The sequence below is a fragment of the Desulfoplanes sp. genome (genome assembly GCF_054921335.1).
Window position 1 is genome coordinate 1 of record NZ_JBUDSQ010000010.1, and the last position, 57,671, is coordinate 57,671.

General features: G+C 56.4%; 47 protein-coding genes (1 of these 47 running past the window's edge). 16 read left to right on the forward strand and 31 right to left on the reverse strand.

The window, feature by feature from the left end; genetic code table 11:
- Positions 1-190 precede the first annotated feature (190 nt).
- The 3 genes from ACY692_RS03645 (at position 191) to ACY692_RS03655 (ending at position 1,924) form a co-directional block, all read left to right on the forward strand.
- Positions 191-547 (forward strand): ArsR/SmtB family transcription factor, encoded by a 357-nt coding sequence (locus ACY692_RS03645; protein WP_462323979.1) that lies wholly within the window; start codon positions 191-193, stop codon positions 545-547.
- Positions 544-942 carry a rhodanese-like domain-containing protein gene (locus ACY692_RS03650; RefSeq protein ID WP_462323980.1) on the forward strand — a complete coding sequence of 133 codons (399 nt, stop codon included), beginning with the start codon at positions 544-546 and terminating at the stop codon, positions 940-942. The genes ACY692_RS03645 and ACY692_RS03650 overlap by 4 nt, the downstream gene beginning before the upstream one ends.
- A gap of 229 nt (positions 943-1,171) precedes the next feature.
- Positions 1,172-1,924: a sulfite exporter TauE/SafE family protein gene (locus tag ACY692_RS03655; protein WP_462323981.1), complete on the forward strand. Its 753-nt coding sequence runs from the start codon at positions 1,172-1,174 to the stop codon at positions 1,922-1,924.
- A 282-nt stretch (positions 1,925-2,206) separates the two neighbouring features.
- On the opposite strand, the gene ACY692_RS03660 is transcribed toward ACY692_RS03655, so the two are convergent.
- Together ACY692_RS03660 and ACY692_RS03665 are read right to left on the reverse strand one after the other, a co-directional pair.
- A complete protein-coding gene (locus ACY692_RS03660; RefSeq protein WP_462323982.1) occupies positions 2,207-3,124 on the reverse strand; it encodes a transposase in 918 nt (305 codons plus the stop codon).
- Between the two features lie 194 nt (positions 3,125-3,318).
- Positions 3,319-4,626 (reverse strand): MFS transporter, encoded by a 1,308-nt coding sequence (locus tag ACY692_RS03665; RefSeq protein ID WP_462323983.1) that lies wholly within the window; start codon positions 4,624-4,626, stop codon positions 3,319-3,321.
- Positions 4,627-5,450: 824 nt separating this feature from the next.
- Between ACY692_RS03665 and ACY692_RS03670 the strand changes: the two genes are divergently transcribed.
- The 4 genes from ACY692_RS03670 to ACY692_RS03685 are packed head-to-tail and all read left to right on the forward strand — an operon-like array spanning position 5,451 to position 6,952.
- Positions 5,451-5,681, forward strand: coding sequence for a thioredoxin family protein (locus tag ACY692_RS03670; RefSeq protein ID WP_462323984.1), 231 nt, complete (start codon positions 5,451-5,453; stop codon positions 5,679-5,681).
- Between the two features lie 56 nt (positions 5,682-5,737).
- The gene (locus ACY692_RS03675) at positions 5,738-6,148 is read left to right on the forward strand and encodes a thioredoxin family protein (RefSeq protein ID WP_462323985.1); all 411 of its coding nucleotides are present in this window, start codon (positions 5,738-5,740) and stop codon (positions 6,146-6,148) included.
- A gap of 3 nt (positions 6,149-6,151) precedes the next feature.
- A complete protein-coding gene (locus ACY692_RS03680; RefSeq protein ID WP_462323986.1) occupies positions 6,152-6,856 on the forward strand; it encodes a cytochrome c biogenesis CcdA family protein in 705 nt (234 codons plus the stop codon).
- A 3-nt stretch (positions 6,857-6,859) separates the two neighbouring features.
- The gene (locus ACY692_RS03685; RefSeq protein WP_462323987.1) at positions 6,860-6,952 is read left to right on the forward strand and encodes a winged helix-turn-helix transcriptional regulator; all 93 of its coding nucleotides are present in this window, start codon (positions 6,860-6,862) and stop codon (positions 6,950-6,952) included.
- A 281-nt stretch (positions 6,953-7,233) separates the two neighbouring features.
- Here the strand turns inward: ACY692_RS03685 and ACY692_RS03690 are convergent, their stop codons facing one another.
- From ACY692_RS03690 to ACY692_RS03735, 10 genes are all read right to left on the reverse strand, one after another.
- Positions 7,234-8,868 carry a methyl-accepting chemotaxis protein gene (locus tag ACY692_RS03690; RefSeq protein ID WP_462323988.1) on the reverse strand — a complete coding sequence of 545 codons (1,635 nt, stop codon included), beginning with the start codon at positions 8,866-8,868 and terminating at the stop codon, positions 7,234-7,236.
- 453 nt (positions 8,869-9,321) lie between these two features.
- On the reverse strand, positions 9,322-10,410 hold the full coding sequence (msrB, locus tag ACY692_RS03695; protein ID WP_462323989.1) for a peptide-methionine (R)-S-oxide reductase MsrB: 1,089 nt from the start codon (positions 10,408-10,410) through the stop codon (positions 9,322-9,324).
- A 158-nt stretch (positions 10,411-10,568) separates the two neighbouring features.
- Positions 10,569-12,107, reverse strand: a complete 1,539-nt coding sequence (locus ACY692_RS03700) for a YifB family Mg chelatase-like AAA ATPase (RefSeq protein WP_462323990.1) — start codon at positions 12,105-12,107, stop codon at positions 10,569-10,571.
- Between the two features lie 3 nt (positions 12,108-12,110).
- The gene (lepB, locus tag ACY692_RS03705; RefSeq protein WP_462323991.1) at positions 12,111-12,710 is read right to left on the reverse strand and encodes a signal peptidase I; all 600 of its coding nucleotides are present in this window, start codon (positions 12,708-12,710) and stop codon (positions 12,111-12,113) included.
- Positions 12,711-13,032: 322 nt separating this feature from the next.
- Complete coding sequence (gene lepA / locus ACY692_RS03710; protein ID WP_462323992.1) at positions 13,033-14,841, reverse strand: translation elongation factor 4; 1,809 nt, start codon at positions 14,839-14,841, stop codon at positions 13,033-13,035.
- Positions 14,842-15,372: 531 nt separating this feature from the next.
- Positions 15,373-15,858, reverse strand: coding sequence for a hydrogenase maturation protease (locus tag ACY692_RS03715; protein ID WP_462323993.1), 486 nt, complete (start codon positions 15,856-15,858; stop codon positions 15,373-15,375).
- Positions 15,859-15,966: 108 nt separating this feature from the next.
- On the reverse strand, positions 15,967-17,412 hold the full coding sequence (locus ACY692_RS03720; protein WP_462323994.1) for a Ni/Fe hydrogenase subunit alpha: 1,446 nt from the start codon (positions 17,410-17,412) through the stop codon (positions 15,967-15,969).
- Between the two features lie 9 nt (positions 17,413-17,421).
- A complete protein-coding gene (locus tag ACY692_RS03725) occupies positions 17,422-18,354 on the reverse strand; it encodes an NADH-quinone oxidoreductase subunit B family protein (RefSeq protein ID WP_462323995.1) in 933 nt (310 codons plus the stop codon).
- 50 nt (positions 18,355-18,404) lie between these two features.
- A complete protein-coding gene (locus ACY692_RS03730) occupies positions 18,405-18,842 on the reverse strand; it encodes a hydrogenase iron-sulfur subunit (protein WP_462323996.1) in 438 nt (145 codons plus the stop codon).
- A 73-nt stretch (positions 18,843-18,915) separates the two neighbouring features.
- A complete protein-coding gene (locus tag ACY692_RS03735) occupies positions 18,916-21,969 on the reverse strand; it encodes an FAD-dependent oxidoreductase (RefSeq protein WP_462323997.1) in 3,054 nt (1,017 codons plus the stop codon).
- A gap of 454 nt (positions 21,970-22,423) precedes the next feature.
- On the opposite strand from ACY692_RS03735, the gene ACY692_RS03740 reads away from it, so the two are divergent.
- From ACY692_RS03740 to folD, 5 genes are all read left to right on the forward strand, one after another.
- A complete protein-coding gene (locus ACY692_RS03740; RefSeq protein ID WP_462323998.1) occupies positions 22,424-23,287 on the forward strand; it encodes a LytR/AlgR family response regulator transcription factor in 864 nt (287 codons plus the stop codon).
- Between the two features lie 311 nt (positions 23,288-23,598).
- Positions 23,599-25,521, forward strand: coding sequence for an acetate--CoA ligase (acs, locus tag ACY692_RS03745; RefSeq protein ID WP_462323999.1), 1,923 nt, complete (start codon positions 23,599-23,601; stop codon positions 25,519-25,521).
- Positions 25,522-25,752: 231 nt separating this feature from the next.
- Positions 25,753-26,541, forward strand: coding sequence for a type III pantothenate kinase (locus ACY692_RS03750; RefSeq protein ID WP_462324000.1), 789 nt, complete (start codon positions 25,753-25,755; stop codon positions 26,539-26,541).
- Positions 26,542-26,808: 267 nt separating this feature from the next.
- Positions 26,809-28,116: a phosphopyruvate hydratase gene (eno, locus tag ACY692_RS03755; RefSeq protein WP_462324001.1), complete on the forward strand. Its 1,308-nt coding sequence runs from the start codon at positions 26,809-26,811 to the stop codon at positions 28,114-28,116.
- Position 28,117: 1 nt separating this feature from the next.
- Positions 28,118-28,966 carry a bifunctional methylenetetrahydrofolate dehydrogenase/methenyltetrahydrofolate cyclohydrolase FolD gene (gene folD / locus ACY692_RS03760; RefSeq protein WP_462324002.1) on the forward strand — a complete coding sequence of 283 codons (849 nt, stop codon included), beginning with the start codon at positions 28,118-28,120 and terminating at the stop codon, positions 28,964-28,966.
- A gap of 89 nt (positions 28,967-29,055) precedes the next feature.
- Here folD and amrB read toward each other — a convergent pair whose 3' ends face one another.
- The 13 genes from amrB to rdgC form a co-directional block, all read right to left on the reverse strand.
- The gene (gene amrB, locus ACY692_RS03765) at positions 29,056-29,865 is read right to left on the reverse strand and encodes an AmmeMemoRadiSam system protein B (RefSeq protein ID WP_462324003.1); all 810 of its coding nucleotides are present in this window, start codon (positions 29,863-29,865) and stop codon (positions 29,056-29,058) included.
- A gap of 177 nt (positions 29,866-30,042) precedes the next feature.
- The gene (locus ACY692_RS03770) at positions 30,043-33,183 is read right to left on the reverse strand and encodes a tetratricopeptide repeat protein (protein ID WP_462324004.1); all 3,141 of its coding nucleotides are present in this window, start codon (positions 33,181-33,183) and stop codon (positions 30,043-30,045) included.
- Between the two features lie 207 nt (positions 33,184-33,390).
- Entirely contained in the window at positions 33,391-34,401 is a 1,011-nt protein-coding gene (locus ACY692_RS03775; protein ID WP_462324005.1) for a sigma-54 interaction domain-containing protein, read from the reverse strand.
- 674 nt (positions 34,402-35,075) lie between these two features.
- Positions 35,076-35,411: a flagellar basal body rod protein FlgB gene (locus ACY692_RS03780; RefSeq protein WP_462324006.1), complete on the reverse strand. Its 336-nt coding sequence runs from the start codon at positions 35,409-35,411 to the stop codon at positions 35,076-35,078.
- A 106-nt stretch (positions 35,412-35,517) separates the two neighbouring features.
- Complete coding sequence (gene folE2 / locus ACY692_RS03785; RefSeq protein WP_462324007.1) at positions 35,518-36,285, reverse strand: GTP cyclohydrolase FolE2; 768 nt, start codon at positions 36,283-36,285, stop codon at positions 35,518-35,520.
- On the reverse strand, positions 36,286-36,705 hold the full coding sequence (gene nikR, locus ACY692_RS03790; RefSeq protein ID WP_462324008.1) for a nickel-responsive transcriptional regulator NikR: 420 nt from the start codon (positions 36,703-36,705) through the stop codon (positions 36,286-36,288). It abuts the gene before it with no gap.
- Between the two features lie 144 nt (positions 36,706-36,849).
- A complete protein-coding gene (locus ACY692_RS03795; protein WP_462324009.1) occupies positions 36,850-37,503 on the reverse strand; it encodes a class I SAM-dependent methyltransferase in 654 nt (217 codons plus the stop codon).
- 122 nt (positions 37,504-37,625) lie between these two features.
- Positions 37,626-38,135: a xanthine phosphoribosyltransferase gene (gpt, locus tag ACY692_RS03800; protein WP_462324010.1), complete on the reverse strand. Its 510-nt coding sequence runs from the start codon at positions 38,133-38,135 to the stop codon at positions 37,626-37,628.
- Between the two features lie 465 nt (positions 38,136-38,600).
- Entirely contained in the window at positions 38,601-39,521 is a 921-nt protein-coding gene (locus tag ACY692_RS03805) for an ABC transporter permease (RefSeq protein ID WP_462324011.1), read from the reverse strand.
- A 108-nt stretch (positions 39,522-39,629) separates the two neighbouring features.
- Positions 39,630-40,706: an ABC transporter permease gene (locus tag ACY692_RS03810; RefSeq protein ID WP_462324012.1), complete on the reverse strand. Its 1,077-nt coding sequence runs from the start codon at positions 40,704-40,706 to the stop codon at positions 39,630-39,632.
- 12 nt (positions 40,707-40,718) lie between these two features.
- Positions 40,719-41,783 carry a BMP family ABC transporter substrate-binding protein gene (locus ACY692_RS03815; protein WP_462324013.1) on the reverse strand — a complete coding sequence of 355 codons (1,065 nt, stop codon included), beginning with the start codon at positions 41,781-41,783 and terminating at the stop codon, positions 40,719-40,721.
- A 138-nt stretch (positions 41,784-41,921) separates the two neighbouring features.
- A complete protein-coding gene (locus tag ACY692_RS03820) occupies positions 41,922-42,452 on the reverse strand; it encodes a hypothetical protein (protein WP_462324014.1) in 531 nt (176 codons plus the stop codon).
- 26 nt (positions 42,453-42,478) lie between these two features.
- Positions 42,479-43,093: a recombination-associated protein RdgC gene (gene rdgC, locus ACY692_RS03825; protein WP_462324015.1), complete on the reverse strand. Its 615-nt coding sequence runs from the start codon at positions 43,091-43,093 to the stop codon at positions 42,479-42,481.
- Between the two features lie 246 nt (positions 43,094-43,339).
- Here rdgC and ACY692_RS03830 point away from each other — a divergent pair, with 246 nt between their 5' ends.
- The 3 genes from ACY692_RS03830 to ACY692_RS03840 all read left to right on the forward strand — a co-directional run bounded on the left by ACY692_RS03830 (position 43,340) and on the right by ACY692_RS03840 (position 49,010).
- Entirely contained in the window at positions 43,340-45,529 is a 2,190-nt protein-coding gene (locus ACY692_RS03830; RefSeq protein WP_462324016.1) for a DUF3536 domain-containing protein, read from the forward strand.
- 71 nt (positions 45,530-45,600) lie between these two features.
- Positions 45,601-48,504 (forward strand): WD40 repeat domain-containing protein, encoded by a 2,904-nt coding sequence (locus tag ACY692_RS03835; RefSeq protein ID WP_462324017.1) that lies wholly within the window; start codon positions 45,601-45,603, stop codon positions 48,502-48,504.
- Between the two features lie 152 nt (positions 48,505-48,656).
- Complete coding sequence (locus ACY692_RS03840) at positions 48,657-49,010, forward strand: PAS domain-containing protein (RefSeq protein ID WP_462324018.1); 354 nt, start codon at positions 48,657-48,659, stop codon at positions 49,008-49,010.
- Between the two features lie 221 nt (positions 49,011-49,231).
- Here the strand turns inward: ACY692_RS03840 and ACY692_RS03845 are convergent, their stop codons facing one another.
- The 4 genes from ACY692_RS03845 to ACY692_RS03860 all read right to left on the reverse strand — a co-directional run bounded on the left by ACY692_RS03845 (position 49,232) and on the right by ACY692_RS03860 (position 54,271).
- Positions 49,232-50,179, reverse strand: a complete 948-nt coding sequence (locus ACY692_RS03845) for an ABC transporter substrate-binding protein (protein ID WP_462324019.1) — start codon at positions 50,177-50,179, stop codon at positions 49,232-49,234.
- A 164-nt stretch (positions 50,180-50,343) separates the two neighbouring features.
- Positions 50,344-51,819 (reverse strand): betaine-aldehyde dehydrogenase, encoded by a 1,476-nt coding sequence (gene betB, locus ACY692_RS03850; RefSeq protein WP_462324020.1) that lies wholly within the window; start codon positions 51,817-51,819, stop codon positions 50,344-50,346.
- A gap of 12 nt (positions 51,820-51,831) precedes the next feature.
- A complete protein-coding gene (gene betA, locus ACY692_RS03855) occupies positions 51,832-53,472 on the reverse strand; it encodes a choline dehydrogenase (RefSeq protein ID WP_462324021.1) in 1,641 nt (546 codons plus the stop codon).
- Between the two features lie 61 nt (positions 53,473-53,533).
- Positions 53,534-54,271 (reverse strand): FadR/GntR family transcriptional regulator, encoded by a 738-nt coding sequence (locus ACY692_RS03860; protein ID WP_462324022.1) that lies wholly within the window; start codon positions 54,269-54,271, stop codon positions 53,534-53,536.
- A 325-nt stretch (positions 54,272-54,596) separates the two neighbouring features.
- On the opposite strand from ACY692_RS03860, the gene ACY692_RS03865 reads away from it, so the two are divergent.
- A complete protein-coding gene (locus ACY692_RS03865) occupies positions 54,597-54,974 on the forward strand; it encodes a hypothetical protein (protein ID WP_462324023.1) in 378 nt (125 codons plus the stop codon).
- Between the two features lie 228 nt (positions 54,975-55,202).
- On the opposite strand, the gene ACY692_RS03870 is transcribed toward ACY692_RS03865, so the two are convergent.
- Both ACY692_RS03870 and trmFO read right to left on the reverse strand, forming a co-directional pair.
- A complete protein-coding gene (locus ACY692_RS03870; protein WP_462324024.1) occupies positions 55,203-56,474 on the reverse strand; it encodes an EAL domain-containing protein in 1,272 nt (423 codons plus the stop codon).
- A 113-nt stretch (positions 56,475-56,587) separates the two neighbouring features.
- On the reverse strand, positions 56,588-57,671 hold the 3' portion of the coding sequence (trmFO, locus tag ACY692_RS03875; RefSeq protein ID WP_462324025.1) for a methylenetetrahydrofolate--tRNA-(uracil(54)-C(5))-methyltransferase (FADH(2)-oxidizing) TrmFO. It continues 257 nt past the right edge of the window; 1,084 of the gene's 1,341 nt are visible here — the last part of the coding sequence; its start codon lies off the right edge, out of view; the stop codon is at positions 56,588-56,590.

Genomic DNA, 57,671 nt, shown 5'->3' on the forward strand with positions numbered 1-57,671 from the left:
GGGGTGCGCCTGTCCCCCCCCCCCCCGGGGGGAACGTGGTATGATCGAACAGTGAAGCGTCGAAGAGTTATGTGGTGTATCTTTGCATCCAAAATTCTGATTCTTGGAAAACGCATCTGAATAATTATGCAATCTCTTGACGAACCGTGTCGGATAGAATATTGCCATTTAGCAATATGGAGATATGGCTATGAAAAATCTGGTCAAAGTCATGAAGGCCCTGTCCGATCCCGGTCGGGTCAAGATTCTCAAGATGCTCCACGTGCGGGAACTGTGCGTGTGCGAGATCCAGGCGGCTCTGGAACTGGCACAGCCGACCATTTCCAAGCACCTTCGGATTCTTGAAGAAGCGGGGCTGGTGGACAAGCGCAAGGATGGACCGTTTGTGATCTATTTTCCGGACCCCTTTCCCGCTAGCCCCCATTTGGCATCCATTTTGGGAGAGGTCGCCGCCTGGGCGGATGAGAGTCCGGAAATCACGGAATTGCTCGGACGGCTGGCCCATATCGATCGCAATGAAATCAGCAGACAAAGGAGAAAAAAATGAAGGCGCTTAACGAAATTGTAGCAGAAATGGATTTTGATTTTCTTGGGTCCGGCGAACACACCATGAGCGTGGAGGGGATACGCAAGGTGCTGAGTAATGATCATTTTTTGTTTCTGGATATCCGCACAGCCAAGGAACAGGACTATGTGGCTTTTCCTTTTGCCAAACACATCCCCCTGCACGAACTGCCGGCGCGTGTGGAGGAACTTCCCAAAGACAGGTGCATCGTGGCCTTCTGTTCTTCGGTGTTTCGCGGGGCTGTTGCCTACACATTCCTTCGTGCGGGCGGGTTCGAAGAGGTCAAAGGACTGGCCGCATCCATGGAAGAACTGGTCAAGATCTTCAAACCGGGGCCCCTGTCCAAGATGGAGGCATTGCAACCAAAACAAGTGTAAAAACGTGGGTTCTGGTGACGAATCGCTAGAAGGAGTTTTTGTGTACGAGGGTATCTGCATGGGTAACGGTTAGTTGTGCGACTGAACATACTGCTCCACACTGCTAGGAAGAATGCTCTCCGACCAGGATGTCTGCAATGCGGGGAAACGGTCTGGAGGGTGCATCTGGCTACCTGATGCGGCAACCTGTTTTACGATCAGGCATAATTGAAAATTTGAGATACTCTGTATGGATACCTTGACGCTTGTCATTATTTTTCTGTCCTTCGGCCTCAGCTTCATCTTCGCCCTGGGCGGCGTGGGCTCGGCCCTGATCCTCATTCCCACCCTGACCTCGCTGGGGGTTCCCTTCGGTCTGGCCCGGCCCACCGGACTGTTCGTGAACACGGTGAGCATGGTCGGGGCCACCTATTCGAACATCCGGGACAAGCGCCTTGACTTCAGGCTGGGGATCCCCATCATTTCCGCATCGGTCATCCTGGCCCCGGTGGGGGCCTGGGTGGGGCATCTGGTTCCCACGCGGTTCGTGATGTTTGCCTTTATCGGGTTTCTGCTTTTTTCCGGTTCCATGATGCTCTTTTTCAAGGGTTCCAAATACGCAGACCAGTACCGGGAGGACCGCCCCGTTCTCGGTCCGACTCTAGTGGGCGTTATGGCCGGTTTTATTTCCGGTCTGCTTGGTATCGGCGGCGGTGGCCTCATCTCCCCGCTCATGATCCTGCAGGGATTCAATCCCAAGAAGATTGCCGCAGTCACCGCCTTTGCCGTCCCCTTTTCCTCCTTTTCCGCATTCGTCACCTACGCGGCCATGGGCTCGGTCTCCTGGCGGCTGCTCGCTTTTGCCGGCCTGGCCGCCTGGGCCGGCGGGTACCTGGGAACCATTGTCATGCACAGGAGGATGCGTCCGGGCACGGTCAAGAAATTTTTGGGGGTTGTCCTGATACTCATGGCCGTGCGGCTTATTTTGAAAAATCTGACATGACACCAGGAAAAGTTGGCGATGACAATATCAGGACCAATATCAGGGACAGGCAAACTATGTCTTTCATCCAGCTTTCCCCCCTCATTCAACACACCCTCTCCATCTCGAACCTCCATGAGCCTGGTCCGGAGATACCCGCGGTAGATTACAAGACGAAAAATCCTTCTCCCCGATCCAGATACACCCCGGATAGTTCCGCGCCCCCGAATTTTGGGCGCAAAAACCATGCGCAACCGATATGCTCGCGCATGGAGGATACGAACAATACACAAGTATCCGTGATCAACCGTTGGAGAGGCGTTTCAGCGAGAAAACCCCGTCCAGCCCCTGGACCTTGAGGGGTATTTTCTCTTTTTTGCAGGCAAAATAGTCGTGAAACCTTTTGGATTGCCGGGCCACGAATTCCCTGGTTCCGAGGATGCCCGAATCTGTGAAATATCGCGTCCTGTATCTGAGCCGATCCGCCGCTGTCAGCTTGTAGCCTTTTTTCCGCTCCCTCTTCACCATGTTCGGGTCCAGTCTGGCACCCTTGCCCGCATCGAGTAAGCCGGTTTCATAGACGAATCCGCGATATCTCCGGAGCCGCTCCCCCTTCTCAACTCCCCAGTCGGCCATGCCGAGATCAAGACTCAGGAAACCTCCCTGGTTGTTCGCCTGGACATGATAGCCCAGGGATGACCACCGGTACTTTTCCGGACGTTTGACAATGTTCGCTCGAACCGGATTCAGATCAATATAGGCCAGGCAATTCACGAGGGTGCGCCCGTCCTGCACGATGACGCTTTTGAAACGATCCCCCCAGAGATACCCCTTGCGGCCATTCTTTTTGTTGTAATATCGGGAAAAATTTTGCTTGATATCCTTGACGAATTCGGAAAGCGAGCTCCATTTTTGTCGGAGCTCGGCTATTTTTTCAGACGAAAACAGGGCATTTCCCCCATGAGCCAGCTTGTACCGCTTCCGCAATGAGGCTGTGTCCCCGTGATCCTCGGGGAACATGCGCACCAGGAGGTGAAAATGGTTGTCCATGAGACAGAATCCAAGGATTTCGGTAAAATAAATCCTGGAAAAGCGAAAAATCAGTGACTGCAAGAAGTCCTTGTCAGAAGCGTTGAAAGGGAGACCGGGCAGGGCAGTACGGGAGATGACATGATAGACGGTCGGGGTTTCCGACATGAGAAGCCTGGGGATACGGGGCATGGCGACCTCCGGCTATGGAGTGGATAGATACGTCCCCGTAGCATGCATTTGACACGAGTGCCAGTATAGTTTGCCTGTCCCTTGAGCTGCTTGGGCTCAGTTCAACATAAACATACACGGGCTGCCGGCGTCCGGCAGCGGGTGCCGGACGCCGCAGGGGTAATCGAATGAACCCTGTGATAGGTTATTTCTAATCAATGCAGCCTTTTCTTAGCGGTTTCCGGATGGATCAAAAGCGCCATAAGCGACAATGCCGCCGCTCCCATCATGAGAAAGGCGATGGACAGGTCGTCGTGCGTGTGCTGGATCACGTACGAAGCCACCAGGGGCGTGGTTCCCCCGAACAAGGCGAAGCATATGTTAAAAGCAAAGGACATCGCGCTGCACCGCAGATGCGAGGGGAATGCCTCGACCATGGTCACCGGGTTGGTCCCGGCGAACGCGGAGATAAAGAGGGCAAACCCGAGCTGCCCGCCCAGGATGACCATGGCGTGATGGTGGTGCATCATCCAGAACAGGGGGTAGCTTAAAAGCAAAAGGCCAACGGATGCGGACATCAGAACGGGCTTGCGCCCTATTTTGTCCGACAGCTTGGCCATGAGCGGCAAAAGACACATCAAAACGACCATGCTTATCGTGTTGATATCCAAGGCCTCTGAAGCGGGTATCTTAACGATGTCGATAAGGAAGGTGGTGATATACAGGAACACGAGATAGTATCCCACGGAATAGGCCAGCACGATTCCGATGACGCGCAGCATGGCCGCTTTCTGGGTCCTTAGCGCGATCCCGATCGGAGTGCCCTCGATGTTAGCTTCTTTTTCCTTGTCCATGGACACTTCCGGGATCTTCATGCTCAGATACATGGCCCCGGCCCCGATTATAATGGACAGCAAAAATCCCACTCTCCAGCCCCAGGAAGCCATCTGCGTGTCGGTCGTCAAAGTACTTAAAAGCGCGCCCACGGCCGAGCCGAGAAGCGCTCCGGCAACCGCCCCCACACTGCTCCAGCTGGCCATGTAGCCCCGCTCGTTTCTTTTTGCATGCTCGGCCAGAAAAATTATCGAGGTCGTGTATTCCCCGCCGACCGAGAGGCCCTGCACTATGCGCAGGAGTATGAGCAGTACGGCCGCCCAAACTCCTATTTGTGAATATGTGGGCATGACCCCGATCAGAAAACTGGGAACGGCCATCATTATCCCGGAAAGGATAAGAACAAATTTGCGTCCGACCCGGTCTCCGATGTGTCCGAATATTACTCCCCCCAGCGGACGGACAAGAAAACCGGCGGCGAAGGCTCCAAAAGTGGCTATCAAGGAAGTCATGGGATCCTTGGATGGAAAGAATTGCTGCGAGATTACCGGGGCGAAGTAGCCATATACCGCAAAATCATACCATTCCATGATATTTCCGGAAAGACCCCCCAGAATGACAGAACGAGCGTTTCTTTTTCCATTGCCGGCCATAGAACCTCCTTGTTGGAGCGGGTTTGTGGTTAACATATGCGCAAAGCGAAAAAATAATCATTTTCAGGTTGTTGTGCGGGCAATCCTGATTGGATTGCCTCATTGGCTAATATGTTTCTTGCCAATGTTCAAATTAAAAAAAACATTGCGCGGGAAAAAAGTGCTTTATGTTTATTGCCCTGTAAGCACTCACGGGATGGGAGTTCCGGTGCTTCCTGGATGGGCAACAGGATATATCAACCGGCTGCAATGGATTCTTCTGGTCGGATGCAGAATCTTCATGGCCGTTGTAGGTGCTCGGATTGCCCATCTGGATCCGGCCAAACAGCCCAAGTGCATCCTTGGATGCTCCTGTAAAAAGTCGAAAAGTGAGGTCTAAGCTCAAAACCATATTTTGTAACAACCTGATTTTACGTAAACCTTTCAACTTAAATCGTAACCCTGCCTGCAAAAATCTATTTTTGGCAGGCACATCTCTTTGTGCGGGTGATGTTCTGGCCCTGAGATCCGGATGGGAGAAGCAATATTTCCGACCGCTTTTCGGGTCGGTATCCGAACATGTGATCCGGCATTGCAGTTCCCCGGTCGTTGTCGTGCAGCACTGATATGATCGGAATGCTTGCATATTCGGATGTGGCGTCCGTGCAACCCGTGCCATGGAACGAAAGGCGTTGACCCGGGTGACTAATTTGGCTATTTAGCCAAAGAGGCTTGGCGTTGTCTCCACCGGCTTGTTTAAAGAGGGGGCTATTTTTTTGTAGATTGTTGGCTTTTTTGCCAAATATTAAAAGGTCCCCCCGGTGAACCTGACAGCGGCGTTGTTGTTACCGGGGGGATGGGTAAACAAGAGGGGATTGAGAATGATCATCAAGATCTTGGGGGCCGGATGCGCGAAATGCAAAAAGGCTGAAAGGGTTGTCCGAGAGACCGTGGCCGAATCAGGAGCAGATGCACAGGTGGGAAAGGTGACCGATCTGCGGGAGATTGTCACCCATGGGGTCTTCTCCACGCCGGCCGTGATCGTGGACGGCGAGATCAAGGTGAGTGGTGCGGTTCCGAGCAAAAAGGACGTGCTTGGCTGGTTGCAGTAAGGTGGAAGGTGCTGTCCCGGCCATTCCCGCACACAGAAATTTAGGAGGAGTTGTTGATGAACAAAACGGTCTTGTTGTGTTTGATTTGGAGTATCCTCTTTTTTTCCCCCATCATGGGCATGGCCGCAGGTGATGCGGCCGGGTCCGGCGGATCTTTCCCCGCCGTCCTTCCCGTTCCGGGCACCGTGACCATGGTCGAACTTGGTGCCCACGCCTGCGTCCCCTGCAAGATGATGGCCCCGGTCATGGATAAGCTGGAAAAGAAGTACGCTGGTCGCGCAGCCATCGTGTTCATCGATGTGTGGGATCATCCCGGAGAGCGCGAAAAATACGCGATCAGGGCCATTCCCACGCAGATTTTCTTCGACCATGCCGGGAGGGAGGTCTCAAGGCATGTGGGATTTTATCCGGAAAACAAGATTTCGCGGATCATGGATACATTGCTTGCGGACCAGGGGGGCAATTAGGGTATGCTCGAAAACGCCTTTGTGGCTATCAATACATGGATGCAGGCCGAGACATGGATGGCCGGGCTCGGCTGTTTTCTCTGGGGTATGGTCAGCGTGCTTTTCAGCCCCTGTCACCTTGCCTCAATCCCTCTTGTTGTGGGGTACGTGGGCGGACAGAACCGGATCCTACGCGGCCGGGAAGCCGTAAAGTATGCCCTGGCGTTCACCGCAGGGCTTTTTTTGACGATCGCGTCCATCGGGATCATCTGTTCTCTTCTCGGCAGGATGCTCGGAGACGTGGGCCCCTACTGGAATATCCTGGTTGGAGGCATCCTCATCTGGGTCGGGCTGGACATGTTCGGTCTGACCGGCTGTTCTTTGGGGCGGTTCAATCCTGCAAGGCTGGGCCTTGCGGGATTGACCGGCGCCTTTGTGCTCGGATTGGCCTACGGGCTGCTTTCCGGGTCGTGCACCTTTGGATTCATCATGCCCATACTGGCCATTGTCACGGTGCAGGAAAAGATCCTCACCGGGATCCTGCTCATGCTCCTTTTCGGCCTGGGCCACTGCCTGCCGATCGCCCTGGCCGGGAGTTCCACGGCAGCCGCCAGACGGGTACTCGAAAACCGGAACATGCAGCAGGGGGCCCACTGGTTCCGCAAGGCGGCCGGAACGGGCATCTTTCTCCTGGGCATCGTGTTTGTCACCAAACCGTTTTTTGCTTGAGAGGTGGATAGTGATTGTCTGCTGACCAGAACCGTCTATCCGGAGGCGCCGCCCCGTGTGGAATACACGCTGACCAAATTGGGGCACAGTAAGTAACCGATCCTGGAGATGATGCATTCCTGCGTGGGTGACCGGTTGGGACTGAGCGCGTCGCCGGAGTGGATGGTGCTGAACCGGTAACCCTGCCCGAAAGTACGGAACCGTCTGTCCGTCGCCCCGGTCGGAAGTGCCACTCCAGCCGCACGACGGGTGCCGGGAGTATGTGCTGACGCTGCCGAAGGCATTATGACGGGAAAAAAGGTCTGTGAAGGTAGGATGTCTGGCCATATACAAAGGGGGATTCCGAACGGAATCCCCCTTTGTATATGGCGAAACGGTCAGGGTCGGTGCCGGTTTTCCAGTGCCGGAATCCCGCAGCTTGGGGTCCCATTCCCTGTCTGCTTGACCGTATCCAGTGCCGATACATTGAAGAAACTAACGGTCTGTTGCAGATCCACCGCCTGCGCCGAGAGGGTTTCCGAGGTCGCGGCAACCTGTTCGGATGCGGACGCATTATGCTGTACGGCCTGGTCGAGTTCCTGCAGGGCCTTGTTGATTTCCTCGGCCCCGGCATTCTGTTCATTGCTCGCAGCAGTGATTTCCTGGATCAATTCTGCGGTTCTCTTGATATCCGGGACCATCTTGTCGAGCATTTGCCCCGCCTGTTCGGCAACCCGTACGCTGGAACCGGAAAGCCCACTGATTTCCCCGGCCGCCTTGGCGCTGTTTTCAGCCAGTTTGCGGACTTCGGCAGCGACCACCGCGAACCCCTTGCCGTGCTCTCCTGCTCTGGCCGCCTCGATGGCCGCATTCAATGCCAGAAGGTTGGTTTCCCGGGCAATGTCTTCGATTATGGTGATTTTTTCGGCGATTTGTTTCATTGAATCGACCGTTCCTTTCACTTCTTGTCCGCCTCTTTCCGCGTCATCGGCTGCCTGCAGAGCGATTTTTTCGGTTTCCCGGGCGTTGGTGGCGTTTTGACTGATGTTGGCGGTCATCTGTTCCATGCTCGAGGCCACTTCTTCGACAGTGGCCGCCTGTTCGGACGCCCCCTGGGACAGACTGTCCGAGGCGGAAGAGAGCTCGGTGCTCCCAGAGGCCACGTTGTCGCTGCCTGACTGTACATTGAAAACCACATCCCGGAGTTGTCCCAGCATGTGGTCCATGGCCTGAGAAAGTTGGGCCAGCTCGTCCCTGTGGGTGTCGTTGAGCGTTTGGCGCAGGTCTCCCTCGGCCACGGTTTCGGAAAAACGGACACACTCCATGAGGGGCTTGGTGATACTCCGCGCGATGAGCCATGCCAGGGGAATGACGATCAGGGAGAGCATCAGGACGATGCCCAATGCTATCCAGCCTATCAGCGTGTGGGTGAAGTCCTGGAAACGTTCGGCAATGGCCGCACCCTTGGCGTCGATGGCGTCGATGTATACCCCGGTTCCCAACCACAATTTTGTGCCCGGTATCATCTGTACATAGGCCAACTTGGGAGAATCCTCCCTTTCACCGGGTTTGGGAAACCAATAGGTCACGAAGCCTCCTCCACCCTCGGCTTTTTTTGTGAGCTCCCGGATGAAATAATTGCCCTTGGCATCCTTTGCATCCATGAGATTCTTTCCCTGGAGCTCGGGTTTGGTCGGGAGGGCAATGTTGATCCCTTGCAGGGTGTAGGCGAAATAATACCCATTGGTACCGAACCGGACCTTGTCCAGTTCCCTGCGAACGATGGTTCCGAGAGGCTCTCCGGAATCCTTGGCTAGGGCGACGGCGTCCCCGACCTTGGTGGCCATGGATTGGACGCCGAATTTGAGTGTCCGTTCATACCCTTTCCGCATCGCCGACATGGCTCTGTTTTTTCCCGTGTCGGCCAGGTCGTTCAGCCCGAGGACGAAGGCCCCACTGGCCAGAAGTGTGGATATGACGAGCAGAACGAGCAAAAACAGGATTCTTGCTTTGATGGAAATGTTACGAAGCATTGAACCTCCTTGGGAGCAAAGAGTGTGGGGGGATTTGCAATGAGTATGGCCTGTTGGGAACAAAAAGGCAAGGTGGGTTGGATTAAAGCATGGAAAGAGAACGAAACCGTGGAGGAAGGAGTACGCAAAAGGCGGGGATATTGTTTCCGTGTACTGTTGGTTCCTGACGCAGCCATAAGTCAGAAGCCTGGCCGGGAATACGGGGACGGACCTGGGCCACAAGTCGAACCAATCGTCCCCCATGGCCCAGAGATCCGGGTGTCACCGGAACATTGATCCCACAACGGCAGCCCCTTTCTGGACCGTCAATCGTCTGGTCGGCAATCGGGGCAGCGGAAAGGCCGTGTGCGTAATTGGTGTCTTGTGTCCCCCAGTCCATCGGTCCAATCCCTGATCTCCAGCAGCTGCCGAGCAGACGCTCGGCGTTCCAGTCTACAGGGACGATACCTCGTTTTATCTGGGATGTTCCTGGTATTCGACATACCCCTCCTTGCCAAGATCTTCTACCGGAATAAACCGCAGGGCCGCCGAGTTTATGCAATAGCGCAACCCAGTGGGGGGAGGGCCGTCTTCGAATACATGTCCCAGGTGGGTGTCCGCCCTGCGGCTCCTGACCTCGGTGCGTACGGTGAACAATGTGCGGTCTTCCCGTGTGACGATGTTCCCGGGTTCCAGGGGACGGGTGAAGCTGGGCCATCCCGTACCAGATTCGTATTTGTCTCTGGAGCTGAACAGAGGGGCGCCCGAGACGATATCAACGTAGATGCCGTCCCGCTTGTTGTCCCAATAGGCGTTGTCAAAGGGAGGCTCGGTCCCATCCTCCTGGGTGACCTTGTACTGGAGCGGGGTGAGCATCCTGCGCAGCTGATCTTCCCCGGGGTCGACGACGTCTCCGCCGATGACGATCGTTCGCAGGTCCAGCTTGTCTCCCCAGGTTTCCTTGAGAAAATCGTCGCGCCCGGATCGGTAGCGGTAGAACTTGTACCGGATACTGTTTTCCCTGTAATAGTCCTGGTGATACGCCTCGGCCGGGTAGAAGGTTTCCAGCTTGCGGATCGGGGTGACAATGGGACTGTTTACTATCCCTGACTGTTCGAGGGCTTTTCTGGAAGCCGTGGCAATGTCCCGCTGTTTTAGGTCATGATAGAATATAGCCGAAGTGTATTGGCCGCCGCGGTCAACGAACTGGCCTCCCGCGTCCGTGGGATCGATATGCCGCCAAAACCAGTCAACAAGGAACGCATACGGGATTTTTGTCGGATCATAGACGACCTGGATGGCCTCAACGTGACCTGTGGTTCCGGAAGAAACCTGGTCGTAGGTCGGGTTGGCCGCATTGCCCCCTGTATATCCGGAGACCACCGTGACAACCCCGTCCAGTATTTCGAAATCCGATTCCATGCACCAGAAACATCCCCCGGCAAAGGTGGCCGTTTCGAGGCCGGATGGATTATCACGAGTTATCTGCGTGCTCGCGGCAGCGAGAACGACAGGAAAGAGGACAAAAAGCATGGTCAAAAGCAGTGGCAGGAATATTTTCATGACCCCTCCTCTGTGGTCAACGTGGATCGGGTACAAACCCTCAATATGGACAGGAGGAGAGAAGTCAATGGCAGGGGAGTGGAGCGGGATCGTCCGGCTGGACCTACCGCGATTTTGATCTTCGGGGTATTGGCCGGGCGAGATCAGAAAATCCGGTATCAGAAGTAGTCGGTTTGTCTGTCCAGAGTGCGGTAGTTGATGGCCTCGGCCAGGTGGGGAACGGCGAGCCCGGGGTCGCCGGCAAGGTCGGCAATGGTCCGGGCGATGCGCAGGATGCGTGTGAAGGCCCGGGCGGAAAGACCCAAATTCTTGACCGCCGATTCCAGAAAACCGTGCTCCGCATCACCCAGGGGGCAGAACTCCTGGAGCCATTTGCCCGAGAGTTGGGCATTGGTCAGCAGCGGGGTGTCCAGATACCGTTTGGACTGGATCTCGCGGGCCGTTTGGATACGTGTGCGCATGGTCGTGGAGTCCAGTGCCCCGGTGTTTTGGCGGAGTTCCTTGTAGGGCACGGCCGGGACCTCGACCTGGAGATCGATACGGTCCAGGAGCGGTCCGGAAAGGCGGGATCTGTACCGCTGTATCTGGCTCGGTGTGCAGGTACACGGATGGCGTTCGTCGCCCAGATACCCGCATGGGCATGGGTTCATGGCCGCCACGAGCATGAAGTCTGCCGGGTAGGCCAGGGAGACCGCGGCCCGGGAGATGGTCACATTGCCGTCCTCCAGGGGCTGCCTGAGGACCTCCAGGACGTGCTTCTTGAATTCAGGGAGCTCATCTAGGAAGAGGACTCCCCTATGGGCCAGAGAGACTTCACCCGGCCTGGGGTACTGGCCGCCGCCAATGAGTCCGGCGTCGGAGATGGTGTGGTGCGGGGATCTGAACGGTCGGGACACGATCATGGGCTGATCGGATTTGAGGTGCCCGGCCACGCTGTATATCTTGGTCACCTCAAGGGCCTCGTCAAAGCCCAGGGGGGGCAGGACCGTGGGGATACGTTTGGCAAGCATGGTCTTGCCGCTGCCGGGAGGCCCCAAGAAAAGCAGGTTGTGTGCGCCCGCTGCTGCGATCTCTATGGCCCGTTTTGCATGCTCCTGGCCTTTGACCTCCGAGAAGTCGACCAGGTGTTTTTCACGCAGATTCCACAGGGAATCCAGATCGCTGACCGCTGGTTCAATGGTTGTCTCGCCAAGGAAAAAACGGATGGATTGGGAAAGGGAGTCTACGGGCAGGACCGTCAGCCCCTTGACGACCGCGGCTTCGGCGGCGTTTTCCTGGGGCACGAACAATGCCTTGGCCCCGGTTTCCCGGGCCTTGATGGCCATGGGAAGAATTCCGGTGACCGGTCTGAGCCCACCACTCAAGGAGAGTTCTCCGGCCATGTAATAGCCGGCCAAGGCATGGCCGGGGATTTCTCCGGCCCCGGCCAAAAGTCCCAGGGCAAGTGGAAGGTCGTAGCCGCTGCCTTCTTTGCGGACGTCCGCTGGGGCCAGGTTGACCGTGATCCGCGATGCCGGGAGCTTGAATCCACTGTTCTTCAGGGCCGAGAAGACACGCTCCTTGCTTTCGCGGACGGCACCCTCGGCGAGCCCGACCATGCAGAATGCGGGCAACCCAGAACGGGCCAGGTCCACTTCGAGTTCAACGGTAAAGGCATCAATGCCGAGAAGAGCGGTTGTTTCGACCTTGGAAACCATGGATCATTCCACCAGTTTTCCGATCCGGTTCCAGCGGATATTTGAGAAGCCCTCCCAGGACCAGTACAGGATCATGGCCTTGCCTTCGATCTTGTCCCGGTCCACGAATCCCCAGAATCTGGAGTCGTAGGATTGGTCCCGGTTGTCGCCCATGACAAAATATTTGTTTGCAGGAACGGTGATCGGGCCGAAGTTGTCCCTCGTGGGCCGGTAGTTGGGTTCCACATGCCGGGCATAGGGCTCGTCCAGTTTTTTGCCGTTACGATAGAGGACCTTGTCGCGCATCTCCAGGACGTCGCCCGGGGTCCCGATAACCCGCTTAATGAAATCCTTTGAAGGATCCTCTGGGAATTCGAAAACGATGATGTCCTTGAACTCGGGCTCGGAGAAGTGGGTAACGAAAAAGTCGGTAAATGGAATCCGGATCCCGTAGGTGAATTTGTTTACCAGAAGGTGGTCCCCGATCTGCAGTGTCTCAAGCATGGATCCCGAGGGGATCTTGAAGGCCTGGACCACGAAGGATCGAATGATAAAGGCCAGGATGAAGGCGATGATGAGGGCTTCGGCGTATTCTTTCAAAACAGTTTGCCAGCGTGGTTCCATGGAGTGGTCCTGATAGATGTTCGGTTTTTGAAGAGTCGGTTCGTTGGTGGAACAGAGAGATCCCGGATCGGGGCCGGGACGATGCTTTTTGAAATTTTACGAATTTTAAGAAATTTGTTTAATTTTAGTATGTTACTGGCGAAAATCTGCCATAAACAACAAGAAATTTTTAGAACCGCTTGAACCTAAAACCTAAAACTGCGGCTTGGCCGCAATAGAGGGGTAAAGGATTGAAACCGTGGAATGGGAATGCTGCATTGTTGGCAACATGGCCGGATCGTTATTCGGGTAGGGTTTGCCCGATAAGCCGTTTGCGGGGGGATTATTTGTTGTCATCCACCTGCATGGCGGCCAGGAAGGCCTCTTGGGGGATTTCCACGCTCCCCATGCGTTTCATGCGGCGTTTACCTTCCTTCTGCTTTTCCAGGAGCTTGCGCTTCCGGGTGATGTCCCCGCCATAGCACTTGGCGGTGACGTTCTTGCGCAGGGGAGCGTTCCGTTCCTTGGCGATGATCTTGCTCCCGATGGCCGCCTGGACAATGACCTCGAAGAGCTGTCTGGGGATGAGCCGCTTGAGTTTCAGGGCCAGGGCCCGACCGCGGTAATAGGCGTTGTCCCTGTGGACGATACAGGACATGGCATCTACGGGTTCGCTGTTGATGAGAATATCCAGCTTGACGAGGTCTGCGGGACGGTAGTCCATGATTTCGTAGTCAATGGATGCGTATCCCCTGGTCATGGATTTAAGGCGGTCGAAGAAGTCGTACACGATCTCGGAAAAGGGCAACTCATAGGTTATGATGACCCTGTTGGCGGTCAGGTACTTGAGATCCTTCTGTACCCCCCGTTTTTCCTCACATAGTTTGAACACGTTGCCCACGTACTCGTTGGGGACGTGGATCTCCATACGCACATATGGTTCGTTGATCGTGTTGATTTCTCCCGGGCTCGGTAGCTTGCTCGGGTTGTCGATTTCAAATATCTCGCCGTCGGTCTTGTGGATTTCGTATACTACCGAGGGGGCGGTTGCAATGAGATTCGCTCCGAATTCACGCTCCAACCGCTCCTGGATGATTTCCATGTGGAGCAGGCCCAAAAAACCGGCCCTGAAACCGAATCCCAGGGCCTGGGAGGTCTCGGCTTCATACGCGAAGGCGGCGTCATTGAGCTGGAGTTTTTCCAGGGCCGAGTGCAGCACACTGTATTCGGCCGGTTCCACCGGGTACAGGCCGCAAAAGACCATGGGCTTGACCGTTTTGAAACCGGGAAAAGATTTACTGGTCGGGTTTTTGGGGTGGGTGATGGTATCACCCACACGGGCCTCGTCCAGGTCTTTGATACTTGCGCAGAGGAAGCCGACCTCACCGGGCCCGAGTTCGGGGATATCCGATGGTTCGGGCGAGAACACGCCCAAACGGGTGACCTCGAAGTCCTTGCCCGTGGAGAACATCCGTATGGACTGGCGGTTTTTGATCGTTCCCTCGAGAATCCTGAAAAGAACGACGACGCCCTGGTAGGAATCGTACCATGAATCAAAGATCAGCGCCTTGAGTGGCCGTCCCGGCGCACTTGTGGGGGCCGGGATTTCGTGGACGAGGCGTTCGAGGAGACCGGGTACCCCTTCTCCGGATTTTGCGCTGACCAAAATGGGATCGGTACAGTCCAGGCCGATGGCCTCTTCGATCTCCTGACACACCTCGTCCGGATGGGCGCTGGGCAGATCGATCTTGTTCAGCACTGGAAGAACGTCCAGATCGTGGTCCAGGGCCAGGTAGACGTTGGCCAGGGTCTGGGCTTCGACCCCTTGGGTGGCATCCACCACGAGCAGGGCCCCGTCGCAAGCGGCCAGGCTGCGGGACACCTCGTAGCTGAAATCCACATGTCCAGGAGTGTCAATGAGGTTGAGAATGTAGGTGTTCCCGTCTGGAGATGCATAGGGAATGCGCACCGTCTGGGATTTGATGGTGATTCCCCGCTCCTGCTCCAGTTCCATCCTGTCCAGGTACTGGTCCCGTTTGTCCCGCTCGGCGATCAGCCCGGTCAGTTCCATAATCCGGTCAGCCAGTGTGGATTTTCCGTGGTCGATATGGGCGATGATGCTGAAATTGCGAATTTTTGTGGTCTCGGTCATGCAGGTATCCGTGGCACCCCTTGGTGCCTGGGAAAAAACGATACATGGTCTGAAGAATCAGACGGACAATTTCTGTATTGTTTTTTGCTGGTTGGGGATTTGTAGGGACATTTCCCGCTATGGGTACATGTCCCCTCAAAATAGATCGTGACTATTCAGGTGCATTTTCTAGGAATCAGAATCGTTACTGTAAGAAATTTAAGAGCCTTAAGAAATTATATAGGGGCGGTTAGCAGGTAGGTCTCTTATTCCTTAAATTTTTTACATCCTCCAATTTCCCAAATTTATTGACCGGCACTCAGATTTGACACGCAATTTTAACGTGTTGCGGTAGTAAAATTTTGACCTGAATAGTTACAATACCTCGAGAGAACAGCCGCAAAAAGTGTCCCGGGCAACAATATTGAGAAAGGTGTGCCCCCGTGATTGTCAGAACAAGAAGGTATGGACCGCCTATGCGGTCACGCCATGCGGTCCGTTTATAGCGGAGGCTCACGGCCACTCCGGATCCCATGGTCCTGGATGTCCGTTTTAGAAGTAGCTTTTGACCTTGGTCACGAGCTCGGGAAGTTGTTCCTGCAGGGTCGGGCTGAGTCCCTCTTCCATGGCGTCGGGAATGTACGCACTCTGGACCACCAGGATCTTCAGGTCGATCCCCGTGTTGTCCCTGAGTTCCTTGAGCAGGTTGGTGGTCGGGAACTGGTGGAGGGTGAAGTCGGGGATCTTCTTGGGATCCATCTGGTCCACATCGATCTCGAAGATTTCACCGGGCTCACGGTCGCTCTGGGTGACCGCGTCAACCACGATGACCCGGTCCGGAAGGGTATCGCTCAAGACCATGTCGAAAAGAAGCCCTCGTATGGAGGTGCCCACATCCAGCAGGGCGACATCATCAGGCACTTCCGGATCCTTTTCCAGGGCCGCTACCAGGGCCGGACCGACACCATCGTCCGCATACAGGACATTCCCGCAACCAAAGACAACCACGCGGGAATTAAACATCTTTGACCAATCCATGTACTCACTCCTCATCCCGTACCGCAAAAGGGCCGGGCGTTACAAAAAAGACCGCTGCCCGCTTACGGGCAACGGCCTTCATAATCCATTTGTGTACGGCTGTCTAATCTAGTGTTTCATGGTTTCCAGGGTGTTTCCTGCATTGTCCTGGATCTTGACTTCCATGGCAATACCGCCATCCAGGCGGTGAGTAGCGCAGCTCATTCACGGGTCATAGGCGCGTACGGCCATCTCGATCCTGTTCAGGATGCCCTGGTCGTATTTGCCGTCTTTGATGACCGCCTTGGCGGCCTGTTTTACGGACAGGTTCATGGCCGCATTGTTGTGCGTGGTGCCAACAATGAGGTTGGCCATGGTACACAGGCCGTTTTCATCGGTCTTGTAGTTGTGGATCAGGGTACCGCGGGGTGCTTCAACACAACCAACGCCTTCACCGGCCTTGGGCTCGATGTTCGTGGCCCGAATATCCCTGCCCGTGATTTCAGGATCATTGAGCAGTTCTTCGGCACGTTCGGCGCAGTATACCAGCTCGATCAGACGTGCCCAGTTGTAGAGCAGGGTCAGATGAGCGGGGCGGCCAAAGCTCTTGCGGAAGATTTCAAGTTCTTCCTGAGCCAGAGGCGTTGCCATCTTGTCACAGACATTGATTCTGGCAAGACAGTTGGAGCGGTAGACACCGACAGGATCATTTTCGTCGAGTTTCAGGTTGCCCCATTTTTTGGCATAGGGAAACTTCAGATAACTCCAATCCTCGATGTGCTCACCGATATAATCTTTGTAATCTGCATACTTGAACTGATCGATCTTGCCATTGGCATCCTGCATGCGCAGTTCGCCATCATAGAGCTGTAATGCGCCTTCACCATCGACAGTTCCGATGTAGCCGGAAGGAAATACCCCCAGGGTTTTTACCGCGTCCAGATATTTGGGGAAGACATCTTCACGGGCAAACTTCATGGTGAACATGGCGAAGTCTTTGAATTCCTTGATTCCTTCAAGGAGTTCCTTCCGTTCTTCCTCCTGCATGGGCCGGGAATATCCGCCAACGACAGCGGCCATGGGATGGATGACCTTGCCGGCGAATTTTTCGAGCATCATCTGGGATTTGTAACGCATGTGCACTACTTTTTTGGCCAGGTCCGGAGCGGCACCAACAATACCCACGACATTACGTACGGAATAGTCGGCATCGGGACCGAGGACGAAGTCCGGTGCGGCCAGAAAGTAGAAGTGGAGGATCTTGTCCGGAATATAGGCCAGCATCTGGCAGAGTTCCCGGAGTTTTTTGCCCGTGGGGGGCAGTGTCACGCCGAGGCACTCGTCAGCGGCCTTGTTCGAAGCCAGGTGATGCTGCCAGGGGCAGATTCCGCAGATGCGGTTGACGATCCGGCAGACCTCTTCGATAGGACGACCGACAACGAATTTTTCAAATCCCCTGAGAGACAAGACGTGCAGTCTTGCATCATCCACATTTCCGGTGTCATCAAGCTGGATGGTGACGCTCGCATGACCCTCAATGCGGGAGACCGGGGCTATATTTAATGTTTTACCCATTATCTCCTCCTAACCTAGTTTTTTCAGCATGTTGTGTGCGCCGCAGAACCGGGCCAGATACCCGCGACGGTCAGGCATGGCCGAGGGATCGAAACCGTTGGAAGCCAGGGCGCCCATGTAGTCGACAATGGGCTTGGCACCCTTGCGGATGGGACCGTAGCAGCCACGACAGGGCATGCGGGTGCTGATACACCGAGGATTCCCGTTCTTGCCGCCGCACCCGGCACGGGTGACCGGGCCGAGGCAGAGGAAACCCTGTTCCAGCAGACAGCGCATTTCGTCAATTGGTTTATCCGGATCGAATTCCGGAGTCTGGAGCATGCGCTTGATATCCGGAAGACCCTTCTTGCCCTTTTTGATGGTCGGACAGGTGTCGCATACCGACCGTTCGGGCATGGCAAATTCGGTCTTACCCTCGAGGAGGGCAAGGACCGCAGCCGTGATCCAATCAGGGTGCGGGGGGCAGCCGGGCAAATAGATATCCACGTCCACGATTTCGTCGAGGGCGTAACACTTGTCCAGCAAGGGCGGAATGTTCTTGGTCGGGGGCTCGCCGGGATCCGTGGTCGGAGAGTCCTTGTACACGAACTGATTCAGTTCGTCGTTACCATACATGTTGATCAGGGCGGGGATACCGCCGTCCGTGGCACAGGTGCCCAGAGCGATGAGGAGTGTGCACTTCTTGCGCATTTCCTTGGCGATCTCGACGTGTTCCTCGTTCCTCACACTTCCAGAAACGATCCCGACTACGGCTTCGGGGATGTTCATCTCGGCCTCTTCGCCGGTCTGTCCGAAGTATTTATGATCCATGATGACCGGGATGTGGACGAAATCCAGGTTGTTGACCAGGAGGTCAACCAGGACATCACCGATATTCAGAAGGGCTATCTCACACCCGGAGCATGAGTTGAGCCATTCTTCGGCAACAGTTACTTTGGCCATATCTCTTACCTCCATGGGGTTGGATCAGAGTTTGATCCACCCTGACATCGTTAGGCGCTGACAGCCTGTTTCTTTTCCAAACGGACAGGATTTGGACCCAAATTCCGGATTTTATCCGTGAATTCCGTGACGACTTTCTGGAATTTGGGAGCCTCAGCCCCTGAAACCCACTCGATCGCGAACCTTTCGGGATTGATGCCGAGATCTTCGAGGACCAAGTTGATGGCGTTTGCCCTAGCCAATGCTTTATGATTACCATCCAGGTAATGACATTCACCAAGGTGTCAGCCCATGACGATGACGCCATCGGCTCCTTTTTCCAGGGCGTCGACAACAAGATTAGGGTGGACCATCCCGGAACACATGACCCTTATGGCGCGCATGTTCGGGGGATATTGCAGCCTGGAGACTCCCGCCAGGTCTGCACCGGCATATGCACACCAGTTACAGAGGAATCCGATGATTACAGGCTCAAAATTGTCTGCCATTGAAACGTCTCCTTGTTTATGGCTTTTCGTGCGTGGGATCCCCTGAAAACAGAGATCCCACGCCCAAAGTGCGTTATATATCCTCCAGGGCTGTCATGACCTGTGCCCTGAGCTGTTCCGTTGTGAAGCCGTGCACGTAGACACCCTTCTTGGGGCAGGTGGCCTCACAGATACCGCAACCCTTGCACAGAGACGCATTGGTCTCGATCCGCCGTTTCTCTTCGCCTTCCTCGTCCGTGTAGGTAACCATGGTGATGGCACCATAGGGACAGGTATCCACGCAAAGGGCGCAACCATCGCAGTTTTCCGTGGGGTAGGACTTGATGGAATCCAGAGTCATCTCGGATTTTGAGAGTACAACGGAAGCGCGTGCGACAGCGGCCTGGGCCTGGGCGATGGCCTCGTCGATGGGCTTGGGATAGTGGCACAACCCGGCAACATACATGCCGTCGACGGTCATGTCGACAGGACGCAGTTTGGGATGGGCCTCCATGATGAAGCCGTCCTCGTTCAGGCCACACTTGTACAGGTCGACCAGCTCGTCGCTCTTGTTGGGCACAATGGCCGTGGCAAGGACGAGATAGCTTGGGCGGATATCCAGGGTTTTTCCGGAGACGGGATCGTCGACCAGGACGACGAGATCATCGCCCTCGCTCGTGACACTAGGCTTTTTGTCCAGTGAGTAGCGGACGAATATGACGCCGAGTTCCCTGGCTTCAGTGTACAGATCTTCACGTTCGCCATAGGTCCGGATATCGCGGTAGATGATGAATACGGGCATGTCCGGATTGGCCTTTTTCAGGTCAATGGCCGATTCCATGGAGTGGGTACAGCAGGTTTTGCTACAGTAGGGGCGTTCAGGGCAGCGTGAGCCGACGCACTGGATGAATACCGCGCCCTTGGCCTTGGATACCGCAGGCATGTGTTCCCTGAGTTCCTTGTCGAACTCCAGGTGGGTCAAGACCCGTTCGTCCTTGCCGTACAGGTATTCATCGGGTTTGTACTCGGTGGCACCGGTACAGACGACGGCCGCGCCGTATTTGATGGCTTTGGTTTCCCCGGCCACGTCGATCTCGGTGACAAAATCACCCACCGAACCCTTGTTGCTCTTGAGGGTGGTATTTTTGAAGAGCTTGATGTTCGGATGGGCTTCGACCTTGGCGACCAAATCGTCCACATAGGGTTTGATGGGCTCACCCTTCCAGGTCTTGTTCAGAAGCAGGGCGTTACCACCCAGGGTGTCGGTCTTTTCGACGAGCATGGTTTCAAAACCCTGATCGGCGATACCAAGGGCCGTCTTCATTCCGGAAACACCGCCACCAACGACAAGGGCGGTCTGGTTCACGCCGATGGACAGGTGGTCCAGTGGCTCAAGCATGCCTGCCTTGGCCACGGCCATGCGCACCTGGTCCTTGGCCTTATCCGTGGCCAGGTCCTTTTCCTTCATGTGGACCCAGCTGTTCTGGTTCCTGATGTTGGCCATCTCAAAGAGATACTCGTTGAGGCCGGCTTCCTTCAGGGTTTCCTGGAACAGGGGTTCATGGGTTCTTGGCGTACACGCGGCCACGACGACACGGTTGAGCTGCTGTTCCTTGATTTCATTGGCCATCAGGACCTGTGTGTCCTGGGAACAGGTGAACATATTGTTTTTGACGTAGACAACGCCCGGGAGGGTCTTGGCGTACTCGGCAACGGCCTCGACGTCGATGGTCCCGGCGATGTTGATCCCGCAGGAGCAGACAAAGACACCGATCCTCGGTTCCTGACCGGCCACGTCGGTCTCGGCGGGGAAGGTCTTGTCCTGGGTCATTGTGCCGCGGACGGAATTGAGATTGGCGGCCGCTTCCATGGCTGCGGACGAGGCCTCTGTAACGGACTGAGGAATGTCCTTGGGGCCCTGGAACGCACCGGCAGCGAAGATGCCGTCCTTGGTGGTGGCCACGGGGTTGAAGCTGGTGGTCTCGGCAAAGTTGTACTTGTCGAGTTTGATGCCCATGTTCTGGGCCATTTCCAGGGCAGCGGGGCCGGTCTGCAGACCGACGGAGAGGACGAAGAGATCGTATTCTTCCTTGGCCCGTTCACCCGTTGTCGTATCCATGTATTCGACGATCACGCCCTTGTTATCGGGGCCGGGATAGATAGTATGGATGCGGTCGGGGATAAAGCGGATGCCTTCTTCCTTGGCCTTTTCAAGGTATTTGTCGAATTCCTTGCCGTGGGTACGCATGTCCATGTAGAAAATGGACAGATCCAGGTCTTCGCCATCGGCGTGTTCCGCCGAGACCATGGCCTGTTTGAGGGCGTACATACAGCAAACACTGGAGCAGTATCCGTTGTCACACTTGTTGATGTTACGGGAGCCAACGCATTGTAACCAGCCAACCTTCTTGGGGACGGTGTTGTCCGAGGGACGTTCAAGGTGCCCCATGCATGGGCCGCCGGCTGCCAGGAGACGTTCGTACTCGAGGCTGGTGACCACATCGGGCAGTTTGGCGTAGTCGTATGTGTCGAAGACAGAGGGATCAAAGGCCTTGAATCCGGGTGCGGTTATGATGGAACCCACCTGGACCTCATGGAATTTTTCCGTATCCTCGAAGTTGATGGCTTCAGCGGGACAGAATTTTTCACAGGCCCGGCATTTGCCTTTCTGGATGTAGATACAATTTTCCGGATCGATGGCGTACTTCAACGGAACGGCCTGGCCATACGGAATGTAGGCCGCCTTGCGTTTGCTCAATCCGCCGTCGAATTCGTTGGGGACCTTCTTGGGGCATTTTTCCGCGCACATGCCGCAGGCGATACATTTATCGACATCGACATACCGCGGATTTTCTTTGACGGTTACGGTAAAATTACCAGCTTCGCCTTCGATCTTCTGTACCTCACTCAGGGTGAGGAGTTTGATGTTCAAGTGCCGACCGCACTCTACCAATTTTGGTGAGAGTATTCACATCGCGCAGTCGTTGGTCGGGAAGGTCTTGTCCAGCTGGGCCATTGCCCCGCCGATCGCCGACGTCTTCTCGACCAGGTACACGTAGTAACCGGTGTCAGCCAGGTCCAATGCCGCTTGGATGCCGGAGATCCCGCCCCCGACAACCATGACTGCACCAACTTTCTCTTGTGCCATAGTTTACCCCCTTAGCCAGTTGATTTGGTGCTAATGGTATTGAAATATCGGTTGTAGCCACTTTCAGGATCGTCATAACCCGGGCTTCGATCCTGATTTATATAAAAACCAAATAGGTCAGACATAAATATGTGCAAAAAATTTATGAGCTTCGTATCCCATGTTTGGAAAAAATGCTAGTCCTTGTGGCGAAGAAATTGAAAAATAATTGGGGGATTGCAAAAAAAAGTATCACAAGACGATCCCGTCTACCCGCTTATGGATTTCTGCGTAAAAGACGGCATGGGGCCATGGGGGCCAGCACTCCGTGTGGGAACAACAAAGGGGAAGACGCGGATGGCGGGTTTTCCGTCAAGAGCCTTGCGGGTCCCCATGATTCTGGGTATGCTCAAATTTATTGATAAAAATGGACCTGCGGTCCCGATATTCTCCCACAATGACCATGGACCGGCATATGAAAAAAATGACCTGTTTGCTCGTGCACCAGGATCCCCAAATCCGGCAGGAACTCAGACGGATGCTCTCGGAAATCAAGGGGGTCAAGATCCTTGGTGAGGCTGTCTCTTCCTTTGAGGCGTTGGAGATGCTGGAATCCATCCCGTATGATCTTTTTTTCCTCGGAACCGAACTCGACGGAGGGGTGACCGGCATTGAAATGGCGCAGATTCTTGCCCAGCGCAAGACTGGTCCGGTGCTCATCTTTTTGGCCCCGGACGAATCCCTGGCCTTCAAGGGATTTGAGCTCGGGGCAACGGACTATCTGCTCTGGCCGGCCACCGTGGATCGGTTCAAGCGTGCCATTGAACGTGCCGGGCAGATAATGCCCAAATCCAAAGATTCCGACAAGGGGGTAGCCAGCCCCTTGGAGGCCAAGGCGAGCAATGGGGAAGAGACCCTGCACTTGTCCCTCGGCGAGAAGGAAGAGGAACTTTTTCTCGAGGCGTTGCGTCAGGCCTGGGACCGGAAACAGGCAAGGCCCCTGGAGATCGAAAAGCTCCCCATCAACCAGGATGGCAGGCTGTTGCTCATCCCGTATAGTTCCGTCGTCTTTATCGAGGCGTATGAGGACTATAGTTATGTCCACACCTCTAGTGATAAATTTTTGACTTCCTACCGGCTCAAGAGTCTCGAGGAGCGGTTGCGTAAACACCGGTTTTTCCGCGTACACAGAAAGTATCTGGTCAATCTTGAAATGGTCACGGAAATCGCGTCGATGCCCGGCAGCAATTTCATGCTCCGTACCGCGGGGAGAAAAAAAATCGAGCTGCCCATCAGCCGTCGGCGTATCGGTGAGTTGAAGCAATTACTCAACCTATAAAAATGGACGAACGGCCGTGGGGGGAGGATTTTTGCCCCTGCACGGTTTTTTTGTTCCGGTGCAAGGCTGGTCCCCTCGAAGATCCCGCGGAGATAATACCGGGGAGGGAATTTTTGATGGGTTGCGGGATGTCAACCGTTTACCCCGGACAGTTCGCCTTTAGCCGATTATTCATCCACATGTCTTGCAAAATGGGTACGATCCATCCATACATGATCACGACCTCTGGCATATACTTGCAAGATTCAAAACGATCAATCGCCCCCTATTCCACGACGCACTGCCGACAGGCACGATCCAAGGAGGATATTATGGAGCAAAATGGCGCACTGGACTCTCTGCTTCAGGAGGAACGCGTTTTTAGGCCATTGCCGCAACTCGTCATCGAAGCCAACGTCAATCCCCAGGAATACGATGCAGCCATCAAGAATGGTAACGATGATTATCTGACGTATTGGGAGGATGCTGCCAAGGAGTTGGACTGGTTCCGCAAGTGGAATCAGGTTCTCGACGACTCCAATCCGCCTTCCTACCGTTGGTTCCCCGGGGCCAAGTGCAATATTGTATATAATGCCCTTGACCGGCACATCACCACGGCGAACAAGAACAAGCTTGCCCTGATATGGGAGGGTGAACCAGGGGACACCCAGAAGTTCACCTATTACGAGCTGTACCGGGCGGTGAACCGTTTCGCCAATGCCCTGCGCTCTTTGGGTATCAAGAAGGGAGACCGGGTCATCATCTATATGTCCCCTCTGCCGGAAACGATCATTGCCATGCTCGCCGTCGCCAAGATCGGTGCGGTCCATTGTATGATTTTTGCCGGTTTTTCCGCCAAGGCCTTGCGCGAGCGGATCAACGACGCCCAGGCCAAGCTGGTCATCACCGCCGACGGGTTCTATCGCAACGGTCGTCCCATCAATCTGAAGAAAGTCATCGACGAGGCCGTTGAAGGGGCTGATTCCGTGGATACGGTCGTGGTTGTCCATCGGGCCAATGTCCAGGTGGAGATGAACGAGCCCCGGGATCTGTGGTACGAGGCCCTGGTCCGTCAGGAAAGCGCCGAGTCCCCCACCGAGGTCATGGACGCCAATGACATGCTCTTCCTCCTGTACAGTTCCGGGACCACGGGAAAACCCAAAGGGATCGTGCACGGGCACGGCGGCTACATGGTCGGGGTGCACCGCAGTCTCAACTGGGTCTTTGATATCAAACCCACGGATATTTTTTGTTGCACTGCGGACGTGGGCTGGATCACAGGGCACAGTTACGTGGTCTATGGGCCGCTCATGGCCGGGACGACAACCGTGCTCTACGAAGGTCATCCCCTGTATCCCCAGGCCGACCGCATGTGGGACGTGATCGCCAAGTACGGGGTGACCATCTTTTATACCGCCCCCACGCTCATACGCATGCTCATGCGTTTTGGGACCCAGTATCCCAAGATGCACGACTTGAGTACCCTGCGTTTGCTCGGTTCCGTGGGCGAGCCGATCAATCCGGAGGCCTGGGTCTGGTTCTACAAAAACATCGGCCGGTCCGAGTGCCCGATCATAGATACCTGGTGGCAGACGGAAACCGGTTCGTTCATTATCTGTCCGTTCCCGATCACCCTGCTCAAACCAGGATCGGTTTTCAAACCGCTCCCCGGAATCGAGGCCGACGTGGTCAACGAACAGGGGGAATCCGTCCCGCCCGGCAAGGGCGGTCTTTTGATACTCAAACGACCCTGGCCTTCCATGCTCCTTGGACTGTACAAAGATCCCGAACGGTATAAGGAAGCCTATTGGAGCCAGGTTCCCGGCGCCTACCTCGCCGGTGATGTGGCCCGCAAGGATGAGGATGGGTATATCTGGATACAGGGGCGTTCCGACGATGTCCTCAATATCGCCGGACACCGGGTGGGAACGGCCGAATTGGAGAGCGCCCTGGTTTCGCACCGGGCCGTTGCCGAGGCCGCGGTCATCGGTGTACCCGATACCATCAAGGGAGAGGTGGCCAAGGCCTTTGTCATCCTGAACGAGGATTATTGCGATCCCGAAGATCCCGATGAATTGATGAAACGGCTCAAGGCCCATATCCGTAGAGAACTGGGACCGGTTGCTGTGGTCAAGAGTGTCGAAACCAGGGAAAAGTTGCCCAAGACCCGGAGTGGCAAGATCATGCGCCGGATTCTCAAGGCCGAGGAATTGGGTGAGGCGGTCGGTGACACCTCGACCCTTGAAGACGATTGATCCCGATTCCATGCTGGTGTGGACATAGTCAAAAGGCGGCCTCCGGCCGCCTTTTTTGTTGGTTCCGTTCTTGAGTTTTTGCGGGAAAAGGGTAAAAAGTTTTTCGTGGGCGCAAACGGTGTGGGTCGCTCGTGCGGGATCCTGTCCCGGATCGTTACCCCGGTATCGGGGGCAAGAGTGCACCGACCCTTCTTCTTTTCGACCCACCGGTAATGTTACCCCGGATTTATCATGAGCTCCCCCATTTTTCTTTTCGATCTAGGCAACACGAACATGAAGATCTCCCTGGCCGCTGGCCAAAGGGTGGACCAGAGCCTGGTCATACCGACCAGCGAGTACACTCCGGACTCGTTGGGGCTTTTGCTGGTCAATGCATGTTCTTTTTTCGGCGTCACTCCAGGAAGGGTGGGAGCATGGGTGGTTTCTTCCGTCGTCCCCCATCTGGACAGGATTCTTGCCTCGGCCGGGGAGCGTTTTTTCGGGTGCCCGATATATTTTGTTCCCGGGGATATCCCTCTGCCCATCGAAAACCGGTATGCCAGACCCCGGGAGGTCGGGGCGGACCGGTTGGTTGCGGCTTTTGCCGGTAGACGGCTGTTCAGGGAGCGTACCCTGATACTTGTGGATTTCGGTACGGCGACCACGTTTGATTGTGTGCAGGATAATGCCTATCTCGGGGGGCTCATCTGTCCCGGAGTCCTTTCGTCGGTACGGGCATTGGGCACGAAAACCGCTAAACTTCCCCAGATCAGTCTGGAGACTGCCGGCCCGGGAGTAGAGGTGGGGCGGGATACGTCCACGAGCCTGAACCAGGGGATTGTCCATGGCTTCGCGGCCATGCTCGAGGGGCTGGTCGCCCGGCTCGGGACGAGCCTCGGGGATGACCGTCCGCTGGTCGTTGCCACCGGGGGATTTGCTGAGAAAATCGTGCCCGTGTGCGGGGGGATCGACCATGTCTGCCCGGATCTGCTCATGCAGGGGCTGCGCATGGCGTATTTTGGAATGACGGAGGCTGAATAATCAATCATCCGGTGATATTTTTTACCCCTGGAATGTTCAAAATCCTCCAATTCCCCAAAACCCCCTAAATTTTTCAACCCTCTAAAATCTCCAATACGGCCAAGCCGCGGTTTTAGGTTGTAGGCTCTACGTTTTACGTCCGGTCGGTTGTAGGATTTTCTTGTGTTTTATGGCAGAATTTCACGGATAATATACTAAAATCATTTAAATTTCTTTAATTTTCATAATTTCCAAAATCACAACAAACCTTCTACGAGGAGTGACGGTATGAGCTATATCGAGTCGGTATGGGCAAGAGAAATCCTGGATTCCAGGGGCAATCCCACGGTCGAGGTCGAGATCGGACTGGAGTCGGGCGCAGTTGGTCGGGCGGCTGTTCCTTCCGGGGCTTCCACCGGAACGCGTGAGGCATTGGAGCTGCGCGACGGGAACGACTCCCGTTATGGGGGCAAGGGTGTGGAACAGGCGGTCAAGAATGTTATTCAGGAGATCGCTCCGGACGTAGAGGGAATGGATGCCAGACGCCAGGTCGAGCTCGATCAGCTGCTGATTGAACTCGATGGCACGGAGAACAAGAGCCGTTTCGGGGCCAACGCCATCCTCGGCGTCTCCCTGGCTACGGCCCGGGCTATGGCGACCCAGCTGAACATGCCCCTGTACCAATATCTGGGCGGGGTGAACGCCAAGGTCATGCCCGTTCCAATGATGAACATCATCAACGGGGGAGTGCACGCCCCGAACAATCTGGATATCCAGGAGTTCATGATCATGCCCCTGGGCGCGGACAATTTTGCCCAGGCCCTGCGTATGGGTGCGGAAACCTTCCATGCGTTGAAGAATATCCTGGCCAAGGACAAGCTGACCACTGCCGTGGGTGACGAGGGCGGATTCGCTCCCAATCTCAAGAGCCATGACCAGGCCTTTGAATATATCATTCGGGCCATCGAGGCAGCGGGATTCGAGCCGGGCAAGGATATTTCTCTGGCTATCGATGCGGCCGCCTCGGAGTTCTTCAATAACGGTAAATACAATCTGGCCGGTGAAGACAAGGTCGTCACTGCGCAGGAGCTCATCGCCATCTATGACGAATACACCAAAAAATATCCCCTGGTTTCCATCGAGGACGGTCTGGCCGAATCCGACTGGGAGGGCTGGCAGGATATGACCGACGAACTGGACACCATCCAGATCGTGGGCGACGATATTTTTGTCACCAACCCGGGCATCCTGAGCCATGGGATCATCAACGGCGTGGCCAATTCAATCCTCATCAAGCTCAACCAGATCGGGACATTGACCGAAACCATGGACACCATCGAAATGGCCAAGGAATCTTCGTACACCACGGTCATCTCCCATCGTTCCGGAGAGACCTCGGACAGCTTTATCGCGGACCTTGCCGTGGGCGTGAACGCCGGCCAGATAAAATCAGGTTCGTTGTGCCGCAGCGATCGGTTGGCCAAGTACAACCAGCTTTTGCGTATCGAGGAGGAACTCGGGGACCAGTCCGTGTACTTCGGGCCGGCCATGGCCGCCGAATGGTACGGTGACGGGGACGAGGAAGAGGGAAGCTGAGATGATACTGCTCGATGGAAAAGCGACCGCAGCGGCTATCCGCAAGGAGCTGGGCGAGAAGGTTGGAAGGCTGAAGGAAGAGACGGGCAGGGTGCCCGGTCTGGCGGTCATCCTCGTTGGTGAGGATCCGGCTTCGCGCGTTTATGTGCGCAACAAGGAGCGGGCCTGTGCCGAAGCGGGGGTCGTCTCCAAGGGGTACAAGCTCCCGGCCTCGACCTCCCAGGACGAACTGGAGGGGTTGATCAGGGAACTCAATACTGATGATTCAGTGCACGGGATTTTGCTCCAGCTTCCGGTGCCCGAGGGATTGGACAGCCGCCGTTGTCTGGAACTCATCGATCCGTCCAAGGACGTGGACGGATTCCACCCGGTGAACGTGGGACGGCTGACGCTGGGGCTTCCCGGCTTCCGCTCCTGCACCCCTGCCGGAGTGATGACCCTGCTCAGGCGTTACGGGCTCGGGGTGGGCGGCAAGAAGGCGGTGATAGTCGGGCGGAGCAATATTGTCGGCAAGCCTTTGGCCCTGATGCTTTTACAGGACAACGCCACGGTCACCGTATGCCATTCTCGGACAGCCGATCTGGCCGGAGAGGTCCGATCCGCTGATTTTGTCTTTGCCGCTGTGGGCCGTCCCCATTTCGTGACCGAGGATATGGTCAAGGATGGAGCGGTTGTCGTGGATGTGGGGATCAACCGAACCGAGGCGGGGCTTGTTGGGGACTGCGATTTTGATGGATTGCAATCCAAGGTCGCCGCCATGACCCCGGTTCCCGGGGGGGTCGGCCCCATGACCATCGCCCAACTGCTCATCAATACGGTCCGTTCGTTCGGGATCAAACAGGGGGTGTGAGCCGCCGGGGAACAACACGCGCTCCCCCCAACAGGAATCCATAAAAAAAAGGCCCGTTAACGGGCCTTTTTTTTATGGAAGGAAAATGGTCATTCGACGATGATACCGGCGTATCCGACCACCTGATCATAATCACCGTTGACATCCCCGGAAGTGGCATAACGGGTGAGGTAGGCATTGCTCGCCCCAAGTTCTAGGGCCGCAGTGAGTCCCGCTGTCATGGGGAGAATCCCGCACATCGATATCCGCTTGTCGCGGACGGTCTGATACAGCCCCCGGGGGGACAGGGCCAGGATTTGATCGATGGCGGCCGTGTCGAGTTTTTTTGCCGCGTCCGCGGATATGTAGTGGCTCATGTCCGAGCTGACCACCAGGCTGACGGGCTTGTTTGCCATTTTGATCGCTCGGGCCAGGGATGTCCCGACCTCCTCGAGGACGTCGGGGCGGGGATCGGCAATGGTGATGGGGACGATCGAGCAATGCGGATTTTGGGCGTGCAGAAAGGGAAGCTGGACCTCCAGGGAGTGTTCGCGTTTGTGTGACGCGTAATCGCTGGCAATGGCCGGTGAGGATTCCAGGATGGTCTGCGCAAGGGATTGGTCCACGCAAAGGCGGCCGCCGGGAAAGATCCAACACCCGTCGGGCCATAGTCCGATAGGGGCACCTTCGCCGGTGTGGCTTGGCCCAAGGAGAATGATCGATGGATTGAGCCGTGACCGCCCTATGGTCCGACCCGCCACGTCCCCGGAATAGATGTATCCTGCATGGGGGAGCATGGCCAGGATGGTCGGTTGCTGCGAAGGGGCACCATTTGTTGGGATATGCTTTTTAAGATGACGACCAAGTTCTCTGGAACCGCTGGGATAGAATTGACCGGCTACGATAGGCTGTCTGTCCATGGGAACCTCCTTGGAATGTGTCGCCCGTGTCTTTTGACGGCTCCATGATGGCGAGAAAACGGGGAGTGCGGGGTGGGAATCAGCGGGTGCGTGCGCCGGATCCAAGTGTCCGTTGTGTGGGGCGAACCTGATCGGTCGTCGGGGGCGCGGCCTTTTTTGGAACCCGAACGTACCTGGCTATTCAAAGGAGCGCATCTTTTTTTGCAGATCCGCTGTCTCCAGATCACGTGTGGCCATCTTGCTGTAGATGGAATCCGGATATGTCTTGGTGATGGAGATGAGTTTCTTTTTCCACATATCCATATCCTGATTCAATTTGAACAGGTTGGCAAGGGTGTACATGTGGGACGGCCATGAAGGATCGTCCTTGTCCATGTATTTTTCGTATTCCATGCCCCAGCCCAGGGCCTCCTGGTGGCGTCTCGTCCGCGAGGTGACATCGATGAGCATGGCCAGGCAGTCACGGATTTTGGGAAGATCGCGCTTGTCCGTACTCAGGAAGAGGGAAAGCGCCTGCTGCGCGAGCATGTACTCTTTTTCCAGGTCCTCGGATTCTCTGGCGTGTTTGGACAGAAAGTACAGGGCATAGGCCCTCTGGGAGTCCGGGAGCTCGATATCTGAAGCCAGTTGCAGCCACAGTGGGTGGCTTTTGTCCTCAAGTCCCAGATTTTGGTGGGCGATGGCCAGGGTATATTCAAATTGTCGCCGCCGGGCGGGCGAGAGTTCCCAGGACTTGACCTGCCGGGTCATGTCGATGATCTGTTGCCATGATTGGGACTTGACCAATATGGCCAAAACGAGGTCCAGGGCTGGTCCCGAGGCGGGCCCCTGGGGAAGGGATCCGTTGAGGAACGGTCCGGCCAGGTCGAGTCCCTTGGCCGCCCGGTCCGTTTTCCAGTATCCGGTGGCAACGGCCAGGCGGGTCATGGGGATGGGCGAAGAATGCAGGAACGGATATTTTTCCCACGTGGAGACGATGTCCCCGTAGCGCTGCATCTCGATAGCCTTGGCAACCCATTGGTCAAAGGCCTTTTTCCCGACCTCCAGTGCCTTGGGTAGGAGCTCCTGGTCGGGATACTTGCGCACGAAACCGGCCACCGTCTGGAGTGTTTCCTGGGGCGTGTCGCTCCACAATTGCCACATGGCCAATTTGAGCTGGGCCACGGGCGCAAGGGGGCTGTCGGGATATTTCTCGATGATCTGGGTATATACCTGCTTGGGCCGTAGGCTGTAGGGCTTGTCAAAAACCGAGTACATTTTTTTGAGGGAAGGTGTGTCAAAAACCCCCTCCTCGGCAAGCCGCATCTTGGCGATCAGTCCGCCTTCCTGGTCCGGATAGGTTCGGGCGATTTTTTCATAGACGTCCTTGGCCGCCTGTTTTTTATCCAGCATAACATAGATGTCCCCTATGCGGGCCAGTGCGATATCGACATTTTTCCCCCCGGGGGTCAGGTTGGCATAGACCCAGAAATCCTTTTTGGCCCCTTCGAGCTTGTCGTTTTTTAGCTTGATGTATCCCGCGAGCATGAGAAAGTCGGGATCCTTGATGTGGTAACGGGGCCACCGTTTTTGGACATAGTCCATGATTTCGAAACCCTGTTTGTAGAATCCGAGTTCCTTAAGGGCCCTGGTCAATCCCACCGCGCAGCTTTGGACCATGGAACTGTCGGGAAATTTTTGCACGACATACTGGAAGGCGTCAGCCGCCTTCTGGTATTTTTTGTGCGCGAGGTAGTGCTCCCCCATATAGAAGTATGTCAGGGGGGTATTGGAATCGTTGGGGTATTTATCCCTGAGCAGTCTGAAATAGGCCCTGGCCTCCGGAACGTTGCCCACCTTGAGATTTATCAGCCCCATGCTGAGCATGGCCGATGAAAGCCGTAAGGATTTGGGATTGTAATTGACCGCCTGCTGGAAGGCGGACATGACCTCCTGGAAATGGTTGTCGAGGTCGTTGTGGTATTTCTGGAACAGGGCGTCGGCGATCACATAGAGGGTTTCCTCGCGCAGGTCCGCAGGAAATTTGGGGTGCGCGAGCATGCCCTGAAGGACATCCAGGGCGGCGTCGAACTCGCCGTTTTGCAGTGTGGCCTTGGCCGTGATCAGGTAGTCCTTGAAATGGGGCGTGGAGGTGGCGTTTTTTGTCCCCTCAGCGGTCTGTTCCCCCTCCCCTGTCATGGTCTGGTTGGCGGATGCCGGAGGGGGGGATTGAGCGGGTATGTCCGTGCTGTTCGCGGGCTTTGCGGCCTGACCGGCGGGAGGCTCTTGGGACAATGGCTGTGGGGGAGCCCCGTCCGCACTGGCATTGTGGGCGGTCCGGTTGGCCGGAAAAGAAATCTTTTTCGGTGTGGGCACGTCGGGGATGATCGTCTGGTCCGATCCGGTTTTTGGATCGGCCGTATCGGTTCCGGAAAAGGCCTCTTTGGCCGTTTGGAAGCTGACCTTCATCCTGAGCGTCCCCGGTTGCGTGGGCGCTGTGGGATGGGGTTTCTCCGGTAACGGCGTGGGGAGAGAATCTTGGGGCCTGGGCCCGGTTTCTTCCTTTGGCGGGGCTGGTTTTTTCTCAAAACCCTCCCCCACTCTGGATGCGTTCGTTGTTTTGGATCCCCCTGCTGAGCGTGCTTGGGGGGCTGGATCCGGAACGGGAGTGGGCAGCGGGGTTGGTTGGGTAGGGACTGCCCCCTGGGCCCCCTTGGGGAGTGGGACGGTTTTGTTGGCTGTCGTTTGCGCGGGTATTGCCCGGGGGGGTGGAGAGGGGTGCCACTTGGCCCCCATTGGGTCACGGAAGATGTCCAAAACAAGCTTGTTCTCATCGGCAAGGGGGAAATAAATAAACCCAAAGGCCGCGGTGTCCAGGTCGATCTGCATGGTTCTGCCCCTGTCCTGCACGCGGGTGACCATCCTGGAGACGCTCAGGTCCACAGGCGTGGGCGGGGGTTCTTTGTCCCATATGGTTGGAGGGAGAATGAGGGAGATGGTCTTTTTGCCGGAGCGCACGATTTTGAAATTTGGGATGGTTCCGGTGAAGGCGAAAACGAGCCGTTCCTTTTCAGGATGCCGTCCCCAATAATATGTCATGGCCCTTGTTCCATCGGCCATACTGACGACGGCAAGGAGACAGGCCGTGGCCACCAGCAGGGCCTTGGCCCAAAGGTTCCCTCTTGAAATATTGCCGCGAAAATCAGTACGGCGGCGTTGTGCACCGCACCCGCAGGAACGCTCTTCCCGCGACGCGTTACCCCCGTTACCCCTGTGCGCTCCTATGGATTGAGGGCGTTTCGACGGGACGGGAGGGTGGGTACGGTCGGTAGTGGACATATCCGGGGGCTGGCCATGGTCGTTGGTGTATTCTCTTGGTTATCCGTCCCGGATGGTTCCGGTGCAGGGATAAGGGGCCTAGTAACGGTGGAGGGCTCAGAAGAATAGCTCTGCAAAAAACGGGCACATTCCGGAGGTTGTGGGTGGTCCTAGCTGACCGCCTGTCTCCCGGAATCCTTGTCGACCGGGGTATTGGCCGGTTGATCCTTACGAGATATTCTTTTTTTTCAGCTTTTCAATCAGGGTTGTCCGCTTGATGCCGAGGATCTCCGCTGCCTGGTTTTTGACGCCGTCGGCCAGGGCCAGGGCCTCCTTGAGGAGGTGGGTCTCCATGATATCGAAGAAATCCTTCAGTCCGACCCCCTGGTCCTGCATGTCTTTGACGGCCGGGAAGCGGAATCCCTGGGGCACCGACGGGACCGCATTCGGTTCCGGGACGTCGGTCCCGGTTTCCTTCAGGATCTTTGTGGGAAGATCCGCCGGGGTGATGGTCGCATTGTCACAGAGGATGGTCAGCCGCTCCATGAAGTTTTCCAACTCCCGGACATTGCCCGGCCAGGAATAATGGAGGAGGATGTTTTGGGTCTCTGTGGCCAGCCTCATGGTACGGCGTTCCTGACGGCGGCAGAATTTTTGGAGGAAATAGTGGGCCAACAAGGGGATGTCCTCCTGCCGGTCACGCAGGGCGGGGAGATGGATCGGAATGACATTGAGCCGATAGAAAAGGTCTTCCCGGAAAACACCCCTGTTCACTTCCTGTTCGAGATCCCGGTTGGTCGCCGCTATGATCCTGACATTCGCCCGGTAGGTCTTGGTCCCGCCGACCCGCTCAAATTCACGTTCCTGCAGGACCCGAAGGATCTTGACCTGCAGGCTCATGTCCATTTCACCGATCTCGTCGAGGAAAACCGTTCCGCCCTCGGCAAGTTCAAAACGGCCGGCCCTGGTTTTGATGGCATGGGTAAAGGCACCCTTTTCGTGCCCAAAGAGTTCCGATTCCAAAAGCTCCCCGGGGATGGCGCCACAATTGACGGGGACGAAGGGGTGCTCCAGCCTCTTGCTGTTTGAATGCAAGGCCCTGACCATGAGTTCCTTGCCCGTCCCGGATTCGCCGCTGACCAGTACGGTGCTGTCTGTAGGGGCCACCTTGGCCAGAACGGCAAAAACTTCCTGGAGCGCCGGGCTTTGGCCGATGATGCCTGATGTATCCAATGTCATGGGTATTCCACCTGCAAAAAGTGTTCTTGTGGGTATGGGTCCGTACCCCGTACGTGAGCGGCACCGGTTGTGTCAATAAAATGACGGAATTTTTTGTGCGATTTTTTTTGGCACCATCCAGTGCTCGACGGGCCTGAAACGGAATCTATCCACACGCAAACATGGAAGACCCGACGGATGGATGTATGGGGGGACGGTTGCCCCTGTCGTCCATGCCCTTTTCGAAGGGGGGGGAGGGGGCCTGGTGGGGGGAGCAACGCGTCTCCGGCGGGTTGCATCGATCCGTTCTTTGCAGCGTAACGGGGCGGAGCCATGCGGGCCGGGATGGTGGAGATTTGGCGATGTCGGGCAGAGGATTGTTGTGGGGGCGGCTGTCGGTTGTGGATGCGTGGGGGGGGATGGTGGTTGGGGGAACCCTGGTCGAAAGCTGCACGCCGTTTCCATGATAAAAAACGGGGTCGACGGCCGGACCGTCGACCCCGGTGGCGATCGGAGGACTTGGCGCTGTGTTTTCCCGCAAAGGTTTTCCAGGATATTCCGGCCCGGTAGGACCATGCCCAACCCATTGTTTTTTCTCGCCTCCCGGGGCTCGAAAAAACGGGCGATCCGTCCCTACGAATCTGTCCGGAATGATAGCGTTTATGGCTATTTTGGCCGGGAATTGGTGGGGGTTCTCAGACCATTTCGTTGATCAATTTCCCCTGGGTCGCGGCCTGGGCTGAGAGCATGGTCGCATTGGCACCATAGGCATTTTCCGTGGCTACCATGTCGACCATTTCCTTGGCCTGATCGGTCCTGCTCGGTTGTGTTTCCGTCCGGGCCGTTGTTGTGTCCGGCGTGTCGCCGGATTGGACAGGAGTGGCCCGGACCCCCTGCCGATCTCCCTCTTCCTGCATGTCCACCCGACCGGGAGCGAATCCGGGCGTATTCGCGTTGGCGATGTTGTTGGCCGTGACCTGTTGCCTGGTCTGCAATGCGTCCATCGCATTGGCTGAGATTTCCATGGACATCCGGTCCTCCTGGGGGGCTGAGGGTGGTGCTGGGTGGATGACTAAAACATATACATCATTGACTAGCACCGTTTTGTATGGGGTGCAAACGTATACAAAACGGTGGCTACATGGTCTCGATGCATGCGTAGGCGCTGTGGTTGTGGATCGATTCCATACTTTCCACCTCGACCCTGTATCCATGGACCTGGGGATGGTTCTCCAGGCTATGGGCCGCGTTTCTGACCACATCTTCCACAAAGGCTGCCTTATCAAAGGCGGCATCGGTAACAAATTTTTCGTCCTCACGCTTGAGCAGTGCATGGACCGGGGACGAGCCCGCCTGTTGGCCGATGTCGATGAGGTCTTCGATCCACAGCAGACCGGTGAACCGTGTCGCGATTTTTACCATGGCCCGCTGGCTGTGGGCGCCGCGTTCGCAGATGGCCAGGGAGCAGGGACAGACCGTCATGACCGGGACGTCAACCCCCAGGACCATCTCCATGTCGTCACCCTCGAGTCTGCCCTGGAGGAAACATTGGTAGTCCATGAGGGCCGGGCTCTTGCTCACCGGCGCGCTCTGTTCCTGGAAATAGGGGAAGCTGAACAGGAGGTGGGCCCGTTTGGCATCGAGGCGCATTTTGAGGTCCTCGAGGAGCTGTTTGAAACTATGGTAGTCGAGTATGCCGGTCCAGTCGCCCAGTGCCTCCAAAAAGCGGCTCATATGCGTTCCCTTGAACGCGGCGGGCAGATCCACGCTCAAGTCCATCTTGGCCACGGTGTGTTGTTGTCCCTGTTCGCGGTCCCGAACGATCAGGGGGTGGGTGAGATTTTTGACCCCGACCCGGTCGATGGCCATGGATACAAGTGACGGTCCGCTTTGGATGTCGAGCATTTAGTTGATTTCCTGTCCAGTGGTTGAGAGGCTGAGTTTGCCGTACTTGACCCCCTTGGTGGAGATCAATTTTTGTGCGGTCTGCCGGATGTGCTCCCCTTCGCCCCGAAGGATGAGCACCTCCATGCAGTTGTTGTGGTCGAGATGGATATGCATACTCACCGTTATGACATCCAGGGCGTTGTGCTGGATCTCGGTGATTTTCTGGGCCAGATCGCTTTGGTGATGGTCGTAGACGAGGGTCAGCGTACCGACCATCTCCTTGTTCAGATCTTTCCACTCCTCTTCGACAAGGGTGTTACGGATCAGGTCCCGGATGGCCTCGGAACGGGTCTGGTAGCATTTTTCAGAACAGAGGGTGTCGAATTTGTCCAGGAGCTCGGAATCCAGGGAAACGCCGAAGCGGATGGTTTTGCCCATGTGTGGTTCTCCTTTGTGCGAGTGGGTGAGCGTTGGCAGGAAGGGGCAGAGGAGCTTGCAGTCCCTAGGATATTTTGGTGGGCCCAAAAAGGCCCAGTGATTCTACGCAGCGACTGTACAGGGGATCATGGACTAGAGCAAGGCTCATCGGGTGAGCTCCATGAGCCTGACCGACATGTCCATCGTCTGCACGGCCTGCCGTGAATAGGCGAGTTCCCGGACCCGCCACCCCCGGCGGATGAGTTCTCCCCATACCGGCCGAGTGACGGATCGTTCGGGAGTCCCCAGGAGGACCCGCCCGCCCGGGGCCAGGGCCGTGGCCAGGAGGGTGGAGATGGGGGTGAAGAACCGTTGCTCGTACAGGATGTCTCCACCCCATATGTAGTCGAAGCTTCCGGGGAGCAATCCTGGACGGCACCAATCCATCTGGACCCATAGGGGCGAGGGGACCCTGTTGAGCACACCGTTTTTTTTCGCAAACCGGACCGCAGGCCATTCGTAGTCCAAGGCAACGACCCGCGCGCCCATGGATGCGGCGACAAGTGCGGTCAACCCGAGCCCGCACCCAAGGTCGAGGCAGCGTCTGGACCCGATAGCCTCGGGATTGTCCGCAAACCATTGGGCGAGGGCCAGGCTGGCGGGCCAGAGTTCGACCCAGTAGGGGATGTGGTCGTCTTCTTCCCCATCCTCCATGGTGTCCCAGAGTGTCTCGAGGTCGGCGATCCGTTCGAGACCCCATGTTTGTCCCGCGATGTCCACGTCGATGCGTGCCGTTGGCCAGGTTGTGAAGTCGGGCATAGGATAGAAAAAAGTGCGGCAGTACGCAGTGAAAGGGGACTGCCCCGGACCGGTACTGGGGGAGGTGGAAAGGTCCCAGACCGTGTCCGCAAGACCGTCTGGGTACGATCCCCCCATATGCATCAGGGGGTTGTATCGCTATCCAGGTTGGTTGTCGGTTGCATCCGGGCAACGGTTCCGGCCGGCCTGAGTTCGGAATCCCAAGGGAACAGGACCCAGGTATCCTGGCTGACTCCGGTGACGAACGTGTCAACGAGGTCTTTCCCCTGGGGTTTGGCATACACGGTTGCAAAATGGGCCCTGGGAAGCATCTTGCGGATGATGGCGGCTGTTTTTCCGGTATCCACGAGATCGTCGATGACCAGCCAATCCTGTCCGTCGCCCTCGATCTTTTTCAGCACGGAGATTTCTCCCTGGGACTGCCAGGAGTAACTGACCACGCAGACGGTATCCACGCGTCGGATGTCCAGCTCACGGGCGATGATCGCCGCCGGGACCAACCCTCCGCGGGTTATGGCCACGATGCCCTTCCAGGTGCCCTGGTCCATGATTTTTCTGGTCAGGGTTTTTGTGTCACGGTGGAGTTGTTCCCAGGAGACCGGGTACATTTTTGTGTATCTGTCGCTAGGCATGGTAAGGATGGTGGGATAAAGGATATAGGAAACAAGGTAAGAACTGCGAATTTTAGCAATGTTAGCACGTTAAGAAATTTGAGAGAGTTGAGAAATTATAGGTGGTTGGTCTGTAGATCCCATATTTTTTACACCCTGCACGTTCTCAATGTTTTTGATCGGCATTCAGATTTGACGGGAAATTTTACCATGGTGTATGCGTAAAAATTTTGGCCTGAATCGTTACAAAGCTATATGGTCGTTCACTCATCCCACCCACGGATGCTCCTGCAAAAAGTCGAAAATCGGGGTCCAAGCTCAAAAATAAATTTTGTAACAACCTGATTTTACATAAACCTTTCAACGTAAACCCTAACCCTGCCTGCAAAAATGTATTTTTTGCAGGCACATCTCCACGGACTTGATCCGGGATTTCCCTGCCCTTGAGCGCTTTTTGTGGCCTGGGGTGGGCGGTCAACGATCTGGTCAATCCGCGGGTTCCATATTCACGCCGAGTGCATCCGGGGCCTGTGAGCCCTTGTCTTTGAGGGAGGACAGGACCAGGACAAGAATGGTCAGGGCATAGGGGAGCATCATCAGAAGGGATGAGGGGATGTGCGTGCCCACTGCCTGGAGCCGGAACTGGAAGGCCATGACCCCGCCGAAGAGGTAGGCCCCCAAGACCGCCTTGCCTGGTTTCCAGAAGGCGAAAATGACCAGGGCCACTGCGATCCATCCACGGCCCGCGGTGATCCCGTTGGTCCACAAATGGGTATAGGCCAGGGAGAGATAGGCCCCGCCGAGGCCGATGAAAAAGCCGCCCACGAGTACACCGGCCCATCGGTAGGCCTTGATGTTGATCCCTGCGGCCGAGGCCGCCTCTGGGTACTCGCCCACGGAGCGCAGAGACAGACCGATTTTGGTATGTTTGAGCATGAACCAGACGATAAAGGGAAGGACATAGGAGGTATAGATCAGGGCGTCATGGTTGAACGCTATGGGGCCGATGAACGGGATGGACCCGAGCAGAGGGACCGAAAAGGGGGTGAACCCTGGAGCGGTCTGGCCCACGAGGGGGGTTCCCCAATAATTGGCCAGTCCGGTCCCCAGAATGGTCAGGGCCAGTCCGGAGACGACCTGATTGCCCTGAAAGTGGAGGCAGACGATCCCGTGGATCGCTCCCATGAGGGCCCCAAAGAGCCCCCCGGCAAGAAAACCAAGCCACGCACTCCCTGTGAGCATGGAAAAGAGAAAGGCGCCAAAGGCACCACAGAGCATCATCCCCTCGACCCCGAGATTGAGCACGCCGGATTTTTCCGTTACAATTTCTCCAAGAGTGGCATAGAGTATCGGGGTGCCTGACTGGATGGTCGCTGCCAGGAGGGGGATGAGGACGTCAAAGGTCATTGTGGCGATATCGGGGGTTATATGTCTGGTGTGGATTAACGTGTGCAAAGAAACCGTTGGGGGGATGCGCTGTACTCCAATACGGCGCACTGCTGCCCTTGAAAAAACTTATTCTTCGACCAATTTCTTTCTCCGCGAAATCGTGTAGTGCTGGAAAAAACTCCCTGCCAGGATGGTCAGAAGGATCAACCCTTCCATGACCCCGCCAAAGGCGGCCGGGACCTGGAGGTCGAGCTGGATGCCTTCCACGCCCACGCGGAGGCCGGCCAGAAGAAATGAGGCCACACCGATGGACAGGGGGTTGAGCCGCGCCAGCCAGGCTACGACAATGGCCGTGTATCCGTATCCGGCCATGATGGTCGGTTCGAGACGGTTCAGGGAGGACGAGGCCTCCAGAAATCCCGCCCACCCGGCCAGTCCGCCGGAAATGACCATGACCATGACCACCAGACCGTTGTAGGGAAGCCGTGCGTATTTCGCGGCCCTGGCGTTTTCTCCGCAGGCCTTGAGCGCGAATCCGTACCGGGTGTACTTGAGAAAAACGGTCATCAGGATGCCGATGACCACGCAGAGAACGATCCCCCAACTCACGCTGGTATCCCCGATGAATCCGACGATGCCCCCCTCCGAAAAGGTCGGGGTCATGGGCATGCCGAAGCTGGCCGGGTCCTTCCACGGCCCGTAGACCATGTATTCCAGAACAAGGATGCCGATGTAGTTGAGCATCAGTGTGACGATGATTTCGTTCACCTGGAGCCTGATCCTCAAAAGGGCCGGAATGAGTCCCCAGAGTCCGCCCAAAACCGTGGCGCTTACAAGCATCAGTGGAAGGAGCAGGTACCAGGGGAGACCGGAGAAGGTCAGTGCCGCCCAGGTCGCGCCCACGCTGCCAAGGGCGTATTGCCCCTCGGCACCGATATTCCATATCTGGAGTCTGAAGGTGATGGCCACGCCAAGGGAACACAGGAAGATGGGGACGGCCTTGGCCAGACAGTCCTGAATGGCCCAGCTGGTTCCAAAACCGGACTGGAGGAAAAGGAGAATGCCGCCCAGAGCAGGTTTGCCCTGCAGGGCCAAGAGGCCGGCGCTCATGGTCAGTGAAGCCAGAACGGCCGAGCAAAGAACGAGACAGGTCCCCCACCAGGGGAGGGGAACCTGTCTCTTGTGCACGCGGGTGTCGAGCATGAGAGTTCGGGGTTATTTGGTTGAGCCCTGCACGCCCTGAACGAACCAGTCCATACCCAGCAGCTGTCCGTCAGTGGCTGTTTTCCCGGCCGGAATGACCACCTTGCCGCTCTGGTCCTTGATGGGGCCCGTAAAGACTTTGAACAAACCATCGGCAAGGTCTTTCTTGGCACCCAGGACCCTGGTCCGGAGGTCCTGGGGGACCATGGGGCCGAAGGGGGCGAGATCGATGATCCCGGATTCCAGGCCGGGCCAGTAGCTTCCGGTCTTCCAGGTTCCGGCCTGTACCTGGGCGACCATATTCTTGTAGAAGGGACCCCAGTTCCAGACCGGTGCGGTCAGGTGGGCCTTGGGGGCGAACCGGGCCATATCGGAATTATAGCCGATGGAATATTTTCCCGCCTCCTGGGCGGCTTCCTGGACGCCGGGGGTGTCCTGGTGCTGGGTGATGACGTCACACCCGGTTTCCAGCAGGCTCTTGCCCCCTTCTTTTTCCGTGGCGGGGTCGTACCATGTTTTGGTCCAGACGACATTGACCCGGGCCTTGGGGTTGACTGCCTGGACACCCAGGGTAAAGGCGTTGATCCCCCGGATGACCTCGGGGATGGGGAAGGCGGCCACGTATCCGATCTTGTTCGCCGTGGTCATGCCCCCGGCAACCATGCCCGAGAGATACCTGGCCTGGTACATCCGCCCGAAATAATTGCCCACGTTCTTGGATGATTTGTACCCCGAACAGTGCATGAACACGGCTTTGGGGAACCGTTTGGCCACCTTGAGGGTCGGATCCATGTATCCGAAACTGGTCGTGAAGATCAGATCGTATCCTTTGCGGGCCATGTTCTTGATGACCCGTTCCGAATCCGAGCCCTCGGGCACGGCTTCCACATAGGACGTGGAGACCCCGGGGAGCTTGTCTATGGCCTGGCGGCCCAGATCGTGGGCGTAGGTCCAACCGGCGTCCCCGATATGTCCTATGTATACGTAGCCGACCTTGATATCCTTTGACCAGGCGGAACCGGCCCCGGCACATACCAGTGCGACCATTGCCGCGAGCAGTGAGAGAAAGCGAACCATTGTCAGTACTCCTGAAAATTGTGTGGTATAAAAAACGTCCGTCCGGTCGCCGACTGTCCGTAGTCGGACCAGGCAGGGGGTTCTACCAAAAGATGCGATCCGCCCCGATACCCCAGAGTTCCCAGCCTGGCAATAGTATCAGGACTCCTTTATCCACGCCCGGATGCGCTCCACCTCGCCGGGCCAGTCCGGCCCCAGACGTCGGTTCAGGAACAGGGAAAAGACCACATCGAGGTACTCGAAACATTTTTCGATCAGGTACATCTTTTCCAGAAAGATACCGTCGGGATCGTCCCCCTCCTCTACCTGGGTGTCCACTTTGGGGGTCTTGAGGCCGGTCAGGGCGAAATTGTCCGCATTGATCTGGACCTGCCAGACGTTTTCGTCGTGTTCGATGCGCAGTTTGGCCTGCCCGACTTTTTTGCCGGTTTTGAGTCCGGCGCGGGCCTCTTTGAGTTCGGCCATGGGGCCGCTGCACACGGCGGTCTCCTTACCTTCGCCCTCGCCGCCCTGGACGGAGACCCGCTGCTCGATGACCATGAGGAAATTCTCACCCGAGGGGGTCTGGAACATCCCTTGTTGTTGTTCGCTTGTGGCCCAGAGCCAGGTCAGGAAATCCTGACCAATGAGCGGTCCCTGTTCTGCGGCACGTTCAAGATTGATTTCCATAGATCTCCATCCAAAAAAAATCTGGCTTAAATAAAAATGGTGGATTCAAGATTTTCAAGTTCTTGCAGACGGTTCGGGTCGGTGGAGGCCAGGGCCTTGAAAAACGGGGTCTGGGGTTCCGGGTGCAGGGCGAAGGTCTTGGTGAATAATTCTTCAAAGACTTCCCTGACCTTATCCGTGGTGTTGCCAAGGTAGACGAGCCCCTTGTCCGTATCCCAGATGACGTTGAAGTAGGCGGGAATGGGCAGTGTCCTGGCCCTGAGCTTGAGCTTGACCTGTTCCTTGATTTCGGTCTTTTGGTCCCTGGTGATAAACTTCTTGCCCTGGGCCTTCATCATCTCCAGCTGGTGCTCCATGGCCAACTGGACATGCTTCTTCAGGACCGCTGCCGGGATGCGGCGGGTGTCGATGCGCAGACTGAACGCGAGGTAGGCCCCTTTTTCCGGGGGGGCGGTCCGCCACTCTTCGTCAAGCATATTGTCGAAGCAGACCCATCCAAAGGAGCGTTCGTCAGCGGTCTCGTCGATGTCCCTGAAGGCGAATTTACGCAGCCGGTCATTGACCTCTGCCCACAGTTCCCTGGGGACATCCTCGACGATGCGGTACCTGGACAAGCTGGTGGAGGCGGCTAGAATGGACATGGGATCTCCTTGGAAATCCGTTAACTGATAGCGGGAAAATACCCCTTGAAAACGGGTTGCTACTTGCCCGTTTTTGTCCGTAAAGGCAAATGGAAGGAAGAGGAAAACGTGCAGGGATGGTTGCGTCCCGGGGAGGGAGGATACGCCGTACGGTACCTCGTCCCGTGCACGATTCCGGGGCTTGGTCGTTTTGGCCTCTGCCGGTGGCCATCCAAATTTAACGTGAATGCAAGAATCGGAGTGAATATGTCGGGTTATGTGTGTATCCACGGGCATTGTTACCAGCCGCCCCGGCTCGATCCCTGGGTGGAGGAGTTCCTGGCCGAGCCGAGTGCGGCCCCGTATCTGAACTGGAACGAGCGGATCGCAAGGGAGTGTTATTCCCCCCTGGCCTGGGCCCGGCGCATGGAGCATGGGAAGGTGGCCGAGATCATCAATTGCTACGAATGGATCAGTTTTAATTTCGGGCCGACCCTGCTTGCCTGGATGCAATGCCATGCCCCGGCGACCTATGCCCGAATACTCGAGGGTGACGCCAAGAGCTTGGACCGGCTGGGGCACGGCAACGCCTTGGCCCAGGTCTACCACCACGCCATCATGCCCCTGACCACGGACCCGGACAAGGATATCGAGGTTGCCTGGGCCATCCAGGATTTCGAATCCCGGTTCGGGCGCAGCCCCGAAGGGATGTGGCTGGCCGAAACCGCCGTGGACACCCCGACCCTCGAGGCTTTGGCCAGGGCAGGGATTGGTTTCACGGTCCTCGCCCCCCACCAGGCCAAGGCGGTCGCCACCCTGGAGGGCAAACACGTCTTTGGGGTGGACGAGACAACCCTGGACACCTCCTCCCCCTATCGGGTCAATCTGCCCTCGGGACAGACCATGGCCGTGTTCTTTTACGACGGTCCCCTTTCCCGGGCCGTGGCCTTTGAACGGTTGTTGGCGGACGGGGAGCATTTCTTCCAGCGCATTGCCGAACATGCCGGGTCGGGACTCTGTTCCCTGGCCACGGACGGGGAGTCCTACGGCCACCATTTTACCTTTGGAGAGATGGCCCTGGCCTATGCCATCTACAGGATCGGATCCGATTCCGGGGGGAATGGATTGACCAATTACGCATCATGGCTCGAAAACCATCCTCCCTCACAATCGGTTGTCCTGTACGAGCCTTCTTCGTGGAGCTGCGTCCATGGCATCGAGCGGTGGAGGAGCGACTGTGGCTGTACCGATGGGGGCCATCCCGGGTGGAAACAGCACTGGCGTCAGCCACTGAGACGGGGACTCAACTATCTAAGGTTCTATGTGGAGGACCACTACCGCCGGAAGGGCGGGGAACTCTTCCATGATCCCGTACAAGCCCTGATCGATTATGGACGTGTCCTTTCCGGAATGCAGGATGCAGACGGTTTTCTCAAGGAGCAGTGCACGCCCGAGGGGAGAAAGAATCGAGGCGTGGTCCCCTTGACCCTTTTGGGCATGCAGCGCTGGTCTCTGGCCAGCTTTGCCAGCTGCGCATGGTTTTTCGATGATATCGGCCGTATCGAACCGGCCAACGCCCTCGCATGTGCCCTGCGGTCCCATGAACTTTTGCGGGATTCCGGGGGCAGGGATGTGACCCGGGGATTCCTCGAGATCCTGGAAGAGGCCCGGTCCAATGATCCCGCCAAGGGAGACGGTGTGGCCATTTGGGAAAACATGGTCCTGCCCAGACGGATGGATGCGCTCCAGCTCGGGGGGTTGTGCGCGGTGCTCGGCAGGGACAACCTTTCCTGGCCCGGGGTCGATGTGTGTCTGGAGGAAAAAAAGAAGACCCCGGTCGGTTGGTCGGCCAAGGTGGGCATCGTCTGGAGGCGGACCGGAAAGAGGCGGGAACAGACCCTGGATTGCCGCGATGGGGACGACGGCATCGGTTTCTCGCTCCATGATGGAACACGGGAACTCAAGGTGCCCGCGGAAATCCAGGAACGGGCCAGGGGGTACGTGACCTGGCGGGGGGCTGAACGGCTCGAGGCCCGGGAACAGGGGAGACTGATCGCCTTGGCCAGAGAATGGTCCTGGCTTTTGGAGCGTTTTGACGAAGGGCAGACCTGCCCCCTTGGCCATCCTGGACCCATCGTCCCCGGGTTGTCCTGGTTGTGGATCGAGGGAAACCTGGATTTTTCATCGGCCAAGAAACATTGGGTCAGGGAGTTTTTTGATGAAAACATGCACGCCTCACACCAGGTCTGTTCCTTGCTGCAAAACAGGATTTTAGGGCTGCTTGATACCTCTCCCCCTCCTGTGGAAACCATGGTCGCCATGATAGAGCGGGCCAGGGAGATAGGGCTCGAGCCCTATTGGTGGGAGACCCAGAACAGGATCTGGGTGCACCCCCGGCGGGAGGGGCTGGAAACGCTGGGCCGAATGGTCGGTATGGAAATCCGGGAGCGGGGGTGAACATGTCTGCTCGGTTGTTGTGTGGTGTCCTGTCTCGGTATTTTTGCCACGGCAGGATGTTTTTCCCGGCGATGGGGGTTTTCCTGTTCGGTTGGCTGCTGCTCTACGCGACCCCGGAATGTGGCGCGTTCAAGGGCGGGCGGGTGCGCATGCTCCCCGATACCGGGGGGCATACCGCAGCCATCAGGGATATGGACGTGTCGGGTGACGGGAGTCTCCTGGTCACCGGGAGTGAGGACAAGACCCTGCGCCTATGGGATCTCGTGCATGGGCGTTGTCTGAAAACTGTGCCCATGACCACTGCCGGTGGGCAACAGGGAGCTATCTTTGCTCTGGATATTGCTCCGAACGGCCGGATGGTCGCCGTTGGCGGGTGGATGGGCGACAAGGCCGATGGTGCGGACATGGGAAGGGTCTTTCTTCTGTCCCTCCCCCAGGGCCGGCCGATCAAGGTTCTGGAACACGCCCCGAGTCCGGTCCACGCCCTGGCCTTTTCCCCGGACAACCGTTTTTTGGCCGTGGGGTCGCAAGACGGGTTCATCAGGATTTGGGATGTGGACCGGGGGGGGCTTGTGCATGGTTTCCACGGCCACGCGGGAGCGGTCCGGAGTTTGGCCTGGATCGACTCCGGGCGTTTTGTTTCCGGGGGGGACGATGGGAAGATCTTGGCCTGGGGGGTGGATGGACTGGTCAACCTTGGGGTCCTTTCCGGGCATACGGATCGGGTTGCGTGCCTGGCGGTTTCTCCCCAGGGCAATACCCTGTTTTCGGGTGGGTACGACAAGAGTGTCCGGGAGTGGGATCTCGCAACCATGCGCTATGTACGTCAGTTGACCGTCCAGGCCGGTCCTGTTCTGGGCCTTTCGTTCAACCGGGATGGCAGCAGGGTTCTGGTGACCAGCGGGGGGATGGGGAGAGGAAGAACCCGCTGTGTGGTCCTTGATCGGGAAACCGCGAGGATGCAGACGCTGTTTCTGGAGCATGCCGGGGGCGTGGAGGTCGGTCGATTCATTCCCGGCACGTCCCTTGCCGCTACCGCAGGACAAGACCGGACAGTTTTTTTGTGGGACACCGGGACCGGGAAGGTCCGGCACCGGCTCACGGGGCATGGCCGCGCCATTGTTTCCGCCCGGTTCGCCCTGGAGGGTGACCAGGTTTTTTGGACCTTGGAAAAACCCTTGTCGGTTTTTCAGGAAATGCGCGGTGGTTTCCCAGCGGCTGAAACCCTGAGGATGCGGTTTTCGGACAAAGGGTATCTCGGGGTGATGCCTGCTCCCATGCCGACGGCCGCGCAGGGGGCCATCCTGGAGGTCGGCGACCGCCGCCTGGTGCGCCAGGTAGGCGCGGACACAAGGAGCAGTCTTCTTGAGGTCTACGACGGCAAATATTGTCGGTTGAAGATCGAACGCAACTTTGAGGACGGTAAGGAACACTGCGCGTCTTCACTCACGCCGGACGGAAAATACGTGATAAGCGGTGGCGGATACGGTGCCTTGGCCATGTATCGTGTCCGGAGTGGTGAAAAGGTCCATGGTTTCAAAGGGCACACCGGAGCGGTCGTCTGTCTGGCCGTTTCCCCTGACGGTACTCGACTGGTCTCGGGGTCCCAGGACCAGACCGTGCGGTTGTGGAATCTGGAGACCGGGGAGTTGCTGGCAACGGTCCTGTATGCCGATAGCAATGAATGGGTCGCCTGGACCCCGGCTGGCTATTATGCCTGCTCGCCTTCGGGCGATTTCTTGCTCAAGACGGTTGTGGAGCAAAAGGGGGGGGGAGTACCGGAAACCCTACCCGTGGATGGTTTCGGACGCTATTGTTACCGACCGGATATCGTCAAGGCGACCCTGTTGTCCGGGCGTTCGCGCACCGCCCTTGCAAAATGTTCCGCCCCGCGGATTTCCCAGGATTTCCTGGATTCCCATCGCCCCCCCGGCATCGAGATCCTCAGGCCGGATGACGGTTCCGTCATAGGGTCCAGGAACGTTTCCCTTCTGTTCCGTTTGCAGGCCCATGCGGCCGAGCCGGCCGGGTGTACGCTCCGGGTCAACGGCCGTCTGGCTGGTGTGGAACAAAAGGACGGGTGGGGTTCAGGCCGGCACAATGTGCCCCTGGACATGGAGACGGGAGTGAACACCATCGGGGTCGAGTGTGTCTCGACACAGGGCACCCGCGCACGGGCCGAGGTCCGGACAATCCTTGTCGATGGTTCCGGAATAAAGGGGAGAGGGCCCGGCACGCTCTATTATCTGGGTCTGGGGATAGGCAGGCTCGAGATCTTCGGGCGGATGGACCTGCCCGGTCCGTCGACCGATGTGAACATGGTCGGCCGGATTCTCAAACCCTTCAAAAAAAGAACCTATGACCGGGTCAACCTGAGGCTCGTGAGTGACGATTACGGAACCTCCCCGACCAGAGCACATATCCAGAAAGGGGTGGCCTGGATAAACCGGGCCGGTCCCCGGGATACGGTGGTGGTTATGGTCGTCGGCCAGGGGGTGACCACCCCTGATGGCCGTCCGGTTCTGCTTGCGCGTGATTCCAGATCGGATGGGCATGATGGGTACCGCAGGGAGAGTGTCATCGATCTGGAAACCTTTATGGAGAACCTGGGAAAGCTGGAGGCCAGGGTCCTGGTCCTGTGCGATATCGCCCATTCCGGCCCCCTGGACATGACCCGGGTTCTGCGCATGGCCCGCGACAAGGGGGTGGCGGTCCTGTCCGCCACCCAGGGACACCAGAGAACGGGCAAAGAGTATCCTTCTCTGCCCTGTCTCCCCTTTGCCTATTCGTTGTTCAAGGGGCTCGGTCCCGGATTGTTCGCCGACACCGATAGGGACGGCCGGGTAGGTATTCGGGAGCTGGCGCGGTATGTCCAAGAAGAGGTGCAGGGAATAGATGACACGCTCATGCCGGCCCTTGTGCTCCCCGTCGGGTATGGGGATTTTGTCGTGGGCGGCTCCACCCCCAGCGAGTGATCCGAGTGTGGACGTTTTCTTGTGTCTTGTCCTTGGCCGCAATCCTTCCTGCGAGGGAGCCGGCCGGTCCTGTGCGGGAAGTCTGTGGTGCGGAAGAAGGATGCGGGATACTGCCAATGTGGTAACAAACAAAAAAAATGAGGAGAGGGATTGTGCGGGAAAAGATAGATTTTGAACGTATCGTTTGGAACATATCCCAGGTCGTGATTGTTCTCGATCGGGATTTGAATATCGTGTGGGCGAACAAAAAGGCGGCCGATGTCGCGGGGACCGATCCGGTGGGACACAAATGCCACAGACTCTACATGGATAACGACAGCCCCTGTGAGGGCTGCCATACCCTGGAGACCTTCGAGACAGGCAGATCCATACCCAACACGAGTACGGTCGCATACGGGGACGGCAGTGAGAGATATTTCGACGGTTTTACAACCGTTGTCTGCCAAGACGCGCAGGGAAACACGGCGTTGGTCGGCGAAATTGCCGGAGAAGTGCCTACATTATAACCCGGATCGGCGAAAAACCGGGGGCGGGTTTTTGCCGGTTTTTCCAGATGCGCAGAGACAACGGCCGCCTTGTCCAAGAAGGACAAGGCGGCCGTTGTTTTTTTTATCAACCCGTTGTTGTTGCATTGCTGCTCCGTATTGACCGGAGAACTCGGCCGAAACGTGTGTACCCCTCCGGGCAGATCGTCCATTGACGGGCGCAATACAACGCAAAAATGGTATTATTGCAACGAGGCCTCAAAGGCCGGGACGGCGGGCTTTCCGTCGACCGTCGTAATGCCGGTGAGCCATCCTTTGTATATTTCCGGATGGTTCTTGACCCACTTGAAGGCGGCTTCGGCAGGGCGCATGTTGTCGTTGTGCATCATGGTCATGATTTCGTTCATCATGGAAATGGGGAAGGTGAAGTTTTTGAGGAAGGCGGTTACGTTGGGATATTCGGTGTCAAAACCCGCGCGGTAGTTGGTATAGACCGTGGCTGTCCCGTCGTTGGGGCCGAATGTCTCATTGGTGCTCCCCTTGAGGTACTTCATGTCGATGACCATGTTCATGTAGTGCGGGGCCCACCCCAAAAAGACAATCCATTTTTTGTCCTGGGCAAAGGACTGTACCTGGGTGAGCATGCCGGCTGCGCTCGATGGGATCAGGGTGAAGTCCTCGAGACCGTACTTGGGGGTGTCGATCATTTCCTGGATGATCTTGTTCCCGTCGTTCCCTTCCTCGATACCGTAGATCCTGTTTTCGAGCTTGTCCGCATACTTTTGGATATCGCTAAAATTCTGCAATCCCGCATCGTAACAATAACTGGGCACCGCCAGGGTGTATTTCGCACCGGGCATATTGGGAATAAACCGGATGACCGTGCCCTGGTCGAAGTATTTTTCGGCGATGGTTTTCATGGACGGCATCCAGTTTCCCAGGAAGAAATCAGCCTCGCCGGAGGCCATGGCCTTGTAGGCAATGGGTACGGAGACCATCAAGTTTTCTGCCCCGTATCCCAGGCTTTCCAAAATTGTTACTGCGAGTTCCGTTTTCACGGTGACGCCGGTCCAGCTTACGCTGGCGATCTTGATCGGTTTTTTCTTCGCGGCAATGGCCGATCCGGAGAGGACCAGCAGTAGAGCGAGCACCATGACTGTTACGGGTTGCAATTTGTCCTTCTTAAACATCAGACCTCCTCAATTAGAGATTATGATTGCGGGGCGCCCGTGAGTAGAAACTCGGTGGCGGGATGGTTTTGGAATATGTGCCCGGCAACCGTCATTATCATCTGCACGCATCGGTTCGTTTGGTACGGGTCCGGGAACGCGAGATTCCCGGACCGTCATACCCTTTAGCAGCCGAACCAATTGAGCGGTTTGGTGGCGTGGTTCTGATAGATGTGTTTGGTCTCGGTGTACTCTTCCAGTCCGGTTTTTCCCAATTCTCGTCCCATCCCGGACTGTTTGTACCCGCCCCATGGGGCCTGGGTGAAGTATACGTTGAAGTCGTTTATCCATACCGTTCCGAACCGGAGGGCCCTGGATACGCGGTAGATGCGGTCCGGATCCCTGGTCCAGAAACCGGCCGATAGCCCGTAGACCGTGTCGTTGGCCAGGCGTATCGCCTCTTCTTCGGTACTGAATGTTTCCACGCTGACCACGGGGCCGAAGACCTCTTCCTGTACGATACGCATCTTTGCGGTGCATCCGGTGAACAGGGTGGGCAGATAATAGAATCCGGTGCCGAGATCCGCATGTTCGGGCCGTTTTCCGCCCAAAACCAGTTTGGCCCCTTCCTCGTGTGCAAGAGACACGTAGTTTTCGACGTTGGCGAGGTGTTCTGCGGAGATCAGCGGTCCCATCTGGGTGTCCGCGCCGAAACCGTCCCCGATGACTATCCTGGACATACGTTCCTTGAGGGCATCCACGAACCGGTCGTGGATCTCTTCCTGTACCAGGATGCGCGCACCTGCGGAACATATCTGTCCGGCATGGAAGAACACCCCGTTGAGTGCGTAGTCCAGGGCGGTATCGAAATCCGCATCGGAAAAGATGATGTTCGGATTCTTTCCCCCCAGCTCCAGGGCCAGCTTTTTAACGTTTTCGCTGGCCGCTTTGATTATTTTTTTCCCCGTGGTTATGCCTCCGGTAAATGAAATCAGGTCCACATCCGGATTTTCCGATAATTCCGCACCAACGCTGGAACCCGGACCGAGGACCACGTTGACCACCCCGGCCGGAAAGCCGGCCTCCTCGACCAGCTCGGCCGTTTTCAGGGCCGTGAGCGGGGTGATCTCGCTCGGTTTCATGACGACGGTGCATCCGGCGGCAAGAGCAGGGGCCAACTTCCATGCGGCCTGCAAGAGCGGATAGTTCCACGGGGAAATCTGTCCGCAGACACCAACGGGCTCGCGTATGGCCATGCTGCTGGTGTTCGGGAAGGGGGAGCCGATGACTTCTCCGGCGTCCTTGTCGGCCATCCCGGCGTAGTATCTGAATATCCCGGCTATCTCATCCATGTCCCAGCGGCTTTCCTCTACGGTTTTACCCGTATTCAGGGTCTCGAGCCGGGCCAGTTCTTCTTGATCCCGCTGGATCAGTTCGGCCAGTTTATAGACCATCTCACCGCGCTGCGTCGGGGGCAAACCGGACCAGGAACCGTTGTCAAACGCTTCCCTGGCCGCTTTGATGGCCAAACGGGAATCCTCGCGGTCACCCTTTGGAACCTCGGCGATTGTTTCAGCGTTACAGGGGTTTATTATGCCAATACGTTGTCCGGAAATCGAACCCGTCCATTCACCGTTTATGTACATGTTTTTTTTGATCATTGTCTGTCTCCGTTATTTGGCCGTGTAGAACCCGGCATCGAGCGGCCGTTCAGGTGTGTTGCCCAGGATTGTGTCTGCGGCTTTTTCGGCGATCATCATCACCGGGGCGTAGATGTTCCCGTTGGTGATCTCGGGCATGATAGAGGCGTCCACGACCCGCAGGTTTTCCACCCCATGTACCTTGAAATCGGTGTCCACGACACCCATGCTGTCATAGCCCATCTTGCACGTGCTGCACGGATGGTAGGCGCTTTCCCCTTCCTTGGCCACGAAGTCGAGGATTTCCTGGTCGCTTTGCTTGTCGGCCCCTGGCGCGAGTTCCTCGCCCCGGAGCTCGTCAAAGGCGCTTTGCTCGATGATGTTCCGGGAACAACGGATGGCCTCGACCCATTCCTTCTTGTCCTTTTCCGTGGATAGATAATTGAAGACGATCTTGGGATAGTCCGAAGGATCCGCGGACTTGATTTTTACCTGTCCCCGGGCATCGGAGTACATCGGGCCAACGTGGAGCTGGAAGCCGTGCCCGGCAGCCGGTGCGGTACCGTCGTACCTGATGGCTATGGGCAAAAAGTGGAATTGCAGATTGGGGTAGTCCACGTATTCGTTGCTCCGGATGAATCCCCCGGCCTCGAAATGGTTGGTCGCCGCTTCCCCGGTCTGCCCGAACAGCCATTTGAGACCGATCCAGGGCTGGTTGTACCATTTGAGCGCGGGATACATGCTCACCGGTTTTTTGCAGGCATACTGGACATAGAGTTCCAGGTGGTCCTGGAGGTTTTCGCCCACTCCGGGCAGGTCCTGGATGACGTTCAACCCCAGATCATCCAGTTCGTTCGCATTGCCTATCCCGGACAATTGCAGAAGCTGTGGGGTGTTTATCGATCCACCGCAGCATATGATTTCTCCACCATAGGCCTTGTGGACTTTCTTGCCCCTGGCGTATTCAACGCCGATGGCCTTTTTGCCGCCAAAGAGTATCTTTGTGGCCTTGGTCCGGCATTTGATTGTCAGATTGCGCCGTTTTTTTACCGGATGGACATACGCCCGGGCCGCGTTCCAACGTCTGGAGCGGTAGATCGTGGCGTCGAAATGGGAGAACCCTTCCTGCTGGTACCCGTTGACATCTTCGGTCAGGGGATACCCTGCCTGCTGCACGCTCTCGAAAAAAGAGGTGAACAGGGGGTTGGAGCACTCGGGAGTGGTCAGGTACAGGGGGCCGGAAGACCCCTGGTATTCGTTGGCACCGCTTAGATGGGTCTCAAACTTTTTGAAATACGGCAAACAATGGGCATAGTCCCAGTTTTCCAGCCCTTCGTTTTGGGACCATTTTTCGTAGTCCATGGCATTGCCCCGGATATAGATCATACCATTGATGCAGCTCGATCCCCCCAGAACCTTGCCCCTGGGTTGGTAGATCCTGCGGTTGTGCATGTGCGGTTCGGGTTCGGATTCATACCACCAATTATAGGTCTTGCCCTGCAGGGGATAGGTCAGGGCCGCGGGCATGTGGATGCGAAAATCCAGTTTGTAGTCCGGATGACCGGCCTCGAGGACGAGAACCCTGTTCTTGGGATTGGCGCTCAGTCTGTTGGCCAGGACACTGCCTGCCGATCCGCCGCCGACAATGATGTAGTCATAGTTGTTTCTGGGCATAGGTACTCCTGTTACTTGATTGTTCGATTTTTTGGGTTGCAGGCCGGGGTTTTTACCGGCCTTAAAATTTTGTTTTTTTGTCCCGGACGCACTTGAGGAGCATCAAATAATGGTTGCCAATATAGGACAGGGCCTTGAGCGGTTCATCCGCGGCTATCTGTCGGGCCGTTTGTTTCCAGTTTGCCACGGTCATTTTCCGGTACTCGGGGTCGTCGTAGAGCGCGTAGTCGTATGAGCTAAAGCCCATCTGGATGGCGTGCATGACCCATTCGAAAATCGGATTTCTGGCCATCTTGGCGAAGCGGATGTTCAGGGTCCGGTCGAGTTCGGCAATGGTCGGCATGTCCGGGTCGTCCCCGCAAACATACGCTCCAAGCTTCTGGGTCATTTCCACCAATGCCTTTTTTTCTTCCTTGGTCCCCCTGGCCACGGCCAGGGCGGTGATCGTCCGGTCCAGGCTTTCTCTGAACTCTATCAGCGATTCCGGGTCGATGTTTTTTTGTTTGAGAAAGAGGGTGAAGGACTCGCTAACGCTGTCCACTCCGATCTGCTTGACGAAAGCGCCTCCCTTGGCTCCCTTTTTGATCTCGATGAGTCCCTTTTGTTTCAAAATCTGCTGGGCCTCGCGGACAACACCGCGCCCTGTCTCGAACTGGTTCTGCATTTCCCGTTCACTGGGCAACCGTTGGCCGGGAAGGATTCTGCCCTCAATCACGGCCGCCTCGATCTGCAGGGCGATATCCTCGCTGGCCCGACCGGATTGGGCCGGTGTGAAGGTGATTATGGGTTTGTCGTCCATCGAAATGGTCCTACTTTTAAGAGGATGTTTTTGGGGTCCTGCGGAGCCCGTTGTTTCTTATTCTATTGAAAAGTAAGAATAAAAAAAGAAAAAGATAAAAAACTGTATTTTTTGTTCCCCAAATGGTAAGACCATTAATATCCGGTTGACTGCTTTTGTCAAGGCCGGGCGGAAAAAGAGTTTTTTAGAGACTAGTTATTTGTTTTTATTGAAAATATACAGGAAAAGCGCCCGCGGATAACCTGGTAGGCTGGTGGCGTGGGTGGGGAACGGTCCGACAGACCGGCGCCCGTTTTTTGTCTTTTTTGCAGGGGAGGAACGAGAGATGTTTGTATTTGTCTTCTTGCGGGATGTGGTCATTTTGGTCTTTGGGGTATGGTTTTTTGAATTTTATCTGGATTTCCGGCTTCCGGAGGAGGACAATCTGCTTTTGTATTTCGTGGCCATCCCCATAATATGGGCCACCTTGAGCCAGATATGGACATCCGTAAGTTACAGGGAGCAAAAAAATCGGTTCATGTATATGGGATGCCACCTCATGGGGATGCTCATGCTCCTGTGCACGGTTTTTTTGATCAGCGCAGTGCTCAACTCAATCGAGAGCAGCCTTTCCCTTTACGGGAATATTTTTTTCCATTTTGTGGGCTGGACCGCACTTGCGGCGTTTATATTCTATGATCTGGTGGATGTTTTGCGGGATTGAGTCCCGTGGAGGACTCATCGCGCCCGGGGTCACACATGCGCCATCGGCATCCGCATCCCCGCGCAACAAGGTCGGTGGTTGGGTGGGACGAGCATGGGAGACGTCTTGCCGTAAGGGGGGTGCGTGTTGGTCTGCGGAAGGCTTGGATGGTGGGTCAATGTCTGGGGAGGGGGGGGCTCCTGCGCGGAGCCGTACCTACGGGTGGGGAGGGCGTGGAGAGTATGGGGACTAGCCCCGGGATTGGGAGAGTCCATCCACGGTGACGGTTTCGTCCCAGCCTTTGTTGAGGTAGGGAAATTCAAGGCATGCCATATATTGATGGCCGTCCTTGGCGTAAAAGGGACGGGAGATAATGCAGTGCAACGCGTTGCTGTCCCTGGAGAAAAAAGGTTTGGTAACAAATTTTTCAAACCCCATGGTCAGGTAGAGATAATAATCCTCAGAGGCATGCGAGCGTCCCTGGAGCATCTCTGTCCTGGCCTTGGACGGCCCCGGTCTGGAATGGGCTATTTCCCGGCCCAGGGTGTCCAGGATCAACGCACCGCGGACATCGTGGAAATGTGAGGCGTGCTGTTTGAGGGCGGTTTTGAATTCGCTCTTGTAATGGTTCCCGAGCTTGTAGACACATTTCTTGAGGATCTCGTCGTATTTTTTGAAAATCCGCTGTTTGATCCTGATCTTGTCACAGGTTTGCTCGCGGTATTTTTTTCCAAGCTCCCTGACCTTGTCCGTGAAGATGAGCACGGCATCCTTACTGTTGGATGATTTGCTTTTGGTGTAGTAAAAGCCCTGCTGGGTGTGGATGCCGCATTCCAGAAGATTGATGGCCTCCTTTTCTTCTTCAACCCCCTTGGCCACGATGTGGGAACCGGTCTCTTGGCAGATTTTGCAAAGGGATGCCAGAATATCCCGCTTGTACGCTATCGTGTCCATGTCTTCGAAAAACGACCTGCCTATCTTGATAAAATCGGGCCTGATCTTGTGGATTTTATCCATGGACTGGCCGTCGCTTTGACAATCATCCAGTGAGAGCAGAAATTTTCTGTCTGCGTGGAAGGCGACGAATTCGTCTATGTGCTTTCTGCCGTTCTTGATTTGGGCGGTGTTGATTTCGATAACGATGTTTTCGCCGTCAAAGGGGGTTTTTCTGGTCGAACGGTACAGCTCGTACATGTCCCCGTTGTTGTATCTGAATGTGTGGATGTTCGTGTTCAGGAAGAGCAGGATGTTGGGGTGGGTTTTGCAGATGGGCTTGAATTTTTCCAGGGCCCTGGTCCTACAGATACGTTCGATCCTGGACTGGATTTCATCGTCCAGTTCGGGATTGAACAGGGCGCAGGCATCGACCCGTTTTTGGCCGTCCCCGACCACTCCTCTGGAAAAGGCCTCGAATCCGATCACCGATTCCGATCGGATGGATACCACGGGCTGGAAATAGGTAAGGATGCTCTGGGCATCGACGATCTGCCTGATGCTGTTTGCCTGACAGGATTCGGACATGGTTGGCTCAAAATGTGTGAAGGGTGGTTATCAACCTAGATTCCGTAACTCCGTTAGCAGGAATGTTTCCGGGCGACAATCTGCATGGGGCCGGTTGGTAACCCGTTGGGTGCTCATTGCCGGTTGTTGCCGTGGAGCCAGGAGGTAAAATCCTTGACCGCCCTGGCCGCGTAGAGTTTTTTGCGTTCCTTTTTTTTGGCCCGGCGGTTCAGCCCGGGCATGAGGCCAAAATTGACATTGGAGGGCTGGAATTTTTTGGCCGGGGTTTGCAGGTGGTTCAGCAGGGCTCCCAGGGCGGTCGTGTCCGGAGGAAGAGATGTGACTGTCCCTGACAAAAACAGGCCGAGCCACAGGCCGGTGGCTGCCGACTCCAGGTATCCCTCCACACCGGTGATCTGTCCGGCGAGGAAACAATCTGGGGTGTTTTTCAGTCCGAGGCCGGGGGTGAGCACCCGGGGTGCGTTGATAAAGGTGTTCCTGTGGATGGACCCCATACGCTCAAAAACGGCCTGTTCCAGCCCGGGTATCATGGAAAAGATCCTTTTTTGTTCCGGATAGGTCAGCTTTGTCTGGAATCCAACCAGATTCATGGCCGTTTTGTCCCTGTTTTCAGCCCGTAGCTGGACGCAGGCAAAGGGCTGCTTGCCCGTACGCGGATCGATCAGTCCGACCGGCTTCAGGGGGCCGAAGGCCAAGGTCTGGTCTCCCCGGTCGGCCATGGTCTCGATGGGTAGACACCCCTCGAAATGGATGGCCTTCTCGAATTCTCGGGGAGTGACCCGGGCGCCCCCTTGCAGGGCCTGGACGAAGGCGGTGTATTCCTTTTCGCTCAGGGGACAATTGAGATAGTCCTTTTCCTCGGGATTGTACCGGGATCCCCAAAAAGCCTTGTCCATGTCGATGGAATCCGTGGCCACGATGGGGGCGATGGCGTCATAGAAGTAGAGGTCGTTTTCACCCGTCGCCTCCATGAGGCTTCTGGTCAGCGCCTCCGATGCCAGTGGTCCGGCAGCCATGACCACTTTGGAAAAGGGCCCAAGTTCCGGAGCGTCCAGTGCGGTGATTTCGCGGCGGACAATGGCCAGATTGTCCAGGGTTTCCAATCGGCGGGTGATTCCGCTGGAAAAAAGGTCCCGGTCCACGGCCAGTGCCTTGCCCGCGGGAATGGCAGTTTTGTGGGCAACCTGCATGACCACG

Excerpts from the sequence above, each read along its gene's own strand:
- ACY692_RS03655 (WP_462323981.1), top strand. The coding sequence starts at position 1,172 with ATGGATACCTTGACGCTTGTCATTATTTTTCTGTCCTTCGGCCTCAGC.
- gpt (WP_462324010.1), bottom strand. The coding sequence starts at position 38,135 with ATGCCTAGCGACAGATACACAAAAATGTACCCGGTCTCCTGGGAACAA.
- folD (WP_462324002.1), top strand. The coding sequence starts at position 28,118 with ATGATACTGCTCGATGGAAAAGCGACCGCAGCGGCTATCCGCAAGGAG.
- ACY692_RS03665 (WP_462323983.1), bottom strand. The coding sequence starts at position 4,626 with ATGTTAACCACAAACCCGCTCCAACAAGGAGGTTCTATGGCCGGCAAT.
- ACY692_RS03795 (WP_462324009.1), bottom strand. The coding sequence starts at position 37,503 with ATGCCCGACTTCACAACCTGGCCAACGGCACGCATCGACGTGGACATC.
- acs (WP_462323999.1), top strand. The coding sequence starts at position 23,599 with ATGGAGCAAAATGGCGCACTGGACTCTCTGCTTCAGGAGGAACGCGTT.
- ACY692_RS03870 (WP_462324024.1), bottom strand. The coding sequence starts at position 56,474 with ATGTCCGAATCCTGTCAGGCAAACAGCATCAGGCAGATCGTCGATGCC.
- nikR (WP_462324008.1), bottom strand. The coding sequence starts at position 36,705 with ATGGGCAAAACCATCCGCTTCGGCGTTTCCCTGGATTCCGAGCTCCTG.
- lepA (WP_462323992.1), bottom strand. The coding sequence starts at position 14,841 with ATGACCGAGACCACAAAAATTCGCAATTTCAGCATCATCGCCCATATC.
- ACY692_RS03780 (WP_462324006.1), bottom strand. The coding sequence starts at position 35,411 with ATGTCCATGGAAATCTCAGCCAATGCGATGGACGCATTGCAGACCAGG.
- ACY692_RS03700 (WP_462323990.1), bottom strand. The coding sequence starts at position 12,107 with ATGGTTTCCAAGGTCGAAACAACCGCTCTTCTCGGCATTGATGCCTTT.
- ACY692_RS03810 (WP_462324012.1), bottom strand. The coding sequence starts at position 40,706 with ATGCTCGACACCCGCGTGCACAAGAGACAGGTTCCCCTCCCCTGGTGG.
- betB (WP_462324020.1), bottom strand. The coding sequence starts at position 51,819 with ATGATCAAAAAAAACATGTACATAAACGGTGAATGGACGGGTTCGATT.
- betA (WP_462324021.1), bottom strand. The coding sequence starts at position 53,472 with ATGCCCAGAAACAACTATGACTACATCATTGTCGGCGGCGGATCGGCA.
- ACY692_RS03865 (WP_462324023.1), top strand. The coding sequence starts at position 54,597 with ATGTTTGTATTTGTCTTCTTGCGGGATGTGGTCATTTTGGTCTTTGGG.
- eno (WP_462324001.1), top strand. The coding sequence starts at position 26,809 with ATGAGCTATATCGAGTCGGTATGGGCAAGAGAAATCCTGGATTCCAGG.
- ACY692_RS03675 (WP_462323985.1), top strand. The coding sequence starts at position 5,738 with ATGAACAAAACGGTCTTGTTGTGTTTGATTTGGAGTATCCTCTTTTTT.
- ACY692_RS03805 (WP_462324011.1), bottom strand. The coding sequence starts at position 39,521 with ATGACCTTTGACGTCCTCATCCCCCTCCTGGCAGCGACCATCCAGTCA.
- ACY692_RS03660 (WP_462323982.1), bottom strand. The coding sequence starts at position 3,124 with ATGCCCCGTATCCCCAGGCTTCTCATGTCGGAAACCCCGACCGTCTAT.
- ACY692_RS03650 (WP_462323980.1), top strand. The coding sequence starts at position 544 with ATGAAGGCGCTTAACGAAATTGTAGCAGAAATGGATTTTGATTTTCTT.
- msrB (WP_462323989.1), bottom strand. The coding sequence starts at position 10,410 with ATGAAAATATTCCTGCCACTGCTTTTGACCATGCTTTTTGTCCTCTTT.
- ACY692_RS03645 (WP_462323979.1), top strand. The coding sequence starts at position 191 with ATGAAAAATCTGGTCAAAGTCATGAAGGCCCTGTCCGATCCCGGTCGG.
- amrB (WP_462324003.1), bottom strand. The coding sequence starts at position 29,865 with ATGGACAGACAGCCTATCGTAGCCGGTCAATTCTATCCCAGCGGTTCC.
- folE2 (WP_462324007.1), bottom strand. The coding sequence starts at position 36,285 with ATGCTCGACATCCAAAGCGGACCGTCACTTGTATCCATGGCCATCGAC.
- ACY692_RS03715 (WP_462323993.1), bottom strand. The coding sequence starts at position 15,858 with ATGGATTGGTCAAAGATGTTTAATTCCCGCGTGGTTGTCTTTGGTTGC.
- ACY692_RS03690 (WP_462323988.1), bottom strand. The coding sequence starts at position 8,868 with ATGCTTCGTAACATTTCCATCAAAGCAAGAATCCTGTTTTTGCTCGTT.
- ACY692_RS03750 (WP_462324000.1), top strand. The coding sequence starts at position 25,753 with ATGAGCTCCCCCATTTTTCTTTTCGATCTAGGCAACACGAACATGAAG.
- ACY692_RS03740 (WP_462323998.1), top strand. The coding sequence starts at position 22,424 with ATGAAAAAAATGACCTGTTTGCTCGTGCACCAGGATCCCCAAATCCGG.
- ACY692_RS03845 (WP_462324019.1), bottom strand. The coding sequence starts at position 50,179 with ATGTTTAAGAAGGACAAATTGCAACCCGTAACAGTCATGGTGCTCGCT.
- ACY692_RS03775 (WP_462324005.1), bottom strand. The coding sequence starts at position 34,401 with ATGACATTGGATACATCAGGCATCATCGGCCAAAGCCCGGCGCTCCAG.
- ACY692_RS03815 (WP_462324013.1), bottom strand. The coding sequence starts at position 41,783 with ATGGTTCGCTTTCTCTCACTGCTCGCGGCAATGGTCGCACTGGTATGT.
- ACY692_RS03770 (WP_462324004.1), bottom strand. The coding sequence starts at position 33,183 with ATGTCCACTACCGACCGTACCCACCCTCCCGTCCCGTCGAAACGCCCT.
- ACY692_RS03835 (WP_462324017.1), top strand. The coding sequence starts at position 45,601 with ATGGGGGTTTTCCTGTTCGGTTGGCTGCTGCTCTACGCGACCCCGGAA.
- ACY692_RS03725 (WP_462323995.1), bottom strand. The coding sequence starts at position 18,354 with ATGGCCAAAGTAACTGTTGCCGAAGAATGGCTCAACTCATGCTCCGGG.
- ACY692_RS03680 (WP_462323986.1), top strand. The coding sequence starts at position 6,152 with ATGCTCGAAAACGCCTTTGTGGCTATCAATACATGGATGCAGGCCGAG.
- ACY692_RS03830 (WP_462324016.1), top strand. The coding sequence starts at position 43,340 with ATGTCGGGTTATGTGTGTATCCACGGGCATTGTTACCAGCCGCCCCGG.
- ACY692_RS03670 (WP_462323984.1), top strand. The coding sequence starts at position 5,451 with ATGATCATCAAGATCTTGGGGGCCGGATGCGCGAAATGCAAAAAGGCT.
- lepB (WP_462323991.1), bottom strand. The coding sequence starts at position 12,710 with ATGGAACCACGCTGGCAAACTGTTTTGAAAGAATACGCCGAAGCCCTC.
- rdgC (WP_462324015.1), bottom strand. The coding sequence starts at position 43,093 with ATGTCCATTCTAGCCGCCTCCACCAGCTTGTCCAGGTACCGCATCGTC.
- ACY692_RS03820 (WP_462324014.1), bottom strand. The coding sequence starts at position 42,452 with ATGGAAATCAATCTTGAACGTGCCGCAGAACAGGGACCGCTCATTGGT.
- ACY692_RS03860 (WP_462324022.1), bottom strand. The coding sequence starts at position 54,271 with ATGGACGACAAACCCATAATCACCTTCACACCGGCCCAATCCGGTCGG.